We start from the raw sequence: 57,671 nt of genomic DNA, 5'->3' as shown, positions 1-57,671 counted from the left end.
GAGGGCGCGGGCCCGGAGCCGCTCGAACTCCTGCGGCGACAGGCGCGGCTTGAGCATCACGTCGGTGAAGATGTCGAGGAAGCGCGGCAGGAAGTCCTTGTGGACGCGGCCAGAGAAGACCGTGAACTCCTTGTCCGTGCTGGCGTCGAGCTCGGCCGCCATGGGGAAGAGGGCCTGGAGCAACTGCGCGGAGGAGAGGCTCTGCGTGCCGCCCTCGGAGAGCAGGTCGGCGGTGAGCGCGGTGAGGCCCTCCTTGCCCTGGGGGTCATCCACCGAGCCCGAGTGGAACACGAGCCGGAAGCTGACGATGGGGCTGACGGGGTTGGCCTGGACGACGACCTGCATGGGCGCGGGCTGCTTGAGCGGCACGGCGGGCACGGTGGCCGGAGCCGGGGGCTCGGCGGGGGCCTGGGCCTGCTGTGGCTCGGCCTGGGGCTTGGGGGCCTCGGCCTGGGGGGCGGGCGCGTTCTGGGACGGGGTGGCACAGCCGCCGAGGCCCAGCGCGGCGGAGAGGACGAGCGAGCGGGAGAGGAGGGAGCGCATCACTTCTGACCTCCGGCCTTCTTGGGCGTGAGGGTGAGCTGGGTGCGGTTGGCGGCGGTGAGGTACTTCTTGGCGAAGGTGACGAGGTCGCCCGGCTTCACCTCGGAGACCTTCTGGTAGTGGCGGGCGAGCGCGTCCGGCGTGCCGAAGATGCCGGCGTACCAGGAGAGCTGGGTGGCCACGGCCTTGGCCGTCTCCATGCTCATGAGGAGCCCATAGCGGGTGTTGCTCTTGATGGCCTCCACGCGGCTGGCGTCCACCTTGCCGGTGGCCAGCTCGCGCACGGCGGTGTTGAAGGCGGAGCGGACGGCCTCGCGGTGGCCCTCCTCCTGGAGGACGGCGACGATGCTGAAGAGGTGCGGGTCGCGGTGGATGGTGTAGTCGCTGGAAATCTGCTGCGCGAGCTGCTTGTCCAGCACGAGCTCCTTGTAGAGCGGGCTGGTGGTGCCGACGAGGTAGTCGGCGAGCACCGTCTGGATGGCGGCATCCGAGGTGTCGAGCCGTGCGGCCGGGGTGTGCCAGGCGAAAATCTGCCGCGGCTGGGTGCTCCCGGGCCAGTCGATGTGGACGGAGCGCTCCTGGCGCTGGGGCGGCTCGGCGGGCACGGTGACGGTGGCGCTCTTGCGGTCCCACGGGCCGTAGTGCGTGCGCACCGCCTGCATCAGCGTGTCGTCGTTGAAGTCGCCGACCACCACGAGGATGACATTGTCCGGCGTGTACCAGCGCTCGAAGAAGGTGCGGCTGTACTGGTAGGCCTGGGGCATGGCCTTGACGTCGTCGTAGTAGCCGAGCGTGGTGTGCCCGTACGTGTGCTTGGTGAAGGCGGTGCGGCCCAGCTCCTCCTCCATCTTGAGGTACGGCTGGGCGGCGTTCTTGTGGTACTCGCCGAGCACGGCGAGCGCCTCGGTCTGGAACGAGGGCTCCGAGTACTCGAGGTTGCGGAAGCGGTCGGCCTCGATCTCCACCAGCTTCTCCAGGCCGGCGGTGGGGCCGTAGGAGTGGTAGACGGTGACGTCATCCGAGGTGAAGGCGTTGTCGTCGTAGCCGTAGGTGCTGATGACCTTCTCGCGCTCGCCCTCGGGGAAGTTCTTCGTGCCCTTGAACATCATGTGCTCGAAGAAGTGGGCGAAGCCCGTCTTGCCCGGCTCCACCTCGTTGCGCGAGCCCACGCGCACCACCGTCTGGTAGGCGATGAGGCCCGGCGAGTTGAAGGGCACGCGGACGACCGTGAGCCCGTTGGGCAGGCGGTCGACCTTTATGGGGTAGGGGAAGAAGGGGGAGGCGGGCTGCTCGGCGGCTGCCGCGGGGAGGGCCACTCCCAGCAGCAGGAGCAGGAGGGGGATGAGGCGTCGTCGCATGCGGGTCCTCTCGCTGTAGGCCCCAGGGGGTGGGGGGCCCGGGAACCGCGCAGGCTACCCGCTATTCCCACGAGCGGGCGGGCGTCGAGTGGGGGCGTTGGAGAACGACACCGGGGGCTGTCAGAAGGATTGACCGGCCGCCGTCAGGGGTTAAGGTGGATGGAGCAACGAGGAAGTGAGCGCAGTTGAAGTGCCCGAAGGGGGCGACCTGGTTTCGACGGGGGCATGGAAGTTCGAGACGCGTGCCGAGCTTGTTGGTTCGCTCGTAAAACCACTGACACAGACACAAAAGCCAACGACAACGTTGAGCTCGCGCTGGCTGCCTAACTAGCAGTTTCCTAGTGCGCGGTCCCCCCGCTCTCGGCCCGTGGGGTGGGGTAGGACCGTCATAATGCGGGCTGGCCGTCGAGGGTGCCTGGACTCTCGGCGGTGAGATCATCCAGGACCGGCTCACAGAATCCCGTCCGTGGGAGTCTGGGGGACGTAACAAACCGCGGACTACGCACGTAGGGTCAAAGGACGGAAGGCTTTCGGACGCGGGTTCGATTCCCGCCGCCTCCACATTCAGAAGCCCAGCAATCTCACCGGGTTGCTGGGCTTTTTCTTTGCCCTCGTTTCCGCACTAGCGCAGCGTCGCGAGGGCCGCGCCGACCTTCGCCACCGTCACCGACACGGGCGTCGTCACCTCCGGGGCGAAGATGGCCACGCGGAGCTCCTCGAAGGCCCACCTCAACTCCCGCGCCGCCTCCTGGTCACGCACGGTGGCGCGCCTGGCGAGGAAGGTCTCCCACAGGGGGGTGAAGGGCTCGGCCTTCCCTGCGTCCTTGCCTGGGTTCGCCACCGCTCGCGACAGCCGTGCCTGGGCCGCGCGGAGGTAGCGCGGGTAGTTCAGCAGGTGCACGAAGCGAATCCACTCGATGAGGTTCGCGGGGAACAGGTGCCCGAGCTGCGAGCGGATGTCCCGCACGGCCGCCGCGCCGCTCGGCCCCTTGGATGCTGCCTTGAGTGCACCGAGCGTCGCGGCGAGCTCCCTGGAGGTGTCAGCGACGGCGTCCGCCCAGTCCCGGGCCGCACGCTCGATGCGCGGTGAGCCCTCACGGACCAGCGCCTCGAAGGCCGCCTGCGTGCGGGGCAGCGGCGCACCGGGTACGAGCTTGAACGCATCGTCGACGCTGCGTGCGAGGACGAGCGCCCGGAAGGCGTCGGCCTGGCCCCGCGCGGGCGGCGCACCGTCCAGGGACGGGAAGGGCGGCGGCATGCGCGCGGCGCTGACGGCCACGTGTCCACGCGCGGCGAGCATCAGGAGCCGGCGGACCCCCGTGCGTGTGGCCGCGTCGGCGGCGGAGGATGTCTCGAGCAGCACCAGGTCCACGGCAGCACCCCGGTCGACGAGCGCGGGGTAGCTGCGGACCTCGAGCCCGCCGACCCGCCGGGTGACCACGGGGGGCAGCTCGCCGAAGGTCCAGGCCGTCAGCCCCTTGCGCTCCCAGTCCGAGGCCGGTGCCGCGCTGCGCAGCGCCGCCCGGGCACGTCCCCCGTACTGCTCGAGCAGCGCGTCGGCGTCGCGGCTCCGCGCGAGCTCCTTTCCCCGCTCGTCGAGCACCCGGAGCGTGATGCGCAGGTACGGCGCCACGGCATCCGCCCGGAGGGACTCCTCGGGCAGGTCCACGCCGCACAGCCGGGACACCGCACGCGCGAGCGCTGGAATCATCGGCCCGCGGAAGGGCACCAGCTCCTTCTCGAGACGGTCGACCAGGTCCGGCACCGGCCCCAGCTGCTTGCGCTGGGCGCGGGGGACCTGCTCGAGCAGGGCGGTGAGCTTCTCCCGCTGCCACCCGGGGATGGTCCAGTCGAGTTCTCCCGGGACCAGCTGGGCGAGCAGCAGCAGCGGCACGCTCAGGGTGAGGCCGTCGTCCTCGGCCGCGGGGTCGAAGGTGTACGTCACCGGCACGGACGCGCCGTGCAGGGTGATGGCGTCCGGGTAGTGCGCCGGGGACAGGCCCGGGTCGTGCGCGAGGGCATCCTCCATCGAGAGGACGAGCACGTCGGGGTCGGCCGCCTCGGCCTTGCGGCGCCAGGCCTCGAAGCTCGCCCCGTCCGTCACGTCCGCCGGGACGCGCTGGTCGAAGAACGTCAGCAGCGCCTCGCTGTCGAGCAGCTCGCTGCGCCGGGCCTTGTCCCGCAGGCGTGCCACGCGCTCGAGCACCTGGCGGTTCTTCTCCTGGAACGCCCCCCGCGTGCGGTACTCGCCGCGCACCAGGGCATGCTCGAGGAACATCAGCCGTGCCCGCTCGTGGTCCATGCTGGCCAGGGCCACGGGGCGCTCCTTGAAGACTTGAAGCCCGAAGAGGGTCGCGTTCTCCTTCACTACGGCGCGCGCGGACTTCTCCGACCAGTGCGGTTCGGAGTGGCTGCGCTTGAGCAGGTGGGGGGCCGCCGCCGCGAGCCACTCCGGGTCGAGCTTCGCCACGGTGCGCGCGAACAGCTGGGACGTCTCCACGAGCTCGAACGCCATCACCCAGACAGGGGGCTTCTTCGCGAGCGCCGACGAGGGGTGAACCATGAAGCGCGTCTGCTTCGCGCCCGTGTAGTGGCGCTGCTCCGGATTCCACTGGCCGATGCGGGACAGGAGCCCGGTGAGCAGCGCCTGGTGCAGGGCGTCCCCGCGCGCCGGGGCGCCCTGGCCCTTGCGCGGCAGGCGCAGCTCGCGGACGGTCTCCTCGAGCTGGCGCTGGACGTCCCTCCATTCGCGCACCCGCGGGAAGGACAGGAAGTTGTCCCGGCACACGCGCCGCAGGTGGGACGTCCCCCGGCCCTCGGCCTCGCGCACGAACGCCCACAGCTTGAGCAGGCCCGTGAAGTCCGAGTGCTCGTCTCGGAAGCGCCGGTGCAGCTCGTCCGCCTTCTGCGCGAGCTCCCGTGGCCGCTCGCGCGGGTCCTGCAGGTTGAGCGCCGCGGCGACGATGAGCACCTCGTCCAGGCACCCGTACTCGGCGCCGGCGAGAATCATCCGCGCGATGCGCGGGTCCACCGGGAAGCGCGCGAGCTGGTGCCCGAGCGGCGTCAGGATGCGCTCCTTGCCCTCGATGGCCCCGAGCTCCTCGAGCACCCGCCAGCCCTCGGCGATGGACTTCGGCTGGGGCGGGTCGAGGAAGGGGAAGTCCTCGACGTCACCGAGGTCGAGGGACTTCATCCGCAGGATGACCCCCGCGAGCCCGGTGCGCTTGATTTCCGGGTCGGTGAAGGCGGGCCGCGTGGTGAAGCCCGCCTCGTCGTAGAGGCGCACGCAGACCCCCTCGCGCACGCGGCCGCAGCGCCCTTTGCGCTGGTCGGCGCTGGCCTGGGAGACCGGCTCGATGTGCAGGCGGGTGGTGCCCGAGCGCGGATCGTAGCGCGACAGGCGCGCCACCCCCGTGTCCACGACGTACACGATGCCCGGGATGGTGACCGACGTCTCGGCCACGTTGGTGGCGAGGATGACCCGGCGCTCGGGGATGGTGGCGAAGACGCGCGCCTGCTCGGCGGCCGACAGGCGCGCGTACAGGGGCTGCACCACCGTGCCGCGGAGCTCGCGCGCGTTCAGGGCATTCTCGGTCTCGCGGATTTCCCGCTCGCCGGGGAGGAACACGAGGACGTCCCCGTCCGGGTCGAGCGAGAGCACGTCGGCCACCGCATCGGCGACGGAGTCGGCGAGCTCGGCGTCCTCGGGGGGAGGCTCGTAGAGCACGTCCACCGGGAAGGTACGGCCCTCCACCTGGATGACCGGAGCTCCCCCGAAGAACTGCGAGAAGCGCTCGGTCTCGATAGTGGCCGAGCTCACCACCACCTTGAGGTCGGGGCGCCTGGGGAGGATGCGCTTGAGCCACCCGAGCAGGAAGTCGATGGTGAGGCTGCGCTCGTGGGCCTCGTCGAGCACGATCGTGTCATAGCGTCTCAGGAGCGGGTCGCCGTGAATCTGCGCGAGCAGGACGCCGTCGGTCATGAACTTCACGGCCGTCCGCCGGGACGAGCGATCCTCGAAACGAATCTGGTAGCCGACGTCCGTGCCCAGCTCCGTGCCGAGCTCGCGTGCCACGCGCGCCGCCACGCTCGTCGCGGCGATACGCCGGGGCTGGGTGACGCCAATCTGGCGCGGGCGGCCGCGCCCCATGGCGAGCAGGACTTTGGGCAGCTGCGTCGTCTTCCCCGAGCCGGTGGCCCCCGCGACGATGACGACCTGATGGGCGGCGATGGCCGCGGTGATGTCCTCCACCCGGCTCGAGATGGGGAGCTCGGGGGGGAAGTGCAGGATGGGCAAGTCGCCGGGGATGGGGACGGGTGAGTCGCCGGACATGGCGGCAAGGCCTAGCACCGAAGCGCACGCTCCGCCCCAGACGAAGTGTGTGGGCGCCTGCACGCTCGGGGGGCGAGCTTCAGCGCTGCGCGATTTCTCCGCGGGCTGGCGTCGGCAGGCCACCTCCGGGCGTGCCTCCTTCAGGAGTGGTGCGCCACCGCGGCCTTCACCCAGCGCAGGATGCTCGCCTCGTCGAGGTCCGCGGCGCTGCGCACCTTGAGGTGGCGCATGGTCTTCCCGGTGCCCTCGAGCCTTCCTTCCGGGTCGTCGAGCTTCTCCGGGGGCGCCATGATGCTGAGGGCGGCGTAGGTCTTCGAGGTGTAGAGCGCACAGAACCCGCCCTTCAGCTGGTAGTAGGGCATGCCCCACTTCATGGACTCGCGGGCGCCGGGGGCGGCCTTCTTCACCAGGGCACGCAGGGCCTCGAGGTGCTCGCGCCGCTCCGGGGGCTGCTGCGCGAAGAAGGCGTCCGCCGGGGCGCCGAGGTCCTCGCGGCGCAGGTATTGGCGGTCAGGGGTCTTCTTGGCGGCCGCGCCCTTCGCCGGGGTCTTCGCGGGCGTCTTCCTCGCGGCGCTCTTCCTCGCAGGGGGATTCTTCGTGGGTGTCTTCTTCGCCATCGCCTTGCGTGCTGCCATCCGAGCCTCCGAGGCCCCGGACCGCCGGGGCGGGCGGGGAGGCTACCCCAGCAGCGGAGGGTGCATGGGTCGGAAGGTGCGCTTCCAGCGGGTGGACGCATAGGCGGAACTGACACTGGACGACGAGGCTCTGGTAGGCCGGTTGCGCTACGTGCTGGCTCATGGAGTGAAGGAGGGCCTGGTGGAGAGGAGCGCCGAGTGGCCGGGCCTCACGTGCCTGCCGCAGTTGCTGGGCCCGGCTCGGCGTCTGTTCCAGTGGTTCAGCTGGACGAAGCGCTGGAGCAAGAGGGGGAGCGAGGACATGGCGGAGGGGGAGGGGCGCTTCGCCGAGGAAATCGCCGAGCCAGTGGAGTTGGTGGTGGAGCCCCTGCCGTGTTGGAAAGGACTCGGGGAGGAGGAGCGGCAGCGTGCGGTGCGGGGACTGGTGGAGGGAGTGGAAGCCGAGGCTCGCGCACGGGACAAGCCCGTACTGGGGGCGCGAGCCGTGCGGGCACAGCACCCGCATACCCGGCCGGAGCAGCTCAAGCGCAGCCCGAGGCCGTTGGGGCATGCCTCCACGCGTCAGGCGCTGAAGGAGTTGCGCGAGCAGTACCGGGCCTTCGTCGCGGTGTTCCGAGAGGCGGCGGCGCGGTGGAGGCGGGGGGACTTCTCAGCCCCCTTTCCGCCCTTCTCCTTCCCGCCGCGTGTCGTGCCGGGTCTCGTCACTCGAATTCTTTGACACCCTCTCGGGGCCCCCGTCAGCGGCTCTCCTCGTGCGCTCCAGCCCTCACCCTCAACATGGCTTCTATCCCACCTATACGCTTTTCGGGGCTACCCGAAGGAGCGCCAAACCGGGCCGCGCAAAACAACCTATGATGGAGAGCATGTCGCGAATCGTCATCATCAACGGTTCATCGGACCCGGATGGATACTGGGCTAATGAGGTGCGGGCGAACACTCTCCTGCTCCTCACGCACCGTGCAGGGGCCAAGCAGCTCGCACTCACATGGGGACGGCAGGAGCCGATCTACTGGTATCGCACCGGAGGGATCGGCTTCTTTGGACCGCTCACCCTCCTGAAATGGGATCGCGAAAAGGACTTCTTCAGACTTCACTTCGTGAACATCGATAAGCCAGCCAGACCGCTCTCGGGTAGGAACGCTGCGGCAGGTGAGAGGGTCCATCGCGAGCTGAAGAAGATGCGCCATTTCATCATCTGCCAAGGGGCTGAGGTGGACTACGTCAATATGGAGCATCCCACCCCTTCGGCAAAGCATCCCTCGCCGGTCGAGGTTGAGGACGCGCTGCGCGAAGCAGGGGTGCCATCTGCCGAGTAGCTGCGGTGAGTGTCAACATAGTTGTCGCGTCAAACTGACCCAAGCGATTGGCCTCGTGGCTGGAGCGAATCCTTTGACACCTTTCCGGGTGTGCCCGGACCTGGGCATTAGCAAGCGGCGCCGTACATGCACACCGGCGAGGTGAAGACGCTCGAGGAAGTCATCGACCTGTACGACCGGGGCGGCGAGCCGGTGGGCAACTACGCGGGCAGCGTCTCGGTGAGCATCAAGCCGCTCCACCTCACCGCCGAGGAGAAGCAGGCGCTGCTCAATCTGCTCAAGTCGATGACGGGCGCGGCGAAGTAGCCGGCCCCTTCCCGGCAAAGGTGTCAGAGAATTCGAGTCGGCGCGTGCCACTCTGCGCGGAGCACCTCAACGGCAACAAGCCGGTCGTCCGCCAGCTCAATGAGGCGGTTCGCGGCGACGATGCGTAGTACGAATCCTCTGACACCTTCTGGCTGGCACGTTCAGGACGGCCTCAGCAGCGGCGAGCCACACTGCCCGGGAGGGCCCAACGGCGGGTAGATTTCTCACCCATGGGTATCGAGAACCGGCCATTGCAAGGGCGAAGGAAAGCAATAGCATGATGCGATGCCACCGGAATTCAGTACGACTACGAAGGACGTACTCGCCAAAAGGGCTGCGCACCTCTGCTCAAACCCGGATTGCAGAACCACAACATCTGGGCCCACAGCCGACCCCCAGAAGGCCATAAGCATAGGCGAAGCAGCGCATGTTTTTGGCGCCTTACCTGGCTCTGCCAGATATCGTGCGGACATGACTGATGGGGCACGTGCGGAGATCACCAACGGGATCTGGCTCTGTCGCAATTGCCACAAACTCATAGACAATGACGCTCTGTCATACCCAGCGGACCTTCTCTTTAGCTGGCGGCACGAGCATGAGAACTACGTTACTGAAAAGCTCGGAAATCGAACTGAAGTTCTTCGCTTGCAGCTTCGTGAACGCTCTCTCGAAGGGCTATTCGATGAAAATCCTCTCGCCAAACAGATAGCGCGTGAAAAACTCAATTTTTGGGAATACCGACTGACTGCTGAACTGCTCCGCTCGAATTTAAAAAGACCCAGTCGCAGATGGTCAGACTTGAAGAGCAATCTCCGGGTACACAAGCGAACGCCGGTTGCTGATAAAGAAATTATCAGATGGTTTCAGGTAAAGCTTGCCGAAGGTATGGATTACATGGATCCTTTGAAGGCCCTCTACAGCGTACAGCTCCAAAAGGCATGGGGTCTGCCCGGAGAGCCAGGAGATGCTGAAGAGATCGCACATGTATGCCAACTCATCGGAAACATTGCGGATGAACTTGTTCGGTGGGAAGAGGAGGTTATGTTTGCCTGGGTTTCAGACACCTATCGACCGCTCATTAATCTATTTCAGGGTGTGATGGGGCGACAACTGGAGAAACTGCTCGCGGTCCCTGCCATTCTGGATGGCGGCATTGATCAGGCTGAAGCTCATCCTGGAGAGGAAACAATCATTGAGCACACGGTTGTGTTTGACGTGCCCGAAGGGTGGGAAGAAGCAATCAAGGAAGGACTCCAAAAGATTGAGAATCAATTCAAATAAGCAGCCATTATAACCATTATTTGGAGCGGCGCGCGGTGCTGAAGGTGAAGGCCCCCTGTGTCAGGGTAGTTGACGCGCACGGGCTCAATCCATTGTCAAGTTCTTTGACCCTCTCAACGGACACCCTCAATAGCCCATGGTGGGCGCGTCGGTGGCGCTGGTGGTGGCGCCGGTAAATATCCGGACGTGGCGCCGGTAAAACGCCGGAAATGCCAGCAAAGGTGTCAGAGAGTTCGAGTCGGCGCGTGCCACTCTGCGCGGAGGACCTCACCGGCAACAAGCCGGTCGTCCGCCAGTTCAATGAGGCGGTTCGCGGCGACGATGCGTAGTACGAATCCTCTGACACCTTCTGGCGGCACCCTCAAACTGTGGGAATCGCAAGGGCCGCGCACCGTCACCCTCGGGAACGTCACGTTCCCGGTGAGCCAGAAGGCGGGGCCCTGAGCACGGCCAGCGCGAGCCGTGCCAAGTCTCAAGAGGCTGCGCGCCCGCCAATCTCCGGGAAGCGCTCGTAGGCCCGTTTGAGCGCGTCCAGGTGAGCGGGGTTGTCCAGGTCGAGCGGTGCATCGGTGAGCTGCACGACCCACCCGCCCGTCGCGGTACGCAGTGAGCGTGACAGCAGCTCCGCGTCGCGGGCCGGGTCCGGAAAGCCGATGGCTTCTGCGGCAGCGGGCGACCAGTAGTTCAGCCACCCGAGGAACCAGGGAATCTTGGGCGCGGGGAGCTTCTCTGGCAGGTTGAGCATGGGAAGCCCACGGGGTGAACACTCTGGTCCATGAGGCGAGCGGCGAAACTGCTGCGCGACTTCCGAGCCGTGACCATACGGCGCCGCGTGCCCCCAGAACGAGCGCGCCCCCTCCGCCACGCCCTCAAGCAAAGCCGCCGCTGCCGCGATCACGGGCTCGTCCAGTGGCAGTTCTGCATGCACTTCAGACAGGGACTGACCGCCTGGGCTGAGGAGTCCAGGTCTTCCCCTCCCGTTAACCGTCACGGGGTAACTCTCGTCCCCGTTGCACAGAAGAGGGAATCTCCCGTCCTGCGTCCTTTCCGCGAGCCACGCATCGCGCTGCGGCAATGCGATGGGGCGCCCGCCGTCTAAGAGCCGCCACTCCAGGCGCAAGCCGGGGAGCGCCTTTTCCATTCCATGGACGCTATCGAGCGCGCGGCGGTCGTTGCCCACAAACGCAGGCGCGTAGACGATGAGGGTGAGGGCTTTACGCTTGGTCATCGTTTGCACCCCGTGACGACGACGTTAAGCGAGGAATCCGCTTCGAGCAGCGCGTCTTTGTGCGCTTGGGTGCTCACCCCAACGACGAAGTCGTATCCACATGCCGCCGCAGCAATTCGCTCCCTTAGCATTTGCTCCAATTCCTTCTCAATCTCCCGCCTCCGGATAAAGTCAGGGTACGTGTCAAATTGATGGGTCTTGATTTCCCACAGCACACGCACGCCGACTTGCAGCGCATCGAAGCTCACACCGCCCACGAGCACATCCATTCCGGGATAACGGTTAGGCGGAAACTGATCGGCTCACTTGTTATGCGCGTCATCCTTGCCCGCGTGCGGTTCCGGGATGGGTTCGCACCTGTAGCGATCTCGCTCCGTGACTTCGGTTGGCCCCACAGGAGGGAAATCCGGCCCTTTTGGCTCCGGCTTGGGCCTTTTTTTCGGCGCGGGCTTCGGCGGTGCGGGCGCTGTTTCAGGTACGGGCCGCGTTTCAGGCGCGGGCCTTACTACCTGGGGACGGCCCCTCTTCTCCGCGTAGGTATCCAACGCCTCTTTGATGGCGAAGCCCACCACCACCACGCCCGCGACGATCACCGCTCCCACGACGATCTCCGGTGCCGCCAGCACGCAGACCCCGACCCCCAGGGCAGCGGCACCAGCGGAGGCAACCGCGCATCGTCCTGTGGGGTCGTGAAACTCGATCCGGTCATGGTCGAGGGCATGAAAGCACCGCTCCGCCAGCTCGGGCCAGGGCTCAGAAGCCTCCTGGACGGCGCACCGCCCCCCATCCGTCCAGGGTAGCGTCGCTGCTCGCTGGAGATTGGCGAGCCTGGGGTCCCGGGCCGCTGGCTGTTTGGGGCTTGGCGGTGTCGTCGTACAGGCTGAGAGAAAGAGCAGAAGTGCGATGCACGCTCGGAGATGCATGGCCGGGTCCCCCCTTGGAGCTAGGACCTAGTGGAGTGTCCACGAAATTCATGGACATAGTCGCGTCGCACATGCCCCCTTCCTCGGGGAGGGGGACATCCTCAGGCCCTCGGACTATGTCCAACGACTTCGTGGACAGTCCACTAGTCCTACTGTGTCATAAAACCCGCCTTCCCTCGGGAGAACGGCGTGCTGACGGAGCCGTCGTCAGAGGGCATTCTCGACGGGAAGCCAAACGTTTATGACACAGTAGGACTAGTCGGCCCGCTTGCGGCTCGCTCGCTGGGGCGTCGGCTTGCTCTTGCCCTTGAGATTGAGCGCCACTGCAGCGCGGATGAGCTCCTTCAAGGCCTCCTCATCGACCTTGTCGCCTTCGTGGATGTCGATGGCGCGCCTGACATTCCCGTCGAGGCTGGAGTTGAATAGACCTGAAGGGTCCTTCAACGCAGCTCCCTTGGAAAATGTCATCTTGACGACCTTCTTGTACGTCTCTCCCGTGCAGACGAGGCCGCCGTGGGACCAGACGGGAGTCCCCATCCACTTCCACTCTTCGACGATCTCAGGGTCTGCCTCGTGTATGAGTTCACGTACTTTCGCGAGCGTCTTCCCGCGCCAGTCCCCAAGTTCCTTGATCTTCTCGTCGATTAATGCAGAGGCGGACTCCACCGGGACGGGCCTTTTCATGTACAGCTCCAACTCTCGCACTTGATTAATGAGCTGCGCTCAGCGTATTTCAAAACGCCTGCGCAGGTACGTTACGTCAAATCCCGCCTCACCGGCAACGCGGCGGCGCGCAATGCCTGACAACGCCGCCGCCTCCTCGCACTCCTATGACTTCAACAGCCGGTGGTGCGCGGTCAGGCGCTCACCGGCGTGGCCTGCAGGCGGCGCCAGAAGAAGTACGAGAGCCCCCAGAGCACGCCGGTGCCCACCGCCCAGCCCCACGCCTCCGGGCCATCACCCACCGAGAGGTGGGCGATGAGCGCCGAGGCGAGGGTGATGGCGAAGCCGGCGTAGGCCCACTCCTTGAGCCGCGCCGGCACCGGCGCAAGCATCAGCACCACGCCGAGGAACTTGGCCCACGAGAGTTCCTCCCGGAAGTAGGCGGGGAAGCCGAGGTGGGTGAACGCTTCCGCCACCTGCGGCAGGCGCAGTTGCGCGTAGGCGGTGAAGCTCATCTGCAGGCAGAGGAGCGCGGTGACGATCCAATAGACGAGGGTATTGGCTTTGGGGGTGCTCTTGGCGGCGATGAGGGCTGGCTTCTGCAGGGTCGTTTCCATGGGGTTCTTCCTTCCACGCTTCAAGGCTTCGGGGCGTTGGGCTGTCAACCGGGGGTCTCAACGCTGAACTGCTTTGCGTACTCGGCGGTCAATCGCTGCCAGCCGCCGAACTTCATGGCCTCGGCGCCGACGATGCGTCCAATCGGCTCACCCACGAGGAGCCGCTCGAGGACGTCGAAGCAGATGTGCCAGCCCGCGGCGCCCCACGAGATGAAGCGGCGATCGATGTTGTGCCAGAGCGTGAGGCGCGTGCCGCTGCCGAGCGGTTCGAGCTCCCACCGGAGGTCGTTGCCACCCCAGCCGTACTCGAGCAGCCTCGGCGCCTCGGCCCGCTTCACGGTGGTCTCGGAGACCTGCGGCGCCGGCGTCCCGACCGTCGAGAGCTTCACCGGCCCCACGGCGGCCAGGTTCCGATCGGCGTCGAACGGCGCCCATTCGGACAGGTGCGCGGGATCGGTCAGCGCCTGCCACACCATCGCCGGCGGATGACGGAGCTCTCGGACGAGAATGAGCGTCCACTTCTCGCCGTCCTTCTGGACCGCGGCTCCGGCCGCGGAGCCGGGCACATACTTCTCACGGTTGCTCATCGGTTCTTTCCTTTCCTGGGTGCCTGCTCCATCCGATCGAGATGGCGTTCGAGCGCATCAACGTGGGCCGTCCAGAAGAGCCGGAAAGGAGCGAGCCAGGCATCGACCTCCATGAGCGGCTCGGGCCGGAGCCGATAGACGCGCCGCTGGGCTTCGACGCGCGACTCCACGAAGCCGGCCTCGCGCAGCACGCGGAGGTGCTTGGACACCGAAGTTTGAGGCATCCGCAGCCGGCGCTCGATCTCGCCGACGGATCGCTCCGACGACGCCAGCAGGCTGAGGATGGCCCGGCGGTTCGGCTCCGCGATGATGGCGAACGATGATTCCACGTCGCGTATATGCTCACATGTTCATATGCCTGTCGAGTCACATTATGGATCCGCGGCGCCCGTGCGGAGCTTCGAGAGGGAGGCGAGCTCCGACGCTCGAGGAGGAGCCGCCGCGCGCCGGCTGCTCGAGCGCGGGCGGGCCGCTCTGGGTGATGGGGCTGCTGGGACTCAGCGGCAGGGGGTTGGGGCGCCAGGGGTAGCGGTGCTCCCGGCTCGAAAGCGCTTCGCCACCAGCGCCGCGACGGCTCCTGGTTCCTCGGCGAATGGCAAATGCCCGACTCCCTCGAGGACCTGCACCGCGTCCTTGCCGAACAGGGTCCGCATCAGGTCCGCGGCCCTGGGAGGGGTGATGGGGTCCTGCGCCCCCCACACCACGCAGGTGGGAATGCCCGTCCTCGCCAGCCGGCGGTAGACCTCCTCGCCCTGGTGCAGCGGGAAGGTGCGCACCGTCGCCAGCACGCCTTCATGGAAGCCCGGGGACGAGAGCGAGAAGAGCAGCTGGTCCCGGATGAATGCCTGCACGTGCGTCCGCGACGAATAACGCGGAACGCGCGCGAGGAGGGTGCGCTGGGCCGAGGAGCGGAACAGCAGCCGCCCAATCAGAGGCAGGCTCAGCACCCGCTCGGTGAGAGTGAAGCGCGTGGCTGCCCCGTCCGGTGCAATCAGACACACGTGCGACACACGCGAGGGGTTCCTCGCCGCGAATTCCGCGACGACCAGCGCCCCTGACGCCACCCCGAGCATGTGGACGGGCCCCACAAGACCGAGCCCCGAGAGCAGTTGCTCGAGTTGCTCGAGATGCGCCTGGAAATCCGCCCCCAGGCCGTCCAGCAGCGTGTAGCCCCGCCCGGGAAGGTCATAGCGGAGAATCTGGAAACCCACCGCGACGAGGGGCCCCACCAGGGGCTCCCAGATGCCCATGGGCAGTGTGGCGCCCGAGACCAGCACCACCACCGGCCTCGCGTCGGCGCCCACCCGCTGGTAATGCGTGGTGCCCCTGCCGTGCTGGAAGAAAGAGTGTTTCGGGGGAATTGGCGCCGTCGCATCCATGGGCATGGTCCTTCTCGGCGGAGCCTTCCGCCTGCCGTGATGATGCCGCCTCGCGCGGGCGCGTGGAAAGGTGACGTCCGCTGCGGCATGGATCCTGAGCACCACCACCACCTCGCGCACCGTGGGCAGCCTCGCCAGGGCCGCCGCCACCTCGCTTGCCTTTTCGACCGCCTCGGGCTAGATAACCCGAGTAACCAGAATAACCAGAGAAGTGCCAACCGTTTGATTCATCGTGCCTGGGTCGCCCTGGACTTGAGCTTCGGGGTGCCAACTGTCTCACTCTCAGTGGCGGAGAGGGCTTTCGGCCAGGAATGCAAACCGAACAGTGTCGCCATCGACAGACGACACCCAAGGAGCTTCATTTGAAAGTTTATTTCGGCGTTGCGCTCGTGTCTGCGTTGGCTGTGGGTTGTGGAGGAGTGGAGCCTTCCCCAGGGGCGCCGGAGGTTCTGGGGATGAACCCACAAGCAATCTCCTCCAGTTTCAATGGGTGTACCTTCACGACTTCGGTTCCGGGGAGAGTGGCGCCTTCCATATACCCAGAATGGAACGAGGATGTCCGGGCCACCGGAAGCATCCAATGCGACACTGCGGGCTCCTACAACGTTCTCCACAACCTTCAGGTGTGGAACGCGCAATGGCAGAGCTGGGACGGCTACCATTTCTGGGATCCCACCATTTACAGCCTGGCTGCCGGTAGCGCGATGAACTTCGAGAACCGCAATTGGTTGGAGCCCTTCTGCTACCGAGCGTCCATGGCCATCCAGAAGTTTGATGCGAACCACACGCTCATCTGGACGTCTCCGACGATCTACTCGGGGGCGGTCGACCTGGGTCAGGCCTGCCCAGCGGGCACGTGCGTTCCGACGACTTGCGCGGAACTGGGCAAGAACTGCGGCAGCGTTTCTGACGGCTGCGGCGGGACCTCGAGCTGCGGCACTTGCGCGACAGGGACTACCTGCGGCGGAGGTGGCACCGCCAACGTCTGTGGCACCGCACCGGCCTTGACGCTGACCGCCACCGGCAGAGCGGGTGAGAAGGTGACCTCTACACCCGCGGGCCTGAGCGTGAATGTGGGCACGACCGGCACGGCTGGTTTCAGCGCTGGAACCTCGGTGAAGCTCACCGCCTCCAACGGACGGAGCGCCATCTGGTCCGGAGCCTGTAGCAGCGCGGGTGCGAAGACCGCGAGCTGCACCTTCACCCTCAATGCGGCCAGCTCAGTGACGGCGAACATTCAGTAGTCGTTCAGCTGAAGCCAGAAATCGCGGGCAGGCTCCTTCATGGGGCCTGCCCGTCTCGCTCAAACGGAATCGCTCACCGGCTCAGGCGGAGACCCGAGCCGGCTGGGCGGTACGCAGCACGGAGTGAGCGGGCCGGGGGGGCCATTCACCAACGACTGACGTCCGGGGGCCCGGTCAGCGGGACTGCGAGACAGGGAGCTCGAGCGTGGCCGTGGCGCCCTTGCCGGGACCTTCGCTCTCCAGCAGCAGGCGTCCCCCCATCGCCTGTGCCGCCAGCGCGCTCGAGTGCAGGCCAAACCCATGCCCCTCCTTGCGTGTGGTGAAGCCGAGCGCGAAGAGCTGCTTGCGCAGCTCCCGCGTGAAGCCCTTGCCACTGTCCACCACCTGAATCCGGGCCACATTCCCCTGGGTCGTGAGCCGCACGCACAGGTGACGTTGCCCCTCGGGGAGCTCGGCCATGGCGTCCTTGGCGTTGCTGAGGAGGTTGATGAGGATCTGCAGCACCTTGTGCTTGTCCACCTGCATCCTGGGGACGGAGGTGAACTCTCGCACCACGGAAACGCCGTGGCGCTTCAGCGTGGCCAGCTGGAAGCGCAGGCTGTCGTCGATGAGCTGGGCGAGGTCCCACTCACCGAGGATGAGTGACGTCTTGGCGTAGTCCTGCTGCACCCGGATGATGGCGTGGATGTGCTCGAGGTGCAGGCCCATCTCATTCAGGTTCGTCCGGAGTTGGGTCCGCTCGTGGCCGAGCTCCTCGGTGAGGGCCAGGAGGTAGTCCGGCAGGAGGCGGCCACGCGGGTCGCGCGTCAGGAACCCCACCAGATCCTCCTGGTGCTCCTTGAGCAGGGCGGAGAGCTGAGCCGCCCGCTCGAAGCGCGAGGCCGCGGCCGCCGAGCGCATCTGCTCCAGGTTGATGACGGCGCTGGTGAGGACGTTGCCCACGTTGTGCAGCACATCCGAGGCGACCTCGGCCATGCCCGCCGCACGCGCCGTGTCCACCAGCTGGGCCTGCGCCTGCTTGAGCTCGCGCGTGCGCTCCTCCACCCGCCGCTCCAGCCCGTCGTTGGCGCTGCGCAGAGCGGCCTCGGTGCGCTGGAGCTCGGCGTACAGCCGTGCGTTCTCGATGGAGATGGCGGCCTGCGAGGCGAGCTGCCCCAGCAGCGTGATGCGCTCCGGTGTGAACGCCCCGGAGGCGAACCTGTTCTCCAGGTACATCACTCCCGACAGAGACTCCTGGCGCATCAGCGGCAAGCAGAGCACGGACCTGGCTCCGCTTTGCTCGAGGTAGGGTTCGCCCGAGAACGGGTGGGGCGCCGCCGCGTCGCCGATGAGCACATGCTCGTGCGTGCGCCGGACGTAGGAGAGGATCGTCCAGGGCAGAGCGGCCTCCGCCGCCTCGTGCGGCGGGGCCTGCGTGCCGCCCGAGGCGCTCTCCGTGTCGGCCACGACCAGGAGCTTGTCCCCGCGCGGGAGCAGCAGGGCTCCACGCTGGGCCCCCGCATTCTCGGTGGCCACCCGCATGAGCGTGGACACCAGCCGCTCGAGGACGATCTCGCTGGAGACGGCCTGCTGAGCCTTGACCACGGCGAGCGCGTCGATCTCCCGGGACTCCGAGGAGGAGGTCGTGGTGGTGGCGCTGGAGGGTGCCGCCGAGCTCACCAGGGACGGCCACAGAGCGTCCAGCTGCTTGACCTTGCCGTGGGCTCCCCACTGCGCGTACGCCTCCCGGGCCTGGCGCGCGTAGGCCTCCGCGATGAAGGGGGCCCGCCGCTTGCGGTAGAAGTTCGCCGCCAGCTCGCACACGAGGGCCACGTGCTGGATGAAGCCGTTCTCACGGGCCGCGCGAAGGGCCTCCTCGTACGCGGGGAGCGCCTGCTCCAGGCGGCCCCGGATGCGGGCCAGCTCCGCGAAGACGAGCCGCTCGAGCGCGCGGAAGGTCTCGGGGCAGTTGACTGCCCACTGCTCGAGCTGTTGCCAGTGCACCTCGGCGGCCTCGAGGTACCGCTGCCGCTCCTCCTCCGCCGCTCCCTCGCAGCACGCGGCCAGCGTCAGGGCTCGGAAGAGGTGGAAGTCCAGGAGCGGGATGATGCCAATGAAGGACCAGATGAACGCCGCCGCCTTGTCCCCCGCCGCACGCGCCTCCGCGTAGGAGCCGCACATGAAGCGCGCCTGCATCTTGGAGAGCCAGTACTGGCACACCATGCTGCTCATGGTGGCCGGCGACAGCCCTGCCTCGAGGGCCCTCTCGTCGAAGCCCTCCCCATCCAGCATGCCGAACGTGGGCGAGTGGCCCCGCAGCGTCTGCAGGTAGCGCAGGACGATGAGGGTGGTATCCACCACCCCCACGAAGCCTGTCTTTCGCATGAAGTCCATCCGGGCGACCGCGTCCTGGTAGACGTCGTCCAGGGGGTGCCCCATGGCCTGCCGGTTCCAGACGACGTGGCCGACGATGTAGCAGGCGTACAGGTAGTTGTTGGTCTGGAGCGCGTGCTGGAAGGCGCTCAGCGCGTGCTCGTGCGCGGCGGCCAAGGGCCGGCACCAGTAGCTGATCATCTCCAGGTTGAAGAGCGCCCGGACCCGCTCGGGGCCCAGGTTGTACCGATCGACGAGCGCGCAGGCGAGCATGCCGTAGGCGTAGCCCTCCTGATAGCTCTTGAAGAACTGGCCGAGCAGCACTCCGAGCGAGCTGTACGCGATCACCGACTCGTTGGTGTTGCCGTAGCGGAGGCTCAGGGAGACCAGCCGGCAGACATGGAGGATGAGCAGGTTGTTGTCGGTGAGGTAGGCGGACGGGAAGAGGCGGGCCAGGACGCTCATCACCGGCTTCATGTCCGCGTCCGTCATCAGTGGCAGCTCGACGAGGCTCTCGATGGGACGGGCTCCCAGCAGGGCCTGGACCTCCTCACGGGCGGCCAGGGCCTCCTCCCAGGAGGGATGGGGGTGCATCGGCATGCCCAGCAGGGCCAGGCACTCCAGGAGGCAGGTGACGGAGGCCTCGATCTCGCCGGCGATGAGGTGCACCTCATGCCTCAGGCCGTAGACGGCGGCGATGTCCACCCGCCTCCGTGCCCGGGAGCGCAGCCCCTCCAGGAGGCGGCGGGTCTGGGCGAAGTTGCCGCTCACGAGCTCGCTGCCCGCCTGATCCAGCTGCACCTTGAAGGCCAGCTCGGGGTCCGTCTCCCAGGGCTCCCCCGGGATGAGGGCGAAGGCCGTCGAGAGATAGGCGGCGGCCGAGTCGTGCGCGCTCGAGGCCTGGGCCTTCCAGCCCGCCTCGGCGTTCAGGCGCGCGAGGCGGTGGCGCTCCTCGTGGCCGTTGATCAGCTCCACCCCGGTGTTGAGCTGGCTGACGATCTCGAAGAGCTTCTCGCGCACCTCCTCGGCGGACAGGCGCTCCAGCAGCAGCCGCCCGATGCGCAGGTGGATCGCCTTGCGCTCTCCTTCGGGGATGAGGGCATGCGCCGCCTGCTGGATGCGGTCATGCAGGAACCGGTACTGCTCCGAGGCGCTGCGCACCACCAGGCCCTCCTGGAGGGCCGGCTCGAGGCCCCGCTCCACCTCGCCCGCCTCCTGGCCGGCGATGAGGGCCAGCATCTCGAGCGGGAAGCTGTTGCCCACGCACGCCGCCAGGGGGAGCAGGTGCTGGGTGCTCCCGGGAAGCTGGTGCAGGTTGCGAGCCATGAAGTCGACGATGTTGTCGGAGTACCCCCTGGAACGGACGCCCTCGGCATCCCACCGCCATCCCCCTCCGGGCGTGCGGCCGAGGAGGCCATCGTGGTGCAACGTCAGCATCAACTGGAGGAGGAAGAACGGGTTGCCGCCCGTCTTCTCGTGCACCTGCTCCGAGAGGGGCACGATGAGCTCCGCCCCCGCGCCTGGGAGCGCATCGCCCACGAGCTGCTGGAGCTGCTCCAGGCTCAGCGGCTCGAGTTGGAGGTCTGTCACCGGGACGTTCGCCTTGCGCACCTCCCCGAGCGTCATCATCAGCGGGTGGGAGGGGCTGACCTCGTTGACCCGGTAGGCTCCAATCCACAGCACCGGTGGCGCGTCCTCCTCGGTGAGCAGGGATTGGAGGAGCCGGAGGCTGGCCAGGTCCGCCCATTGCAGATCGTCCAGGAACATGACGAGCGGGTGCTCGGCGGTGGCGAAGACGCCGAGGAACTGGAGGAAGACCTGCTTGAAGCGGTGCTGCGCCTCGGCGGGCGGAAGCTCCGGCACCGCTGGCTGCGGGCCCAGGAGGAGCGCGAGCTGCGGAACCAGGTCCACGATGACCTGGCCGTTGCCCTGGAGGGCGTCCCGCAGGCACTCACGCCACCGGGCCACCTCCTCATCGGTGCCCACCAGCAGGTGCTGCACCAACCCCCGGATGGCCTGGGCCAGGGTGGTGTAGGGCACATCCCGCTGGAGCTGATCGAACTTGCCGCTCAGGAAGAACCCTCGCCGCTGCACCACGGGCTTGTGCAGCTCGTGGACCACCGACGACTTGCCGATGCCGGAGTAGCCGCGGACCAGGATGAGCTCGGGTCTGCCTCCGCGCACGATTCGCTCGAAGCCCTGGAGCAGGGTGGAGACGTGGGCGTCGCGCCCGTAGAGCCGCTGGGGGAGCTGGAAGCGGCTGGGGATGTCCCGCTTGCCCAGCACGAAGAGCTCGAGGGCGCCCCGGCGCAGGCCCTCGACGCACTCCGCGAGGTCGTGCCTCAACCCCTCGGCGCTCTGGTAGCGCTCCTCGGCGACCTTGGCCAGGCACCTCATCACAATCGCGGACAGCACGGGCGGGACGCTGGCGACGAGCTCGTGCGGCGGCCTCGGCTGCTGGGCCATGTGCGCATGGAACCACTCGAGCGCGTCACTCCCCTGGAACGGCCGGACTCCCGTGAGGAGCTCGTAGAACGTCACGCCCAGCGAGTAGAAGTCGGTGCGGTAGTCCAGCGCGCGGTTCATGCGCCCGGTCTGCTCCGGGGACATGTAGGCCAGCGTTCCCTCGAGCAGGTGGGTTGGAGCCGCGTCCACATGCTCGGTCCGCTGGAGGGTGGCGGCGCCAAAGTCGATGATGCGCGGCTCTCCCGAGGGAGTGACGATGATGTTGGAGGGCTTGAGATCCTTGTGGATGACGCCCCGGAGGTGAATCTCCGCCAGGGTCGAGGCCAGGGCGACGGCCAGCTCGAGGAAGCGGGCGAGCTCGAAGGGTCTGCCCACCGCCTCGGAGAGGGCCACCCCCTGCACCTCCTCCAGGACCAGGACGGGGCGGTCGTTGATCCGCTCGCAGCCCTGGGGCCGGGTGACGCCGCGCACGCCCAGGAGCCGCTGCAGGATGCCGTGCTCCCGGCGGTACCGCTCATTCTCGCGCGGGCCCGCGAAGGGGCCCACCGGCGTCTTGATGATGACCGGTGCGCCATCCGCCTCGCGCACCGCCAGAAACAGCATGTTCGCGTCAGTGGCGCGGACCGGACGGCGGAGCACGTACCCTGGAAGATTCAACATGGCGGGAGTCCACCGCCAGGGCCGCGCTCATGCAAGTCCCCCGAGCCCCCCTTTCAGAAGAGCACGCGCTCGACTCCAGCAGCCTGGAGGAGGTAGTCCCTGGACGCCTCGATGGCGGCGCGGAGGCGGGTCCAGTTCACATCGACCAGGGCTCCTCGCCACTTGCGGATCCTTCCCGCGACGATGACCGTGTCCACGTTGCTGCGGTCCATCAACGTGACGACGGCCCCCGGCACGTTGTTGAGCGGGGCCACGTTGAGGGCATCCGAGCGCAGCAGGAGGATGTCCGCCTCCTTTCCCGGAGTCAGCGAGCCGATCTTGTGGGAGAGCCCGGCCACCCGGGCGCCCTCGGCCGTGGCGAAGCGAATCACATCGCGGCACGTGAGGAGCTCGGGCAGGTTCGTCTCGCCGTTCAGCGCGCGCTCGTTGATGAGCGCCCGCTGGAGCGTGAAGACGGTCCGCATCTGGGTGAAGAAGTCCGCGGTCATCGTGCACTCGACATCCGTGCTGAGCGCGGGCTGGATTCCATGAGCGAGCGCGGACAGGAGCGGCGGCATGCCGTGCCGCATGGCCATCTCGATCGGGGCGGCCATCGAGATGCTCGCACCCGAGCGGGCGATCGCCTGCCAGGAGCCCTCCGAGATCTTGCTGGCGTGGATGAACACGAGGTCGGGCCCGAGCAGGCCCTCGCTCTCGAGCTGCTCCACGAGCGTGTCCTGGCCGATGCTGCCGACGAGGTGCGTCACGATGGGCAGGCCATTCTGGCGCCCGATCGCCCAGTAGCTCCGGAACGCGGGGTCGAACACCTCCCCGCCCATCGCCAGGGTCAGGAGCTGATCGGTCGAGGAGAAGTACCGGCTCCGGAGCCGCTGGAGATCATTCGGGAAGATGTTTCCGGAGCCCGCGCCCGGTGAGTACACGAAGACCGCGCGGCGGCCCGCCTCCAGAAGCCCCCCGAGGACGGCATCGGTGTGCGCCGGAGTATGGCCCACCTGCGACGTGTCGACGACCGTGGTCACCCCCGCGTCCAGCTGGCTGAGCGAAGAGACGAGCTCGGCGATGTAGACGTCCTCCGGCCTGTAGACCGGCGTGATCTTGAAGTGGATGTAGTCGAGGTAGTTCTTCTCGCCGTGCGGCAGCCCATCGTTGAACAGCAGGCCGTCTGACAGGAAGCTCCGCAGCGCGGTCTGGTACTGGTGGTGGTGGGTGTCGACGAAGCCTGGCATGACGATCATGCCCGCGGCGTCGATGATCGCCGCACCGGGAGCCTGCAGGTTGGCCCCCACCGCGACGATCCGCTTGCCCTCGATGAGCACGTCGCCCTGGGCGAAGTTTCCCACCTGGGGATCCATGCTGAGGACCGCGCCGCCCTTCAGCAGGTAACGCCGGTGCGAAGCACCGGTCTCCCTGGGCATGTCACGGTTCCTGGCCTCGCTCTCCTGAGACAGGTCTCCCTGCGCGGGCGCTGCCAGCGCCGGTATGGGAAGCGAAGAGACGACCGCGGCACCGAGCGCGGAAGCCCCCTTCCCGAGAAAATCGCGACGGGAGGAGCCCTCCTTCGCTGGCGCACCGTCATGGTTCGAGTCGTTTCCGCAGAGCATCCGGCACATGTCACGTTCCCCCTCTGGACTCCCCAGAGCCTGTTGTCGTGCCACCTCAGTCTCGAGGCCGCAACGCTGACTTCCATGGAAGTCGAGAATAGCGTGTGACAATGCCTGACGTCGAGCCCCATCCTCGGCGCGAGCTGAGGGGTCGATTCCCGCTGCCTCCACCACGGGCAGCTCGAGCGTGAAGGTGGCGCTTCCTCTTCCAACTCACTTCAGCAGTGGAGCCAGCGCGGGCCAGACGTGGTCGCGCAGCTTGGGTTGGGCGGCGGCCACGGGGTGGATGTTGTCGGCCTGGTAGGCGCCGCGGTCCAGTGCGATGGGCTCCAGCAGGAACGGGAGCAAGGCCACATGGTGCGCCTCGGCCACCGCGCGGTAGTTGGCCGCGAAGCCCTCCGTATAGGCCTTCCCCAGGTTGGGCGGCATGCGCATGCCCACCAGCAGCACCCGGGCCCCGGCGGCCTTGGCCGCGCTCACCATCTTCTCCAGGTTGGCCCGCGTCTGCTTGAGCGGCAGGCCCCTCAGGCCGTCATTCCCCCCCAGGGCGATGACCACCACCTGAGGCTTGTTGCGCGCGAGCTCTCCTTCCATCCGCGCGGCCCCTCCCGCGGTGGTTTCACCACTGACGCTGGCATTCACCATCCGCCATCCAGGCGTCTGCTGGGCCATGCGCTCGGCCGTCAGCGCCACCCAGCCCTGCTCCGGCGCCAACCCATAGGCGGCCGACAGCGAGTCCCCCATCACCAGCACCGTGCGCACGGGCTCGGCCGCCGAGGCCGGCCCCGAGAGGGCCCACAGCGACACGGCCAGTGTCAGCACCAGGTGGCCGGGCACACCGCGGGTCCGGGCACGCTTCCTCATGTATTCTTGGCTCATCCGCTGCAACGCCTCCGGGCCGCCGTTACAAGCCTGCTCCGCGAGCAGTCACTCCTCTGACGCAGAACCAATATGCCCCACAACATCGCGATGCACACCAGCGCCCAACCCGACCCGCAACGATTGGCCCTGCAGGTCTCGGAGCTGGGCAAGCGGGTGTCACTGCCGTCCGGAGCGCTCACCATCCTCGAGGGGGTGGGCTTCTCCATCGCCGCTGGCGACACCGTGGCCATCATCGGGGCCTCCGGCTCGGGAAAGAGCACGCTGCTGTCGCTGATGGCCGGGCTGGACACGCCCACCACCGGGAGCGTGCTGTTGGATGGCGAGCCCCTGTCCTCCCTGGACGAGGACGGCCGGGCGCGCGTGCGTGGTGAGAAGGTGGGCTTCGTCTTCCAGAGCTTCCAGCTCCTGCCCTCGCTGACGGCACTGGAGAACGTGATGCTCCCGCTCGAGCTGCGCGGAGACGCGGACGTGGAGACTCCCGCCCGGGCCATCCTCGACAAGGTGGGGCTGGGGGAGCGGCTCGGCCACTACCCGCGCCAGCTCTCGGGCGGAGAGCAGCAGCGCGTGGCCCTGGCTCGAGCCTTCGTCACCCGGCCCGCGGTGCTCTTCGCCGACGAGCCCACCGGCAACCTCGACACCGCCACCGGCCAGTCCATCGTCGAGCTGCTCTTCTCGCTCAACGCGGATGCGGGCACCACCCTGGTGCTCGTCACCCACGACGAGCACCTCGCGGCGCGCTGCGGGCGGCGGCTGCGGCTCGACGGAGGCCGTCTGGTGACCGGGCAGGGGAAGCCGTCATGAGGCTGCTCGGGATGGCCTGGCGCCAGCTCCGCCGTGACTTCGCCTCCGGCGACCTCCGCATCCTCCTCTCCGCACTGGTGCTCGCGGTGCTGGCCGTGACGGCCATTGGCTTCGTCACCGACCGCGCCGAGCGCGCGCTCGCCCTCGAGGCCAACCGGCTGCTGGGCGGTGATGCGGTGGTGATTGGCGATACCCCGCTCGACGGCGTGGTCCGCGAGGCGGCGGGGGCGCCCGGGCTGCGAAGCACCGAAACGCGGGAGCTGTCCAGCATGGTCCGGGTCGGCGACGCGGACGATGAGCGGCTCAAGTTCGGAGACCTCCGGGCGCTCGGAGAGGGCTTTCCCCTGCGGGGCCGCTTCCGCATCGTGGAGACGGTGGACGGGCCCGAGCACGACGCCGCCGGCATCCCCGAGCGGGGCAGCGTGTGGATGAGCCGCGCTGGCGCGGACGCGATGGACGCCCGGCTGGGGGACATGATTGGCATTGGCGAGTCGCAACTGCGGCTCACCGCCCTGGTGGTGCAGGAGCCGGACGCGGCGCTCGACTACTTCAACATCGCTCCCCGGGTGTTCCTCAACCTCGCCGACCTTCCCGCGACCGGGCTGGTGCAGGAGGGCAGCCGGCTGCGCTACCGCCTGGTGGTCGCCGGAGAGCCGACCGCGGTGGAGCGCTTCGTGCGCACGGCACGCGAGGGGCTCGCGCGCGGCCAGCGCCTGGAGACGGTGCAGGACGCGCGTCCGGAGATGCGCTCCGCGCTCGACCGGGCCAGCCGCTTCCTGAGTCTGGCGGCGCTGGTGTCGGTGGTGTTGGCGGCGGTGGCCGTGGCCATGGCCGCGCGCCGCCACAGCGAACGGCACCTGTCGAGCACCGCGGTGATGCGGTGTCTGGGCGCGAGCCAGCGCACGCTGGTGGGCACCCATGGGGGCGAGCTGCTCCTCCTCGGGCTCATCGCGAGCTCCATCGGCGTCCTGCTCGCCTTCGTGGCGCAGTGGCTGGTGGGCAACTGGCTCGCCGAGGCCCTGAAGCTGTCCATCCCGGCGGCCGGCTGGGTGCCGGCGGTGCAGGGGTATGGGGTGGGACTGGTGGTGCTGCTGACCTTCGGTGCACCGCCCATCCTCGCGCTGCGCCGGGTGCCCGCGCTGCGCGTGTTGCGGAGGGACCTCGACCGCACCGAGCCGAGCGCCTGGCTGGTGGGATTCGCGGGCGTGGTGGGGCTGGCCGCGCTGCTGTGGTGGAAGGCCGGCTCCGCGAAGCTGGCGTCCTCGATGCTCCTCGGCATCATCGTCACCCTGGCGGTGCTGGCCGCACTGGCGTGGGGACTCATCGCCGTCGTGCGGCGGTTGCGCTCGCGGCTGCGCGGGAGCCTGCGCTACGGGCTGGCCAATGTGAGCCGGCGCGCGGCCACCAGTGTCGCGCAGGTGTCGGCGCTCGGCCTGGGGTTGATGGCGCTGCTGCTCCTCACCTTCGTGCGCACCGACCTGCTCGATCGCTGGCAGGTGGCGCTCTCCAAGGAGGCGCCCAACCGCTTCATCGTCAACGTGCAGGAGGATCAGCTCGAGCCGGTGCGTGCGTTCATGGCCGAGCAGGGATTGCCCGCGCCGGACCTCTTCCCCATGGTGCGCGGCCGGCTGGTGGCGCACAACGGAACGCCGGTGAAGGCGGCGCCAGCGGTGCCGGACCCAGGTGCCGCCGACTCCGAGGAGGAGAGCGGCAGGCGGCGGCGCAACGAGCGCGAGTACAACCTCTCCACCACCGACACGCTCCGCGACGACAACCGCATCACCGCGGGCACTTTCTGGGGCCAGCGGCGCCCGGAGCAGCCGGAGCTGTCGCTGGAGGAAGGCTTCGCCGCCTCGATGGGCTGGAAGCTCGGCGACCGCGTGGCCTTCGACATCGCTGGCCAGCGGTTCGAGGCCACCGTCACCAGCCTGCGCAAGGTGGAGTGGGAGAGCTTCCGGCCGAACTTCATCGTGCTGGCCTCACCGGGCTCGCTCACGGGCTATGCGGCCAGCCACATCACCGCGGTGCACGTGCCCGCCGAGCGCACGCGCTTCACCGCGGAGCTGGTGAACCGCTTCCCCAACCTCTCGGTGGTGGATGTGGACGCAATGCTCAAGCAGGTGCGAAGCACCGCGGACCAGGTCTCCACCGTGGTGGAAGTGGTGTTCTACTTCTCGCTGCTCGCGGGCCTGTTGGTGCTGATGGCCGCGGTCAGCGCCAGCCAGGACGAGCGGCTGCTGGAGGGCGGCGTGATGCGGGTGCTGGGCGGCAGTAGCCGGCAGCTCCGGCTCGCGCAGGCCTCGGAGTTCGCCGCCATTGGCCTGCTGTCGGGCCTCACCGCGGCGTGCTCCGCCTCCGTCCTGGCCGGGGTCCTTGCCACGCAGGTGTTCAGCCTGCCGTGGCAGGCGGACTGGCGGCTGGTGGTGGTGGGAGGCGGGCTGGGGATGCTGGCGGCGGTGAGCGCGGGGATGTTCGCCACACGGCGGGTGCTGGACGCGCCGCCCTCGGTGACGCTGCGGGAGTTGCAGGGCTGAGGGCTGGAGCCCGGCGGGTCCGGCGATTGAAGCCCGATCCCGCCACATGGTAGGACGAGGGTGACCGCTCGCTCCCGACCGAACATCATGGAATCCCCCGGAGTTGGACGACCTCGCCAGCGGTTGGCTCGAATCATCGCAGGCGTGCTCCTGGTTCTCGGTGCGGTCCTCGCGCTGGTGCTGGTCGCGGCGGTGGCCGCTCTGCACAACCTCGACCACCCCTGGCTCAAACAGCGCATCGTCTCCAGGGTGGAAGCGGCCACGGGCCTGCGACTGGACTACCAGACAGCCCAGGTCGCCGTGCTCTCGGGTCTGCGGCTGGAAGGGCTGGTGGTGCGTACCCCGCCGCCGTTTCGAAACCTCGCGCCCGAGCTGCTGCGCGTCGGCACGCTGGAGGCGCAATGGTCGCCCGGAGCCCTGCTGAGTGGGACCCCCCGGGTTGAACGGGTGGCGGTGCGGGACGTGGCCGTTGCCCTGGTGGCCGACGATGCGGGGCCTACGTCTCTCACGGGATTGATGGGGCCGGAAGCTCCTGAGCCGCTGCCCGTTGAAGCGCCACTCGGCGCCTCTCAGCGGGTCGCTGCCCTCCTGGCCTCCGCGCCTCCCTTCGGAAAGGTCGAAGTGTCCGGCGTGTCGTTGAGTTACCTCCGCGTCCGGAACGGTGAGGTCATCGAGCGCTGGTCCTTGCGTGGGCTCGCGGCCGCCGTCGAAGCGAAGCATCAGGACGATGGATGGAAGCTCTTCGCGGCGACAGGCCCGGCCGGGACGCCGCTTCCTCTGGAGTTGAGCCGTGAAGGCTCGGCCATTGCGCCGGCCCTGGCTCAGCTGGAACTGAACCTCTCGGCGGAGGTAGGGGCGTCGGCCGCTCGTGTGCGGGTGGACCTGGATGCCGCTCGGCAGACGTTCGATCCGCGGTTCACGGTCCGCTCACTGCTGCACGGCGCGGCCTCCGCGAAGTTCGATGGCGAGAAGCGGCACATCGCCATCGAGCTGGAGCGCACCCGGCTGACCGACACCGCCGAAGTGCAAGCCCGGTGGGTGCTTCCGGATGCGGCGGAGGTTCCGCCCGTCGTGACGCGAGCCCTGGTGGAGCTGGATCTCGGACGACTGCTGCAACAGCTCCCCCCCGATTGGCGTCCATTCTCCATCGAGCGCGGCAAGGTGCACCTGGACGCCCAGGAGCTCACTCTCAGCGCCATGCCGCAATTGGGAGCCCAGGGCAGACTCGGGCTGGACGTCGACGTCGCGGCGCTCCGGCTTGCTCGAGACGGGCTTCAGGTGGCACTCGGCGATGGGCACGTTTCCTTGGTGGCGACGCCTGATCCCCAAAAGGGGCTGGCCGCTCGACTCACATTCGCGCTCCAGGGGTTCGAGGCCGGGGGACCCACCACGCTGCGTGTTCCGAAGGCCTCTGGCGAACTGAAGGGCACCCAGCTGCGGCCAGACCTCTCATCTCCCCTCCAGGTCGCGGGGGATGCTGACCTGTCCGGAAGGGTGGAGGCGTTGGACGTCCGTGCCTCCGGGAGCCGTGTGATCGCTGAACGTCTGGGATTCCAGCTCCATGCCCCGCTGGCGGGTGAGCCGCCCTTCGCACTGAAAGCGGACGTGCCCGTGGGGGCGCTCCAGGTGATCACCGCGGATGGACGCGAGGTGCTGAAGGGCCCCGTGCACGTGAAGCTCGACGTGTCGGAGGTGTTCCCTCGGAGGGACGAGCCGCGGCTGGGCCGGGCCCGTGCCCGTCTGGAACTCGACGTTGGAACGATGCACGCGTCAATGGACGCCACGAAGGGGAGCGACGAGGTGGCGTACACCCTGGCCGTCCAGACCCCGGACCTCGCCGCCGCCCGGCCCTTCATCCCCGAGTCGCTCGCCGCTCGCTTTCCCTGGAAGCACCTGGGCGTGAACCTGGCCTCCACGGGCAGACTGGCGGCGCTCTTTTCCTCCTCGCCACGGTTGGAGCACCGGACGGAGCTGCGCCTGCAGCGGCCGGGATGGGACGACGTGTCGGCCGGAAACCTCGTCGCCGTGATGCGTTCGCGGGGAGATTCCTGGCGGCACAAGGGCGAGCTGGAGCTTCAAATCGAAGGGCTGCGCGTCGGTGAGAACGACGCGGGTCCTCAACACCAGACACTGACGCTGGACCTCGATCGCCGGAAGCCGTCGCTCCGGCTGGGGCTCACCAGCCAGGCGGGGCTGAAGCTCGCGCTCGATGCCGCACTGGTGTTCGACCGGAAGACCCGCGCGCTTCGCTGTGATGTGAAGGGCGACCTTCCGCCCGTCGGTGCGCTGTCTCCGCTCCTGGCCAGGGCCGGGGTGCCCGCGGAGCTGGATCCCTCGCGGCTCGCGTTGAACGTCGAGCTGCATGGAACGCTGCTCGGTGTGCTCACGGACATCGCCGCCGATGGAACCCCGAGCCTGACCCCCGCTCCCCGGCGTACCGCCAGCTTCGAGGGAACCGCGGTGATGGACGTGCGTGGCATCCGCTGGAGACAGGAGGGCCAGTCGCTCAACCTGCCCGCGCTGCATTGGCAGGTCGAGTCGCACGCCGATGGGCCCCGGCGAATCGTTCACAATACCCTCACGGTGGAAAAACTCTCCGTGGGCATGGGCGAGCGCCGGTGGTCCTTCGCCGACCTGTCCAGCGACACCACCGCCACTTTCACCGAGCAGTGGGAAGCGGGCGACATCGAGCTGAAACAACTCTTCAAGGTCCGCACCCTCGAACAGCGGCCAGCGCTGCCCTATCCGGTCCAGGATTTGGAGGGCTCGTTCTCCGCTCGCCGTGAGCCCAATGGCGTCATTCACATCCCCGACCTGCAACTGTCCAATGCGGGGACGAGTACCTGGCTGAAAGCCAGAGGCCGGCTGGAGCTCGGCGACGACCGGCGCCGCCTGGCGGTTCGGGGCGAGCTGGAGCAGGACCTGTCCAGACTCACGCGGCCCGGCCTCATCGAGAGCAGCGGGAGGGTCTCGGTCGATTTCCAGGTGGCTTCGCCCAACCTGGTGGTCTTCCGAACCCTCTCCAACGTGCTCTTCCAGAACGTGAACCTGCGGATGCTCGAATCGGGGGTCGCGATCGAAGCGCTCGATGGCAACGTGCCGCTGACCGAAAACATGGAGCTCACCGAGGGCCGGGTGCGGCTGCTGGACGACCTCGACGTGAACCCCTACTCGATGCTTCGTTTCGCGGACCAACACCCCATGCTCTCGCGCAACGGCTTCATGTCGGTGGCCCGCATCACCACGCCATACATTTCCATTGCGCCCCTGGCCGGAAACCTGTCCATCGACCAGAACGTGGTTTCCATGCGTCAGCTGGAGATGGGCGTCCGCGATGGGCGGATCACCGGACAGTGCGTGTTGGATTGGCAGGGAAGGGACTCCACCCTGGAGGCACGCGTGCGGGCGACCGGCGTGAAGTCCTCCCGGGGCGAGCCCTTTGACGGAAATGCCGCCGTGCTCATCTCCGGCAAGGACCGCAGCGTCAATGGGCGCGCGGAGATTCTTCGCATTGGCAATCGCCACCTGCTCGATCTGCTGGACCTCGAGGATCCACACCACACGGATCCCGCCACGAACCGCGTCCGCTACAGGTTGGGATGGGGCTACCCGGAACACGTGCGGATGAACTTCAACCACGGCTTCGGCAGCCTGCGCATCACCATGGGGGGCCTGGCCCGCCTGTTCAGCATCGATGAGATCCGAGGCATTCCCATGGGCCCCATCGTCGACCGTGCCATCAAATCCATGTCCCCTCCGGAGACCACGCCATGAAATGCCGCGGGTTGCTGCTGCTTGCCGCCCTCGCCCTTCCCGGGTGCATCCGCGCCCCTGAGATCGTCATGGTCGATCGCGCGACGGCGCTCGAGGAACAGGCCTCGGGCTCGTTCAAGGATGTGGAACGGCGTCTCGCTCGCGCGGGCATGAGCCCGACGCCGGTGCCGCTCACGCCCAATCAACTGGAGGAGCTGGGCATCCAACCCACGCCGTTGATCGAGGACATCGGCAAGACGCAGGCGGACCGCGTCGACGAGCTGCTGCGGCGCCACTGCGTGGGCGAAGGGCGGGACGGGCTGCTGGTGGACACCCGGAGCCAATGCAAGCCCCGGCGCTTGTCGGCCGATGACGCCGCCCTGGTGGAACGGGTGAACCGGGCTCGGGTGCAGCTGTGGCAGTGGATGCGGACGGTCCGCCCCGGCGTGCCCGAGGAGTCGGTGCGCCGGAGCTGGCAACAGGTGCACGCGCAGGGAGTGGTTTGCAGCGGCTGGGTGGAAGCCGAGGATGGCACCTGGGGAGAGAAGAAGTGTTGACGCCCCGTGGCCGGTGCTTCCTGGCCCTGGCCGTTCTCCTCGCGGGCAGCGTCTGGGCGCAGGATGATGAGAATGACGGAGGCTTGCGCACGCCCTCACGGCTCACCGTGGGCGTGGGAGATCAATTCCTGGGGCAGTTGACGCCCGATGGGAACACGCTGCTCTTCGTGTCCAACCGCAACATCGCGACCGAAATCTACGCTCAGGACATGGAACAGGGCCGCGAGCGCCGCCTCTTCGACGAAGGCGCCGACGTGACCTGGCCGCGGGTCAGCCCCGACGGCAAACACCTGCTCTACATCTCGTTCCGGAACCAGGCCAGCGGCCAGCTGTGTGTGAGGGATCTGCCCGGTGCGGAAGGCCGCCGCTGCCTCGAAGAAGAAACCAGCGCGCTGCAGGCGGAATGGATCAATGCCTCGCATATCGCGCTGGTGAGCCGGGCGACCATCCAGGGTGATCTGCGATTGTCGCGGGTCGCGGTGGGGCGCGAGTTGAGCGTGAGCCCCCTGCTCGAGCGCAACCTGACCAGTCCCACCCTCTCACCCGATGGGCGCTGGCTGGTGTACGTCCCGATCGAACGCTCCGTGCAGCAGGTGGGCCCCGGCTTCGCCGCGCGCGCCTCGCCCCATCTGGAGGCCCTTCGGTTGGATCGCCCCGGTGCTGCCCCCATCCCGCTGACGCTCGAGCTTCCGGGACAGACCGGGCAGCCGGTGTTCGCGCGCGATGGGCGCTCCCTGTTCGTGGTGCAGTTCTTCACCGACTCCAACGCGGATGGGGTGATCGACGCGAGCGACAGAGGCGTCCTGTTCCGGGTGCCTTTCGCCACCGAGCGCGAGGACGCGCCCGAGTTGGCCGCCGCCGCCAGTCCGGACCAACTCACCAGTGAGGCCTGGAGCTGCGAGTACCCGGCGCCCGCGGCCGCGTCACTCATCGCGACCTGTTCTCGCGATGGCTCGCTGGATGTGTATCAGCTGCCGCTGGATGGCCAGGTTCCCAGCCACTGGGACGTTCCCCGGCTCAAGGAGGAATTGAAAATGGTCGGCAGGCGCGCGGACCTGCTCCTGCTCTATCGCCAACGCCTGCTGCGCGAAACCCGGCCCAAACCCCGCCGTCTGCTGATGATGCGCCTGAGCCAGCTCCACCTGGCTTTCGAGGACTTCGATGCGGCGGAGTTCTACGCCCGCCACATGCGCTCGGTGAGCGATCCCGCCAGCGCGGGACTGGCGGAGCCGCTGCGGCTTCTCATCGACCACCGGCGCGCCATGAAGGAGCGCGAACGCGGCCGCATGATGGACGAGCTGGACGACGCCGAACGGCAACGCATGGCCGCGTTGGATCCCGCCGCCGCTCCCAGCCCGCCCTCCGCCGTCTTTCAACACGTGGTGCGCAGTGAACTGGCCGAGGCCGCCGGCGACTTCACGCTGGCGCGTCAGGAGTTGGAGGCAGCCCAGGTGACCGACACCACGCCGCGCGCGGTGCTGGAGGCCTGGTACGACCGAGCGGACGCGCTGTACCGCAAGCTCGACGATCGGGAGGCCCTGGTCGAGGCTGGCCGCCAGCTCTCCATGAACAAGGCGTTTCCAGCTGACGACCAGCTCGACTTCGCTCGAGCCGCCGTCCGCGCCCTGTACCGGGGACGCCCCTATGACGAGGCGGATGCGGCCATGGCCCGGGCACTCGCCTCGGCACCCGCGGGCTCGGCCTATGCGTTCGCCCTGGAGCTGGGCCGGCACGTCAATGCGTTGCACGACGAGCGTCCCCCCCGGCCCGTCCGGGATGCGTTGATGGCGTTCTACCAGCAGCAAGAGGATCCCCTTCGCCAGCGCGCACTGGTGCAGGACGCCGTCGAGCGCGCGGCGGGCCTCGGCGCCGACGGGGTGCTGGAGGCGTTGGCGACGGTCTACGTCGACGACGCCCCGCCCGGCACCGAGGAAGGCCGCCGGGCCGAACGGTTGTTTCGCCGCGCGATGCTGGGCCGCGCCTACCGCCGGTTGGGGAAGCAGCGCCTGGACGAGGCCCGTGCCGACTTCGACCTCGTGACCCAACGGACTGGCTCCCTGGAAAGTGCTGTCGAGTCCATGAGTCTGCGTTTGCGTGCCGACGTCAGCCCCGAGGTGGTGGAAAAGGAAGTCACCACCACCTCCGCACGCATGGCCAGGCCGCTCGCGCACTTCGTGAAGGCCTACCTCACGGCACGCCAGTTGCCCAAGCTGGAGGACCGTGCCCACGCCCAGGCGGTGGCGGCGGCCGTGAAGGAGCTGCGCGCCTCGTGGCAGGAGCTCAAGAACCAGCGCGCGGTGCATGCCCTCTATGGTGCCATTCAGCATGAGGACTTCCTTCGCGGCCACGATCCTTCCGCCGCCGAGCGCGCCAACCGGCACTACCCGATCGCCCTGGACCTGGTGCGCAACAACGTCCGCTACCGGGCGATGATCCTCGGCGCGCTGGGGATGTTGCACACCCAGGTGGGCAACTTCCACATCGCGCTGGGCTACCTCGAGCAACGGGACAAGTTGCCTTACGTGGACAACGCGGCGGGGCTGGCGGTGTCCCTTGCTCGTGCCCGGGCGCTCTTGCACGTCGGCCGCGAGGAAGAGTCAGCGCGGGCGGCGGATCAGGCCCTGGCCATGGTGGACGCCACACCGAAGCTGGCCAGCAGGTTCGCCTCCCTGGCAGTGGATCGCGCGGCGCTCTACAACCTCGCCGCGGGCCGATTCGAGCGTGCGTTGGCGCTCTACGATCGCGAGCTGCCCACCGTGGAAACGGGCCCGAGCGACGCGGAGGGTCTGCGCAACCGGTGGGTGGTGCGGCTGGCCCGCTGTGCCGCGGCGTTGGGGGCGGAGCAGCCCCAGCGGGCGTTGGAGGATCTGGACAGGGTGGAGCGCGAGCTGGCAACCCCAGCGGTGCAAGCCACGCTGAGCGGGGCACACGCCACACCTCGGCACGTTCAGCGCTCCTATCGCATCATCGCCGCGGGACTGCGCGCCAATGCGGAGACGCGGCTCGGGCACCTGGACGCCGCTGCCCACGCACTCGAGCAGCGGCGCGCGCTGTTCCTGGAACAGTTCGCCGAGTCGGATCGCGATGAGGACATCCGCGCGGTGACGTTGGCGGAGATGCGGCTGGCCGAGAACGCCGTGGATCGCCGGGACACGGCGCGGGCGGCCAGTTGGTTGGGCAAGGCGATCGAGCACGCGGACACCCTGATCGAGCGCACCCACGCACCGGTCGACGCCGGTCAGCTGGACGTGCTCTGGTTCGCGGCGCAATTGCACTCGGATGGGCACACGCGGGTGCCTTTCGACGTGCCCAGGCGTCTGGGCCAGGCGCAACGCCTCCTCCTCGACCAGCGCGACCCTTCCTGGCGCGCCTATGTCGCGTGGTTCGAGATCTATCTGGCTCTCAGCGCGAACCCGCCAGCGGAGGTCCGGGACGCACTGCTGCTGCCCGCCCAGCCATAGGGTGACCTGCTCTCGCGAGCACCTCGCGCGTCTAGAAGTGATATGCGGGTCCCCATGTCTCGAGACGTCGAACTCCAGTGTCGTTGCGGAAAGCTACACGGATGGCTGCGCGATGCGGCGCCAGACACGGTGAACCGCGTCGTCTGCTACTGCGACGACTGTCAGGCGTTCCTGCACCACCTCGGCCGCGCCGAGCTGCTCGACGAGCACGGCGGCTCGGACATCGTGCAGGTCGCGCCCTCGACGCTCTCGTTCGATCGTGGCCTCGAGCTCGTCACCGCGGTGCGCCTCACGCCCGAGGGCCTCTATCGCTGGTACGCGAGCTGCTGCAAGACGCCGCTCGGCAACACGGTGTCGCCGCGGCTACCGTTCGTCGGGATCGTCACCGAACTGTTCCAGCAGGCGCCGAACGCACGCCCGTGTGACGAGGTCTTCGGCGCGCCGCGCGGTGGCATTCTCGGCAAGTTCGCGATCGGCGAGCCGCCGCCCGGGTCGGTGAAGCCGGACATGCGTCTGCTCGCGCGTACGATCCGCAAGGTGCTCGGCTGGAAGCTCCGCGGCAAGACGTGGCCACATCCGTTCTTCGACCGCGCGAGCGGCAAGCCGAAATACCCTGTCACGGTGCTCTCCACGGCCGAGCGTGACGCGCTACGCTCGCTGTGTGGCCCGCGTGCCGCTCGCGCGTGACCGCGGTCCGCGGCATGGAAGGCATGATAGAATGGAGGGGAAGCGCTGACTTCCTCGCATGAGTTCGCCGGTTTCTTCTATTGCCGTGGACGATTCGCTCTGGCCCCTGCTGCGGGTGACGTTTCCACGCGTGATCACGAACGAGCAGCAAGCGGAGCTGTTCGAGCGCACCCTGTCCTATCTGAGGCGAGGGGAGCGGCACGTCTCTCTGGTGGACTTCCGCCTGCTCCAATCGCTCACCCCCGAGCAGCGCGAGCAGCAATGGCGCTTCCTGCGACAGCAGGAACGGCCGATGCGCCAGTTCTCGATGGGGATCGCGGCACTCATCAACTCTCCGACCCTGGCGCTGGTCGCCCGGGTCCTCGTCCACCGCATCAAGCCCTCGGTCGTGCCGTACTCCATCCTGGCCTCGTGGCCGGCGGCGGTGTCGTGGGCGGCGGATCGGCTGCGGGACAACGGTCTGGACGAGCACGCCGTACGGGTCCGGCAACGTCTCGGCGCGTCTTCCGGGGCGCGCTTGGGCTGAGCCCCCGAATGGGGTCGATCATCCCGCTCAGCCTCTCGTGGGGGGCTCGAAGCCCCGCGGGGGCAGGGTGGGGGAGCGGTGCAGCCAGTTGTCCGCGGGGTAGCGGGCGGTGCCATCGATGAGGTGGAGCGAGTAGGCGTGGCGGCTCTTGGACGAGCTGTTGGCGCCGCTCTTGTGGGGCAGCAGCCCGTGGAGCACGACCAGGGTGCCCTTCTTCACCTCCAGGGGCACCATGCCCTCCTCGGGCAGGGGCGTGGAGTCGAGCACCTGGAACGCCGTGCCGCCTCCCTCGGCGCGCACGAAGCGCTTCTTCAAGCCGAGCATGTGCCCGCCGGGAAGCGCCCAGAGGCAACCGTTCTCCAGCGTGGCGTCCTCCAGCGCGAACCAGAATCCCAGACAGGTGGACGGCTCGGTGTAGAGGAACGTCGCGTCCTGGTGGCAATTGACCTCACCGCCAATGTGGGGCTGCTTGAAGATGTACATCGACTGGAGCAGTAACGGCTGCTTCAAGCCCAGCTCCGAGGCCAGCCTCGCCAGCTCGGGCGTGCGGGAAAACCCGTCGAAGAGGGGGTCGAGGTCGTGCAGGGCGTGGCCGATCTTGTTGATGGACAGCGCCTTGTCCTGGCGCAGCGAGCCATCTGGCCGGAAGGCGTTCTCCTCGAAGAAGAAGCGGATGTGGTCCCCCGAGGAGAGGAAGTACTCGTCCGAGGTCCGGGTCTGCTCGTGGGTGGAGAAGACGGAGACCGTCTCCGGCCGGAAGCCGGCCACCAGCTCTTCAGCCCGGGCCTTCAAGGCATCGCAGGCCACCGGCGGGACGAATCCGGGCAGCACGAGGAAGCCCTGCCGCTCGAAGTCTCTGACCCGGTCCATGTCCACTCCCATGGAGTGGACCGTACCAGAGGCGCCGTTGCATGGAAGGGGCGTGAGTCCTCTCGTGAACATGTCTTGGTTCATGACAACACAACCACCGGTTTTTTCCACGTGGACTCCACAGGTGGGGAACACGCTCCCTCTCCCGCGTGGGCTCGGAGGTATAAGGGCGCTCTTCAACCCAAGGAGACGCGAATGCGTATGCACTGGTGTCTGGTCCTACTGGTTCCGTTGGTCGGTTGCGTCTCGCAGAAGGCGTTCGAGTCGAAGTCGATGGAAGCGCAGACCCTCAAGCAGCAATACGACGAGCAGCAAGGGCAGATGAAGGCCCTGGAGCAGAAGCTCGCCGAGACGAGGGCAGCCGCCGAGGCGGCGGAGAAGGAGAAGGCGGAGCTGGAGTCCTCGCTCGCCCACAGTGACGCGGAGCGCCGCGCGCTGCGCAAGCGCGTGGACGAGCTGTCGGAGCTCAACCAGGAGCTGTCGCGCAGCACCGAGAAGCTCGCCGCGGCCAAGGAGGCGCTCGAGAAGAAGTCCAGCGAGTACGAGAACCTCGCCAGGAGCCTCAAGGAGGAGATCAAGACCGGGAAGATCGAGCTGTCCGAGCTGAAGGGCCGGATGGTGCTGAAGATGAAGGACAAGATCCTCTTCTCCTCTGGCAGCACCAGGCTCAACAAGGAGGGCCAGGAGGCGCTGGAGAAGGTGGCGCAGGCGCTCAAGGACGTGCAGGGCAAGCTCATTCGCGTCGAGGGCCACACGGACAACGTGCCGGTACCGGCGGATGCGAAGACGGAGTTCGACTCGAACTGGGAGCTGTCCACCACGCGCGCGCTCGTCGTCGTGAAGCTCCTCCAGGAGCAGGGCGTGCCGCCCACGATGCTCTCCGCGCTGGGCTATGGCGAGTACCAGCCCATCGCCTCCAACCAGACGGCGGAGGGACGGAGCCTGAACCGGCGCATCGAGATCGTCCTCGCCCCCTCCGAGCAGGCCCCGTCCGCGGTGGTGGCCGCCTCCGTGAAGAAGGCCCCGGCGGTGAAGCCGGCTTCGAGCGTCAAACCCGCCGCGAAGAAGAAGTAGCGGCATCCCCGCTCGCTCCGGGAGCGGGACGGGGTGAGGGTACCCGGATATAACTCCGATACCCTCACCCCAACCCTCTGCCGCCGTTCGTGAAGACCCGAACCCCGGAGCACACCGTGAAGACCGTCCTCGTCATTGGCGCGACAGGCAACATCGGGAAGGAGATGGTCACGGAGCTGGCCCGCCTCGGCGGCGTGAACATCGTCGCGGGCTCGCGGGACGTGGCCCGCGCCCGGGAGCAGTTCCAGGAGTACCGCGAGGTCCGTGTGGCCGGGCTGGACCCGGAGCGGCCGGAGACGCTGCCCCAGGCGCTCCAGGGGGTGGACACCGTCATCCAGGTGAGCCCCATGTCTCCCGCCATGGCGGCCCAGTCCCGGAGTCTGGCCGAGGCCGCGCGTCAGGCGGGTGTCCGCCACCTGGTGCGCAGCAGCTTGATGGGGACGGGCGAGCCCGAGCCCATCACCGAGGCCGTGTGGCACGGCGAAGCGGACCAGGCCATCGCGGACAGCGGCCTGCCCTTCACCCTCCTGCGGCCCAACCAGTACTTCCAGAACTTCCTCACCCCGCGCAACCTCCAGACGGTCCGCACCCAGGGGGCCCTCTACATGCCCTTCGGGACGTGCCGGGTCAGCTACATCGACACGCGCGACATCGCGGAGATCGCCGCCCGCGTCGCGCTGGCCGAGGGGACCGGGCACCATGGCAAGGCCTACGTGCTGACCGGCGCCGAGTCCCCCACCATGGCCGAGGTGGCCCAGACCCTGGGTGAAGTGCTCGGCAAGCCCGTGAGCTATGTGGCCGTCGACCCGGAGAAGACCCGGCAGGCGCTGCTCGGCGCGGGCCAGCCCCCCCTCATCGTCGACGCCATGCTGGGCTGGTTCGCCTACTGCCGGGCCGGAAGGGCCGAGCGCGTGCTCGCAGATGCAGAGCGGCTGCTCGGCCGCAAGCCCCGCTCGCTACGCCAGTTCGTGCAGGACCATGTGAGCCTCTGGCGGTAGGCGCTACCTCGTGTCCTCGGCCGACACCTGCAGCGAATCCAGCAGGGGTTTCATCAAGGGCTGCCCCCACTGGACCAGCCGGCTGAGCACCGCCAGCACCACCAGCGTGATGACCACCATCCGCAGCAACCGCTTGCCGTCGAGCGAGGCGTCCGGCGGAGCGGGAGCATATTCCGTGGACGGAGGACGGCCGCGCCCCGAGCGCCGGGGCCGCACCTCCAGCTCCAGCCGCTCCGCGGGTTGCCTCCGCGCGGGGGCAGGTGGAGGAGGCGCCGGTGCCGGCTGGGGACGCCCCACCAGCTCGCCGCTGGCGCTGAGCATGGGCCCGCCGGGCTGGGGCTCCCACTCGGTGCCCCCGAGGTCCGGCAGCGAGGAGGGCGGCCGGGAGGACAGCACGGTGGGCATCAACAGCTCGGGCACCGGCGTGGCCTGGGGCGCGGTGTCGAAGGCCCTCTCCGGGGGCGGCGCCTCCCCCTCGGACTGCTCGGCCCGCTCCACGAGGGTGGGAGGCGGCCGCAGCGCACGCAGGAAGGTGGCCAGGGCCTGGGAGCTGGTGGGCGCGCCCGCCTGGGCGAGGTAGAGCGAGAGCGCCTCCGCCATCTCCTCCGGCTGGGAGAATCGCAGCTCCGGCTCCCGCGACATGGCCCGGTACACCACCGCCGCCAGCGGCTCGGGGACTCCCTGCAACAGGGGGAGCTCCCGCTGGGTGATGGCCTGGACGAATCCCATCAGGGAGGTCGTCTCGTCGCCGTAGGGGTGGTGGCCAGCGAGCAGCTCGTAGAGGACGATGCCCAGGGCGAACTGATCGCTGGCGGTGGTGGCGGGCTGTCCTCCCAGCACCTCCGGCGCGGCATAGGGCACCTTGCCCTTGAAGGAGCCCGGCTCGGTGCCCATGGAGAGGCCCTCCACGCGGGCGATGCCGAAGTCCGTCACCTTCACCTCGCCCTCCCGGGAGACGAGGATGTTGGAGGGCGAGATGTCACGGTGGGCGGTCACCACCTGGTGCCCGTCTCCCCGGCGGCGGTAGGCATGGGCCAGGCCCGCCAGCACCTGCGTGGCGATGAAGGCCACCAGGTGGGGAGGAAACCGGACGCCCCGCTCCTGAGCGTGGCGCAGCAGGACGCCCAGGTCCCAACCCTCCACCAGCTCCATGACGAGGAAGAGGCCCTCGGGGCCCTGGCCCACGTCGTACACGGTGGCGATGTTCTGATGCTGCAGGTGCGTGGCCAGCCGGGCCTCGGCCAGGAACATCCTGGCGATGAGCGGGTTCTGCGCCAGCTGCGGCAGCATGCGCTTGATGGCCACCTTGCGCGAGAAGCCCTCCGCGCCGCACGCCACCCCCAGGAAGAGCTCCGCCATTCCTCCCGAGGCCAGGGATGCCAACAGCCGGTACCTGTCATTGACCATGCGCCGTGCCCCCAGTGGAAGTTCCAGGAGGCATGTCTAGCACCCTCCGGACCCGCCTCGCGACAGGGGGCGGGAACAGGTCGTGAGTGACGCGCTCCAGCAGCTCAGGCCCCCGCGGGGGGCCTTTCCTCGGATGGGCCCCGAGGGCAGAATTCGCGCCATGCTTCATCAGAGCCTGCCGCTGATCATCCTCACCACCCTCTTCGCCATCGTCTGCTTCATCTTCTGGACGGTGCACAAGGTGAGGGTCGCGGCCTGGGCCGAGTTCGCCAACCGCCATGGCATGCACGCGGACGGCCTCCAGCTCGAGGGCACCTACGAAGGCTATCCCATGCGGCTGGAGACCCAGACCCGCGGCTCTGGCAAGCACCGCTACCGCGTGACGGTGCTGCACCTCTCGACGAATGGCTCGCTGCCCCCGGACTTCTCGCTGGAGCCGGAGGGCTTCGGAGACAAGCTGCTCAAGCTCTTCGGCAAGAGGGACGAGGAGATCGGGGACGAGCCGTTCGACCAGCGTTTCGGGCTGAGCAACCTCACCGCCTCGACCACCCGGGTGCTGCGCCACCCGTCCGTCCAGCAGCACCTCTACGAGATGGTCAGCCACTACCGGACCTTCCACATCCGCGAAGGCTGGCTCCAGGCCGAGCGACGCGACATCCCCTCCACCGCGGATGCGCTGGAAGAGCTCACCGGCCCCGCGCTCATGCTGGTCCACACCCTGGAGGAGGCCGCCCAGAGCACCCAGGGCTGGACGGCGGGCTGAGCGCCCTCGGACGGTGATGACGTCAGCCGGTCCTACGCGGGGTGCAGGGTGCTGCGATAGACCGTGAGGTTCCCAGAGGGGGGCGCCGCGAACGTGAGCCACGGACGGGGCGGCAGTGGCAGATCGACGCAGCAGATGCGAATCGGTCTCGTGCGCGCGATGGACTCGAGGTCGTCCAGCACCTTCTCCAAGCGCTCGCCACTGAAGGGGCAGTACAAGAAGAAGATGGACCCGTTGGTGATGGAACCGGTGAGCACCGCCGCATCGCCCTGGACCGGCGAGAAGCGCAACGTGTTCAAGCGCGTGGTGAGCTCACGTGCGGCGTGGACGAGCGCGGGCTGAATCTCGATGCCAATCGCCGCGGCCCCGGTCAAGAGGTGCACCAGCGCGGCGGACCGCCCCACGCCCGAGCCCACGTCGACGAACACGTCGGAGGCCCGCACCTCCGCGCACTCCACGAGTCGAAGGAGCGCATCGACAGGGCAGGGGAGGTAGGGAACGCAGCCTCGCGGAAGCTCGGGGCCATCGTCGGGAAACGAGTCGAGGCCCAAGACCAGGTCGAACCAGGCATCCCGTTCGGCGGGAGGAACACCCATCAGGGCCGTGCGGAACACAGCCGGGGTGGCCTGAGCATTCAAGAGCAGGGAGCGAATCCACTCGGCGCTCTGGCGGTGCGTTTCTTCCACGGGTTCCAATAATGTACCGGGCGTCTGGCATGACGTCGAGCCCTGCTCAGTGGGACGGCAGCCGGACCCGGAAGGTCGAGCCGGCCCCTTCCTGGCTCACCACCTCGATGTTTCCGCCATGGGCCCGCACGATGCGGCGGGAACTCCTGGACCACCTGGAGCAGGAAGCGCGACTGTGCCAGTTGCTCGGCGGAGTGCACCCGTTCAATGGAGTCGCTCAAGCCCGTGGTCCGCGACTGGAATTGGGTGCTCATCCAGAACAAGACCGCCGCGGAACCCAGACTCAGGAGTGCCAGCAGACCCGCGCCGATAGTGATAGGGATAGACGATCCGTCGTCCCGGTACAGTGTCGCGTAGCCCGCCGGTCATGGGCTGGGGTGGTGACAGCTGTCTCGAGGCTGATGACTGCAGTCACCACTCCCCACGCTCCTCTCTCTCGAGCCCTCTCCTCATAACCCCCAGAAACCATGGAGGCCCCCTGTCCACGGAGGGCGACATGGGCATGGCATGTCGGGTGCACAAGGACGGGACATCGCTGTTCCGAACCCATCCCGCCGCACCTTCCGAGGAGCCTCCCATGCCCCGCATCAGCCCCACGCTGCCCCGCCGCTCCGCGACCCTCCCCACATCCAAGGCGTCCCAGCCCACGCCTCCTGCCCGCGCCTCCACGCTGCCGTCCACGGTGGCCAGCAAGCCCGCCGCGAGCGCACCGGCCGCCACGGAGTCCAAGCCGGTGAAGCACCCGGGCGCGCCCGAGGGCTCCCCCGCGTACAGCCCCTGGGAGAAGAGCACGGGCGAGGCCTCGAACGTGAGGGTGAGCGGCGGTGACAACAAGCTCACGCCTCCCCCGGGCGCGAAGCAGCACCTGTTCATCGACAAGCCGGGCAATCCCTTTCAGAAGGATGTCTTCGGAGGCACGGTGAGCGGCGGCCTGGGCTCGATGCGGGCCTCCACCACGAGCCACCACGGCGGTGGCGTGCACCACTCCTCGGCCCAGGCCGAGCTCAACGGGCTCCACGCCTCCTACGAGCTGCGGAAGGTGCACGCGGGCCGTCTGGGCGTGACCAGCGGCCAGCTCACCGCCGAGGCCAACGCTTTCAAGGCGAGCGCCCAGGCGGGCGTCTCGGCGGATACGAAGAGCCACGCGTACACGGCGGCGCTGACGGCCAAGGCGGAGACGGGCGTGGGCGTCGCGGCGAGCGCGAGTCACGACTTCAACCGGCACGTGGGCGCGTACGTCAAGGGCGAGGCCAAGGCCTCGGCCACCGCCTTCGCCGAGGGGGTGGCTTCCGTGGATCCGAAGACCGCCACGGCGCTGCTCTCGGGCCAGGTGGGCGCGGCCGCCACGGCGGGAGCGTATGGCACGGCGGGCGGGCACGCGGGCCGGCTGCACGGCTCGGTCACCGCGGGCGTGGTGGCGGGCGCGGCGGCCCAGGCGGGCGGGAAGCTCGGCCTGGAGAACGGCTTCTTCAAGCAGTCCGCGGACCTCAACGCCGCGGCGGGCGTGGGCACCCACGTCAAGACCGACGTCGCGGTCGACCTGCGCCACCACCTCAAGCCCGGCATCGCGTCGGGCCTGCGCCCCAGCCTCGCCACCGCTTCCGGCGTGGCCTCGTCCGCGGGCGTGGTGGAGCCCGAGAAGTCGCGGGTCGAGAAGCTCTTCGCGAAGGCTTTCCGCAAGTAACATGGTTTCATCATCCAGCCTTCGGCCCTCGAGGGCTTCGTCGAGAGGGCCAGGGTCGTACGTCCACGCAAGAGGAGACCGACATGAAGAAGGAGTTGGTGAGCTTCAATGAAGTGGAGAGGGACCTCTCGTCACTGCTGGAGCTGGACGACGAGGCGCTGGAGACGGTGGTGGGGGGCTATGCCGCCGGTGACGGGGAGGGCTGCATCGTCAACTACTCCCCGGAGCCCGGCTGCAACACCCTGTGCTGAAGGGTTGAGACGGGCGCATCACCCCTGGCGCCGAGGGCGGGCAGAGGCTCCCCTCGGCGCCCCTTTTTTGTCCCGAGTGAGCGCGGAGGAGCGCCCTTCCCGCCGGCCGAGCAGCGAATCGCGGCTCAGGTGCGGCGGGGAAGGGGACAAGGCCCAGGGCGCGGCTCGCCGGGGGTCACAGCGCTTGCCCGATTGCTCCCCCGTAGCGGCTGCCGAGGGCTTCCAGGCAGGCGGCTGCTGGCCGGCAGCCTCGGGCGTCCTCACTCTGGTTATATGGGGACCGACCTTCCCGTGATGGAGCGCGCCGTGGCGGTGGGCCGCGTGAGCCCGGGGGGCGTGCGCCTCTGGATGCGCTCGCCTGGAGGGGGAGCACACCGGCTCGAACTCTGGCTGGACGCGGTGCGCTCGGAGCGCGTCGCCTACGCCTTCGACATGGGCGACCGCGCGCACAGCGACCACACCCTTGCCTTCGCCTACCCGGACGATATCGCCGGCGCCCGGCCGCTCGAGCCCGTCACGCGCTATGGCTACCGCATCAGCCGGGCGGATGGCGTGCTCGTGGGAGAGGGCAGCTTCGAGACGCTCCCTTCCAGTCCCTCGCAGATGCCCCGGCGTTTCTGCCTCGGCGTGGCGAGCTGTCACCAGCCCTTCGACGACCAGGGCGAGATGCACGAGATGGGGCTGCGGATGCTGCGCGTCGCGCGTGTCGCGTGGGAGCGCTGCGACGTCAAGCTCGCGCTGTGGGTGGGGGACCAGCTCTACGCGGACTTCCCCGAGAGCCAGTCGCTGTTCGACCCGGAGTACTTCAAGACGGTCGCGCCCCCGGGCCGGAAGAGCCTGTTGGAGTGCACCCACGACGAGGTCCTCGCGGTGTACCACGGGCGCTACCGGCGCAACTGGGGCCACCCGGCCTGGCTGGAGCTCCAGGCGCGCTTTCCGGGCTACCCCATCCTCGATGACCACGAGGTGGCTGACAACTACGGCACCCTGCCCGAGCACCACGACAAGAAGTGGCGCCATCTGCGCGACGCGGCCGAGGCGGCCTACCGCCATTACCAGCACTCGAGGGTGGAGCCCCTACGCCCTGGCTTCGAGGGCCCCTACGACTACACCTTCGAGTACGGCGCCGCGGCGGGCTACGTGCTCGACGTGCGCTCGGAACGGCGCTCCGCCGACGGGAGCCATGCACGCGTCTTCGCGCCGCACCAGTTGGAGCGCTTCGCGACCTGGCTGAACGTGAACGACTCCGCCCCGGTGCTCTTCATCGTCGTGAGCGTGCCCCCGTTCTTCATGCCCGGCTGGCTCTCCCGCCTTGCCCGCTACGTGCCGGGCAGCTTCCGCGAGGACGCGCACGACCGCTGGACGCACCCGCAGTACCGCGCCGATCGCTGCCGCATGCTGGAGCTCATCAAGAACCACCAGCAGCGCCACCCCCAGCAGCGGGTGGTGATGGTGAGTGGAGACGTCCACGTGGGCTATGCGGCCCGGTGCGACTGGCGCACGGACCCGCCGACCTCGCTCTACCAATTCGTGTCGAGCTCCATCACCCACAAGCTGTCCTCGCTCGACTGGCACCTGGCGCGCCACATGCCGCGCACGCACTTCGCGATGGCGGACCTGGAAGGAAAGTGGGCGCGCATCCATCTGCTGGGCGGCAGCATGGCACGCGTGCTCGAGCAGCCGGTGGGTGGCCTCAATGTGGGCACCATCGAGGTGGAGCTCGACGGCGACCTCGCACGGCTCAACTTCAAGCTCTTTGGCGAGGACGAGGACACCCCCGGCGAGCCGAAGCTGCTGTTCGAGTCGGGCTTCCAGTAGGCACCGCGAAGGTGTCTGCCGTCCAACCCCATTCCAGCCATGGGAGTGCGCGTGCGGCAGGTGACGCGCGTCACTCTCGGAGGCGAGGTTCATTCGCAAGATGAAGGAGCTTCTTATGAAGTAGGTCAGGGTCCGCCGCTCCGCGTCTCGAGGGCGTAAAACCAACCGTCCTGCTCCGGGCAGGCCTCGTCGCCGCACGTGGTGAGCCGCAGCAAGACGACTCTCCTGCGCTCATCCATGTAGACCGCGTCGAGGAAGGATTTGCTCGGCACCTGGCATGCCGCCACGGCCGATGAGCCTTTTCCAGGGAGATTCAGGTCGATCGGCGGGACGCCTGCTCCTTGCTTCAGGACAAGATGTCCCTGGCTGAAGGTCAGCTCCAGCTCCGGCAGTTGCAGCTTCTGGGTGGGACCCTGCTGGCAACTCTCCGTCACCATCGGTTGGATGGTTTGTTCCACCAGTGGCATCCACTGTGTTTGCGCGAGGTAGTCATTCGCCTGGCGGATTCGCTCGAGCACCTTCGTGTCGAGCTCCTGGGACTGAGGGGGCGACTTCTTGACGGCTGAGACCTCCCCAGACTCCAGCACGGGAAACCTCCAGACAATCTCGTTGGTCCGGGGACGTCGTACCGTGAGGAGGAGGTTGGGATCTCCGCGCTGGCCATCCGAGAAGACCTCCGCGAGGGCAACCAGGGACCCATCCTTCGAGATGGCGGGGAGCCCGGTGACATAGAGTGTTCGCGCCACGGAGCCCTCGGTCTCGTAGCCCAGGGATGGAGTCCCCATCTGGCCAGGAGGCTGCTCCGCTCGTGGCTTGTCGCTGGGAATGCGGAGCGCGTGGAACGCCGCGGGGGGCTCTGAGCAGAGATCCATCCCACAGAAGCCAAGCTCGAGGAGTACCACTCCCAACTCGCGGCTGACGAAGACGCCATTCAGCCACGAAGGACTGGCCTGGGTGCATCCTTCCTGGCGAACCCGCCAGGAGGAGACGCGGCGGTCGAGCACCTTCTTCCCCCGGCGCCAGAACTGCACCCGTGGCTCCTGGTACGAGAGCTTCAGGTCGCCCAGGGTCACCGAGCGCTTCGGATGAAGCTGCTTCTCGAAACAATAATCCGAGAAGAATTCCCGCTCGTGAGAGGGAAGCTCGTGATGGGCGAGCGGCTTCCACTGGTACTGCTCCAACTGGGAGAGCGCCTCCTGGGCGCGAGCCCTGGCCAGCCGCTCGAGATTGGAGCCGCTGTGCTGGACGCTCTCCTCCTCCGAGAAGAGCACCTTCTCGAAAACGACGGCATCCATGTCCACGTCCTTCACGACAAGGGTGCGGGAGATGCGCTCCGCCTCTGGAGATTCGCGGGCGAAGAAGGCGACCCGCTTGCCATCGCTGGAGACCCAGGCGCTCCGGGCATTCAGCCAGGGCGCGGAATACCCCGCCGCGAACAGCACATCCGCTCGCAGGGGATGGGAGAGCACCCAGGGCACGGGCTGGAGCGGGGCTTCCCCGGGGGCGGCTGCCGCTGCCTGGGGCGTGGCGGCTTTCGCGAAGGGGCTGCTGCTGGTCAGGAGGGCTCCAGCCAGGACACACGCGAGGCCGAGCTTCCACCCGTGCATGGGAGGGCCGTTCATCGCTGACGATCCAGGAGGACGCGCTTGAGCGCGATGGCCGTTGCGCGATCGAAGATGGGACTGAGGTTCTTGTTGTCGCGGACCGTGCCTGGCACGTAGCGGCGGCGGAATCGGTCCACCGCGGCCTGGGTTGCGGCATCGTAAGCGCCGGTGATCGACACACCATCCATGGCATTGATGGAGTAGCCGAGTGAGCCCAGATCCGTCTGCAGGCTGGCAATCACATTGTAGGGTGTCTTGTCCTTTCTCAGGAGCTTCGCATCCGTCGTGAGGTTGGAGAGCCTGGCGAGGGGATTGTCCTTGAAGTAACCGCCATACTCCTCACCGAGCTTGCTCTCCGCGAGGAGTGAGGGATCTGCTTTCGAGCACAATCCCTGGTCCTCGAGCTTCGTCCAATCGAAGTAGACTCCCGGGCAACCTGGGCGGTTCTCGAGGGTCAGGTCATGCAGAGGGGGCGGGGTCGGCTTCTTCAGGTACGGGACGAGGTTCTTGTCGCTGCGTACCCGGACCTCACCGTGGCCCAGGATGCCATGCCGGCTGATGCCAGGGTATTTGAGCTTGAGCTCCTGGATGAGGCGGGTGACCGCGTCGTACTGCTGAGGGGTGAACGCTCCGTCTTTGTTCACGATCTCGATGCCCACCGAGACGTTACCGACGCGGTTCTGGCCAGCCCACCAGCTCATGCCCGCGTGGTTCGCCACCAGGTCCTCATGGACCAGCTTGATGACGAATCCGTCGACATCCACCAGGTAATGGCTCGATGTGGGGGCGGGGAGGAACGTATCGAGCGCGGAGCCTGGAGTAGGGCCACCGGTTCGATGCAGCAGGATGATGGTCGGGGTGCTGTTCGCCGGGCGCACTCCGCTATGCTTGCAGGCAATCCAATCGGGTTTCCAATCGATCAGCAATCCGGCTGGAGGTTGCACGAAGGCGGCTCCATGCGTCGCACCGTCACATGTACTCGCGGCGCCCAGCTGTACACCACCGTCCTTGATCGTGAGGGAGACCTTGATCTTCAAGGGACGATAGCGGCAGGTCCCAGGCGCGTCCGTCTTGTTCCCATCGTTGGGATTCACGGGCTCGCTGGAGTTCCTCAGCAGGTTCGCACTGTCGGGCGTCAGTACGAGGACATACTCTCCGGACGAGAGCGAGGAGACATCCAACTCCATGTTCCCAAAGGTATGGGTGGTGGCACTGAGCCCCGTTCCCTCGAGCGCCACCGTCGCCTTGACGATGGGGTGTGAATCTTTCGATCCCCACCTGGCCTGTGGACTGTTGTTCACGGCGAACAGCGCTCGTACGGCAACGGTCATCTTGATGGGCCTGGCCATCATCCCCCCTGCGTTCTTGTTGCGGGGCTCGCGACCTCGACGTGAGGGCTGAGCAGCAAGGGAGTATAGCGGGTAGCAGGTCTCCCACCAGCCAGGACAATAGGAGGCCTGTTCGCGAGAAAGTCGCGGACCGTGTCGAGCTCGCGTCTCCTCGTCCGTCACGCCAGTCGAACCCCTTCGCGGCGGCTGCCCCGCCACAGGAGCTCACTCTCAACCGACACTCCTTCGAGCCGGGCACCGAGGAGTGGGGCCGCCGCTCAGAACCTGCAGGGGCAGGTCTGGGAGAGCGCGTTCGACTCCAAGGGGAGGGCGGACAGATTGCGGAAGATGGATTTCATTTCACGCGTCGTGTTCTTGAAGTCATCCCTCCCGTCCGTGAACGACCCATATCAGCTGGCCCCCTGACCGCTCGCGGCCAGCACGCGGCGTGGGGCGTCCGATCTCTTCTCTTCTTCCTCCAGGGCTCTACAATCCCCGGCGTGATGACCTTTCGACCTTCTCGTTGGGGTGCCGTGCTCTCTCTCTCCCTCGTGCTCGGGCTCTGCATGCCGGGGCCGGGTGCCTGGGCCGCCAGGGGGGCGCGGGGCGTCAGCTCGGCCAAGAAGGCCAAGAAGGCCAAGGCCCGCAAGGGTCCCCAGCCGAAGCTGCTCCTGCCCGCGGAGGACGCCGAGCTCAAGCCGGGCAAGGTCACCTTCACGTGGCGGGTGGTGGCGAAGTTCGTGCGTCTCGAGGTGGCGCGCGACGAGCAGTTCACCGACACCGTCATCGACCGGCCGGCGAAGGGGCGCTTCGTGGCGCTCTCGCTCGAGCCCGGCACGTACTACTGGCGGGTGACGGCCCCGCGGGGAATGCCTTCCGATCCGCGCAGGCTGACCGTGGTCGCCGAGCCGCAACCAGAGCCGCGGTCGGAGCCCCAGGCGCAGGCGGAGCCACAGCCGGCGGCGACCGAAGGAGGCCTGGGGCTGGACCTCACCGGGGCCACCCCGCCGAGCGCCACCAGCGCGGCAGCTCCGGGAGACGCGCCCGCCCAGGGCCAGTCCTCCGCCGAGGTGCCGAGTGGCTCGAACGCGCCGAAAGAGCCCACGGAATCGGAGGTGGCCGAGGCGGAGCGTACGCCGTCCTCCTCGCAGCGTGGCTCGAGGAAGCGGTGGAGCCTGTTCGTCGGGGGCTCGGCCGCCTATGGCTTGAGCGCGTCCCACCCCATCGCGACGCTGCGGTACGAGGTCAGCGGCGCGGTGCGGCTCGCCAATCCCTTCGAGCTGAGCCTCGCGGCGGGGGGCGCGTCGATCCGGGCGCTCGGCACCCGCGACGCGAGCTGGCCGAACTACACGTGGATCGGGCAGTTCTACTTCGACCTCGGAGGGCGGTACCGGCTGGCGCGCTTCGATGACGCGGCCCTGTACGGGCTCGTGGCGGGGCGGCTCTCCTTCTTCACCGGCCAGGAGGAGAACCGGGGCTTCCTCGTGGATCTCGGCCCGTTCTCGGCCGGTGCCGGCCTTGCCTTCCGTTTCCGGGCGGGCCTGCCGGTGGAGCTCGGCCTGCGCGGCAACCTCCTCACCGGCAAGACGCTGGGCGCCGAGCTCGAGCTCGGCCTGCGCGTGCTGGTCTTCTAGGGGCACGGCCCCCGTCCACCTCGCGCACCTCCACCTCTGGGCCGCCGCGGTCAGGAGGGTGCGCAGGCGGCTCCGAGGGATGACGGGAGCGAGCCCTACTGCATCTTCTCGCGCAGGGAGGTCTCGAGCTCGGAGATGGCGACGCGCTCCTGCGCCATGCTGTCGCGGTGCTGACGAGCTCCGGATTGTTCTTCTTGAGCGGGAGCACCGCCACCTTGATGGGGGCCCGGTGCGGCTTGAAGTGCAGCACCGTCCGGTAGAACTCGTCGACCACCGGGTCCACCTGGCCGCGCAGCTTCCTGGCCACCTCGATGCTCTCGGCGCCGGGCATCGACAGGAGCCCCGTAACGGATGGCAGCCGCTCGCCGAGCGCCTGGGCGATGCGCTCGCCCTCGGCGATGAGGGCCTCCTTCGCCTGGGCCGGAAGCTTGTCGCTTCGTCTCGGGGTCGAAATACGTGAGCTTGCTTCTGCAACTCGCCCCCGCACAAGCTGTGTGCCCGTCGACGAGGCGCCCCATGGAAACCACTGTCCCCGCCCTGAAAGAGCCGCGCCGCGTGCGCGGCATCCCGCTGCTCGGCAACACCCTGGAGATGGCGAAGGATCCAGCCAGGTTCTTCGTCCGCTGCTATCGCGAGTATGGGCCGGTGTTCCGCATCAACCTGCTGGGCACCGCCTATACGGTGATCGCCGGCGCCGAGGCCGCCAACTTCATGGGCACGCGCGAGGGACGTGAGTGCCTGCGCTCGAAGGAGTTCTGGGACGGGCTGGTCAACGAATACGGCGCGACCAAGACGCTGACCGGCGTGGACGGCGAGCTGCACACCCAGTTGCGCACCGTCATGCGCCACGGCTACTCGAAGGACTCCCTCAAGGGCCGCTACGACGAGCTCATCGCCATCACGGATCAGGTGCTCGCCCGCGACTGGCGCGTCGGTGAGACGGTGCCGGTGCTCCAGGCCATGCAATACATCGTCACCGAGCAGCTCGGCGCCATGCTCGTGGGCCAGTCGCCGCGCGAGTACGTCCAGGACATACGCACCACCATCCTCTACATCCTCAACGTCCTCGTCACCCGCCAGCGGCCACGGTTCCTCCTCAAGGATCCGCGCTACAAGCAGGCCAAGGCCCGTGTCGAGGAGCTCGGGCGCAAGATGATCGCCGACTACGAGGCGAGCGTCGCCGCGGGCACGCGAGATCCGGCGAAGCGCAACCTCGTCGATGACATCATGGAAGCGCACCAGCGCGACCCCGGCCTGATTCCTGGCAGCGACCTGATTCTCAACCTCACCGGCCCGTTCGTCGCCGGGCTCGACACGGTGGCCAATACGGTCTCGGCCTTCGTGTACGCCGTGCTCAAGCACCCCGAGGTGCTCGAGCGCGTGAAGCGCGAGGCCGATGCGCTCTTCGCCAAGGGCTCCATCACCGAGGAGGATCTCAAGACGATTCCCTCCATCGATGGGGCCATCATGGAGACGATGCGGCTCTACCCCATCGCCGTCGCCCAGATGCGCACCGCCACGCGCGATTTCGAGTTCCAGGGGCATCAGGTCCGCGAGGGCGAGCTGTTGTTCGTCGGCACCTCGGTGCCGCACTTCATGGAGGAGTACTTCCCGAACCCGGAGAAGTTCGACATCGACCGCTACCAGCGGCCGCGCGCCGAGCACCTCAAGCCCGGCGTCTACTCGCCCTACGGGCGCGGCCCGCATACGTGTCTGGGCAAGAGCCTCGCCGAGGTGCAGATGTCGCTCACCATGGCGCGGCTCTTCCACAAGCTGGACCTCGCGTTGGATCCACCGGACTACGTGCTCGAGACCAAGACGACTCCCACCCCCGGGCCGAGCATGAAGTTCAGCGTGGTCGTCCGGGGCGAGCGGCGGCCCGGCGCTCACGGCTGACGCCGCCCGTTGGCCCCAGGCATGGCCGTTCCCGCGCTCCTGTTCGCCGAGCGCGAGCGCCATGCCCTCGAACTCTACCTGGCGGACGCCGTGCGCCCGGCACCAGTCTCACCCCCCGGAAAGGTGTCAAAGGATCCGTACTGACAAACTGCTCCTTTCGAATCGTCTGGCACCCTGACGAGCACGCATGCGCTATGGAGCCAAGTGAGGAAAGAACCTACTGCGAAGCCAGAGTCAATTTTGGCCCTATTTCAGGTGATTCACCCTTGCGGGCACACGCTGTACCATTTCTAGCCAACCAGACCAGGAGCTCTGATGAGCCGTCCAGAGAGCGTCATGAAAAAGACGTACTGTGTGCACGGGTTTCCGCTGTTGATGTGTAATAGCTGTGCGCGCCAATCCACGTGCGTGCATGGTCTTCTACAGCAAAACTGCCTGGTGTGCTTCATGTACAACCCCCCCAGCTTGTATGGGATCTCGGGAACCACCGCTGTTACGCAGTGCAAGGACGTCCCCCTCAAGGCATACGTTGATGGCAAGGGGTATGTCCAGAATGCAAAGTTTGTACACAAGCCTATCTCGGCTTTGGAGAAGGGAGCCATCACGGGTCCGAAGGCGATCGTGCTGCATCGGACGGACTCCACTAATCTTGAGAGTCCGTTGCAGTCTTTCAAGAAAGGCGTGGGGACACATTTCATCGTAGACAAGGATGGAACGGTCACCCAGACAGCCAGCCTTTTGAAGAAGACGAGCCATGTGGGCAAGATCAAGTCCCGGTGCTACGAGAGTGGAACATGCCCGGCGAGCGAGAAAGCGAAGATCAAGAGTTGGGGTTGGGCACCCCAAAAAGTATATGACCAGGAAAAGGTGAAAAGTTATCCGGCGCGCTATCCGATGAATGAGGACAGCGTTGGCATTGAAGTGGTTGCCAAGAACAATAATGGAGTATGGGAGACTGCAACCCCAGCACAATTGGTGTCTATTACGAAAGTCGTAAAGATCCTCCAAAACGCCTATGGCCTCGGCGAGGCTGATATCTATGAGCACGACCAGATTTCGTACAAGATGCCCGGTGAAGGTGCTGATCTCTACCATGGCCCTGACGGTGGCCAGCGCGTGCAAACCAGCAAGTGAAGCCAAACCGCCTCTTGAGGCCAAGGAAGTCAAGGAGCGTAGCACCGAGGCCAAACCGCCTCTTGAGGCCAAGGAAGTCAAGGAGAGTAGCGCCGAGGCCAAACCGCCTCTTGAAGGAAAGAAGAGCAGCGCCGAGGCCAAACCGCATTTTGAGGTCAAGGAGGTCAGACCCTCGAAGTTTCAAGTCAGTGAAGGCGGCGGCAAGGATGAGGCCCTGATTGCGGAATGCGCGAAGTGGAAATTGACAAAGGAACAGGCCCGGCGGTTCTTTCAAATCAGCAATTCATACAAAGAGAACCCTTACAGCGAATTCTATCAATTGCCGTGTTCAATCGAGGGGGTCGTCCAAGCTGAAGGCAGGACCTGGGAGTTCACCATCAATGCCGGGGCAACGGCTGTTTGGAGAAGTGGTAAAGAAGTTCGCTATTTTGGGTGTTCCGCTCCGGCTTGCGAACCCCTCGTATTGATGATGCCAGACGGGATGGAGCCGTAGCTCCCATCCGTGGGGCGGAGGTCAGCCCGGCACCAGATCAGCACCTTCCCCGGGCGCCCTCCTGGACGTTGCGGGTGTCGCACGCCGAGATGTCGAAAGAGAGCTCCTCGCCTCCCTCGAGCACGAGCGTGCCGAAGCCCTGCATGGGCTTGAATGTCTTCACGGTGCAGGGGACGGGGGTTGGCGGAAGAAGGCGAGCAGCACCTTCATCACGCCCTCCTGCTCCCACTGCGCCAGCTCGTCCCGGTAGAGGAAATCCACGTCCGGGTGGTCGCAGCCAAAGCAGAGCAACGCGGGCCCGGCCGCCTCGCGCGATGCAGCTGTTGCCGGATGTCACCTGTTGCCAAATGAAAAGGCCGCCCCGGTGTGTCCGGGACGGCCTCGGAGAGCTTCAGCGGGAGTGGGGCTACTGGACCTCGGTGGCGCTCGCGGAGTTCTGTGGCAGACGCGTCGTGCGAAGCACGAAGTCGTTCGCGTTGTTGTCGCTGTCGTACCCGTTGCCACGGGTGGCGTCGCTGCCACCCACGGCCATGCTCGCCGCGGTCGAGGTGGAGACCGCTTTGCGCTCGTAGCTGCCACTGGTGGCGAGGGTCCCCGTGATGGCGCTGCCCTCGGGGGCGCTCGCCGTGCCGTAACCCACCGTGTCCACCACCGTCGTCCCATCCGCCTGGACGAGGCGCACATGGCCGCCAGCCCCGGCCATCGCCAGGGAGTAGCTCGCCTCGGCGATGGTGGAACCGGAGTAGCCGCTAAACGCCAGCAGGTAATAGCCGCGGGCGGGGAGCTTCGCGCCGATCGAGAAGGTGTAGCTCACCGAGTACACAGTGCCGCCCGCCGCCTTGTACTGGAGCTTCCAGTTGGACAGGGACACGTCCGCGTTGGTCGGGTTGTGGAGCTCGACGAACTCGTCATTGGCTCCCGTCGGCCCCGCCGGAGCGAGCTCGCTGATGACCACGTGATTGGTCAGTACGGGAGGCGCTGGCGTAGCAACCGTCACGGTCCCGTAGGTGCCGGCCGGAGGCGTCACGGCCCCGCTCTGGTCGCAGTACGTGTAGGGCGACCAGGTGCCCGTGGCTGGATCCTGGATGCGGTAGCGGAAGCCGTACTTGTACGTGCCCACCGTGGGAATGCTCAGCGTCCCCTGCACCTCGTCGTTGTTGCTGGAAGCGCTGGAGTAGCTGGCATTGGGGCTCGCCGCCGTCCACGTCCAGCCCGCCGGGTTGGTGGCGTTCGTGCCGTAGCCCAGCTCGGCGGAGACGTGCGGGTAGTTGTCGTTGCCCGTCGTGTTCCGGTCGGTGACGCCCGGCTCGTAGAACTGGCTGAAGATGCTCCACGAGGAGCCGGGAGTGACGGTGGCCGGGTAGTTGCCATCCCCCGACGGGAACGTCTTCGGGTACTGGATGGCGCAGTAGTTCACGGGATGGGCCGGCGTGATGCCGCACGAGGAGTTGGCGGCGTTGGGCGTACCGTAGTCGCCGCCCGTGAGCAGCGCCGTCATGTCGGGGTCACACCAGTACCAGGAGTACGCTTTGGCCGGGGTGCCCACCACGAGCGACGAGAGGTTCATCGCGCGGCCCGTCGTCTGCGGGAAGCTGGAGGTGTACGTGAGGTCGTCCACCGTGGTGCCGCTACTGACGAGCTGGATGCGCCCCGACTTGTCCAGGTCGAGGCCGGAGCCGTAGGCGAAGTCCACGGAGACGCCGCCATTGGTGGCCGTGTCCTTGTTCTGCGCCAGGACGAAGGTGCCCTTGCGGTTGATGACCACCGGCACGCTGCCGGAGCCCACCGAGAAGGTGCCCAGCGGGGTGCCGCTGCCGTTCTGGAAGGTGACCGAGAGGCCGTTGAGGTCGAGCAGGTTGTTGGTGGTGTTGGTCAGCTCGACGTACTCCGTGGTGCCGACCGAGGACGTGTGCATCACCTCGGAGATGCTGAGCGTATTGGCGCCCGGCTTCGCCGCCGTGTCACAGGTGCCGTTGAAGCAGACGGCGTTGGTGCCCGGGCAGGCGGTGGCCGTCTGCGAATTCTGGCAGGTGGCGGTGTTGTCCACGTCCACGCAGGTCGCCGAGTAGGTGATGCGCGAGACTCCATCCGCGGCGCAGGTGGGCGCGGCCACCGGGCAGGTGTACCCGGCGCACGGGTCCAGGTTCGTCTTCACGCTCAGCACGGAGAGCACCGCGTTGCCCGCGTCGTCCTTCACCCTCAACGCGAAGAAGTACGTGGTGTCGGGGCTCAGCTGGGTGATGACGCCCGTCATCGTGGTGCCCGAGCCCGGCCCGCTCACCGTCACCCCCGTGGTGGAGGCGGCGCTGAACGTCGAGTCGTCGATGGGGCTCGTCGCGTAGCGCAGCTCGTAGCTGGTGGCGGCGCCGGCCATGGCGTCATCCCCCACGACGTTCCACTGCAACTCCACCTGGATGCTCGTCTTGTCCACCTCGGCGAGCGACGGGGCGCTCGGCGCGACGTCGTCCACGAGGGTGAAGGCCGCACTGGAGACGGCGGCGAACGAGCCACCCGTGGCCTCGAGCTGGAAGCCCGAGCCCTGCTGGTCCACGGAGAGGCCGCCGAAGGTGGCGATGCCGCCCGTGGGGCTGGCCGGCGTCATGCCGCTGAGCACGGCCGCGGCATTGCCACCGGTCAGGCGCAGGGAGAGCTCCGGCTCCGAGACGTCGACGACGTTGTCGTAGCTGTCCGTGACGGCCACGCTCACGGTCCCCAGGGACTCGCGCACCCGCGTGGAACTCTGGGGCTGGCCGAGGAAGACGAGCTTCGTGGCCGGGCCGGCGTTGACCCGGATGGAGGTCTCCGCCGACAGGAAGCCGCTGCCCACGTCCTTCACGGTGAGCGTCTGGTCATCGACGCTGGCCGTCTTCAGCGTCACGGAGAAGGACTTGTGGCCGGAATCCGCGGGGACGAACGCGGTGTCGCCGGGGAGGGCCGCCTTCGAGTCGCTTGACTCGAAGTGGACCGTGCCCGTGTAGCCGGTGTCCACGTTCCCGAAATCGTCCTTCGCCGTCACGTCGACGGTGAGCCCGGTGCCCGCGATGACGGGCCCCGAGGGTGTCACCGTCATCACGAGATGCATCGCGGAGGCGGGGGAGACGTTCACCGTATCGGAGCCGCTCTTGCCCAGGGCCGCGTCCGTCACGGTGAGCGTGGTGGTGTCGGCCTTCTTCAGGGTGAAGCTGAAGAGGGCGCTGCCCTTGTCCGTCAGGTCGAAGGTGTAATCCGCCGGCACCTCGGCGCCCGTGGGCTCCGAGGAGAAGCTCACCTTCCCGGTGTAGTCCTCCACGGTGTTGTCGTAGGCATCGAGCGCGGTGACCGTCACGGTGACCGGGTTA

43 protein-coding genes, 1 other RNA gene and 1 pseudogene (2 of these 45 only partly in view) are annotated in these 57,671 nt (G+C 67.7%); 23 read left to right on the top strand and 22 right to left on the bottom strand.

Annotated elements, in window-relative coordinates:
• Together ACJ8AN_RS34590 and ACJ8AN_RS34585 are read right to left on the bottom strand one after the other, a co-directional pair.
• Positions 1-543, bottom strand: the 5' end (the start) of a protein-coding gene (locus ACJ8AN_RS34590; RefSeq protein ID WP_407759829.1) for a M16 family metallopeptidase. Its footprint begins 1,077 nt before the window's first position; 543 of the gene's 1,620 nt are visible here — the first part of the coding sequence; the start codon lies at positions 541-543; its stop codon lies off the left edge, out of view.
• Positions 543-1,901 (bottom strand): M16 family metallopeptidase, encoded by a 1,359-nt coding sequence (locus ACJ8AN_RS34585; protein ID WP_407759828.1) that lies wholly within the window; start codon positions 1,899-1,901, stop codon positions 543-545. Before ACJ8AN_RS34585 ends, ACJ8AN_RS34590 begins: the two co-directional genes overlap by 1 nt.
• A gap of 199 nt (positions 1,902-2,100) precedes the next feature.
• On the opposite strand from ACJ8AN_RS34585, the gene ssrA reads away from it, so the two are divergent.
• Positions 2,101-2,465: a transfer-messenger RNA gene (ssrA, locus tag ACJ8AN_RS34580) on the top strand.
• Between the two features lie 58 nt (positions 2,466-2,523).
• Here ssrA and hrpA read toward each other — a convergent pair.
• Positions 2,524-6,234, bottom strand: a complete 3,711-nt coding sequence (hrpA, locus tag ACJ8AN_RS34575; protein ID WP_407759827.1) for an ATP-dependent RNA helicase HrpA — start codon at positions 6,232-6,234, stop codon at positions 2,524-2,526.
• A gap of 140 nt (positions 6,235-6,374) precedes the next feature.
• Complete coding sequence (locus ACJ8AN_RS34570) at positions 6,375-6,869, bottom strand: DUF1801 domain-containing protein (protein ID WP_407759826.1); 495 nt, start codon at positions 6,867-6,869, stop codon at positions 6,375-6,377.
• 142 nt (positions 6,870-7,011) lie between these two features.
• On the opposite strand from ACJ8AN_RS34570, the gene ACJ8AN_RS34565 reads away from it, so the two are divergent.
• The 4 genes from ACJ8AN_RS34565 to ACJ8AN_RS34550 all read left to right on the top strand — a co-directional run bounded on the left by ACJ8AN_RS34565 (position 7,012) and on the right by ACJ8AN_RS34550 (position 9,772).
• Positions 7,012-7,587 (top strand): hypothetical protein, encoded by a 576-nt coding sequence (locus ACJ8AN_RS34565; RefSeq protein ID WP_407759825.1) that lies wholly within the window; start codon positions 7,012-7,014, stop codon positions 7,585-7,587.
• 145 nt (positions 7,588-7,732) lie between these two features.
• Complete coding sequence (locus ACJ8AN_RS34560) at positions 7,733-8,185, top strand: hypothetical protein (RefSeq protein ID WP_407759824.1); 453 nt, start codon at positions 7,733-7,735, stop codon at positions 8,183-8,185.
• A 126-nt stretch (positions 8,186-8,311) separates the two neighbouring features.
• Positions 8,312-8,491: a hypothetical protein gene (locus ACJ8AN_RS34555; protein WP_407759823.1), complete on the top strand. Its 180-nt coding sequence runs from the start codon at positions 8,312-8,314 to the stop codon at positions 8,489-8,491.
• 285 nt (positions 8,492-8,776) lie between these two features.
• Entirely contained in the window at positions 8,777-9,772 is a 996-nt protein-coding gene (locus ACJ8AN_RS34550; RefSeq protein ID WP_407759822.1) for an HNH endonuclease, read from the top strand.
• A 472-nt stretch (positions 9,773-10,244) separates the two neighbouring features.
• On the opposite strand, the gene ACJ8AN_RS34545 is transcribed toward ACJ8AN_RS34550, so the two are convergent.
• The 7 genes and pseudogenes from ACJ8AN_RS34545 to ACJ8AN_RS34515 all read right to left on the bottom strand — a co-directional run bounded on the left by ACJ8AN_RS34545 (position 10,245) and on the right by ACJ8AN_RS34515 (position 15,169).
• Complete coding sequence (locus tag ACJ8AN_RS34545) at positions 10,245-11,000, bottom strand: DUF5953 family protein (protein ID WP_407759821.1); 756 nt, start codon at positions 10,998-11,000, stop codon at positions 10,245-10,247.
• Positions 10,997-11,923: pseudogene (locus ACJ8AN_RS34540) on the bottom strand (DUF6310 domain-containing protein). The gene ACJ8AN_RS34545 and the pseudogene ACJ8AN_RS34540 overlap by 4 nt, the downstream one beginning before the upstream one ends.
• A gap of 255 nt (positions 11,924-12,178) precedes the next feature.
• Positions 12,179-12,607: a DUF1801 domain-containing protein gene (locus ACJ8AN_RS34535; RefSeq protein ID WP_407759820.1), complete on the bottom strand. Its 429-nt coding sequence runs from the start codon at positions 12,605-12,607 to the stop codon at positions 12,179-12,181.
• 173 nt (positions 12,608-12,780) lie between these two features.
• A complete protein-coding gene (locus ACJ8AN_RS34530; RefSeq protein ID WP_407759819.1) occupies positions 12,781-13,203 on the bottom strand; it encodes a DoxX family protein in 423 nt (140 codons plus the stop codon).
• 44 nt (positions 13,204-13,247) lie between these two features.
• Entirely contained in the window at positions 13,248-13,790 is a 543-nt protein-coding gene (locus ACJ8AN_RS34525) for an SRPBCC family protein (RefSeq protein WP_407759818.1), read from the bottom strand.
• Positions 13,787-14,119 (bottom strand): ArsR/SmtB family transcription factor, encoded by a 333-nt coding sequence (locus ACJ8AN_RS34520; protein ID WP_407759817.1) that lies wholly within the window; start codon positions 14,117-14,119, stop codon positions 13,787-13,789. Before ACJ8AN_RS34520 ends, ACJ8AN_RS34525 begins: the two co-directional genes overlap by 4 nt.
• Before the next feature lie 168 nt (positions 14,120-14,287).
• Entirely contained in the window at positions 14,288-15,169 is an 882-nt protein-coding gene (locus ACJ8AN_RS34515; RefSeq protein ID WP_407759816.1) for an alpha/beta fold hydrolase, read from the bottom strand.
• A gap of 311 nt (positions 15,170-15,480) precedes the next feature.
• On the opposite strand from ACJ8AN_RS34515, the gene ACJ8AN_RS34510 reads away from it, so the two are divergent.
• The gene (locus tag ACJ8AN_RS34510; RefSeq protein ID WP_407759815.1) at positions 15,481-16,413 is read left to right on the top strand and encodes a hypothetical protein; all 933 of its coding nucleotides are present in this window, start codon (positions 15,481-15,483) and stop codon (positions 16,411-16,413) included.
• Positions 16,414-16,587: 174 nt separating this feature from the next.
• On the opposite strand, the gene ACJ8AN_RS34505 is transcribed toward ACJ8AN_RS34510, so the two are convergent.
• From ACJ8AN_RS34505 to ACJ8AN_RS34495, 3 genes are all read right to left on the bottom strand, one after another.
• Positions 16,588-21,891: an AAA family ATPase gene (locus ACJ8AN_RS34505; protein ID WP_407759814.1), complete on the bottom strand. Its 5,304-nt coding sequence runs from the start codon at positions 21,889-21,891 to the stop codon at positions 16,588-16,590.
• 53 nt (positions 21,892-21,944) lie between these two features.
• Entirely contained in the window at positions 21,945-23,306 is a 1,362-nt protein-coding gene (locus ACJ8AN_RS34500) for an amidohydrolase family protein (protein ID WP_407759813.1), read from the bottom strand.
• 399 nt (positions 23,307-23,705) lie between these two features.
• Entirely contained in the window at positions 23,706-24,356 is a 651-nt protein-coding gene (locus ACJ8AN_RS34495; protein WP_407759812.1) for an arylesterase, read from the bottom strand.
• 87 nt (positions 24,357-24,443) lie between these two features.
• On the opposite strand from ACJ8AN_RS34495, the gene ACJ8AN_RS34490 reads away from it, so the two are divergent.
• The 7 genes from ACJ8AN_RS34490 to ACJ8AN_RS34460 all read left to right on the top strand — a co-directional run bounded on the left by ACJ8AN_RS34490 (position 24,444) and on the right by ACJ8AN_RS34460 (position 36,693).
• Positions 24,444-25,175: an ABC transporter ATP-binding protein gene (locus ACJ8AN_RS34490; protein WP_407759811.1), complete on the top strand. Its 732-nt coding sequence runs from the start codon at positions 24,444-24,446 to the stop codon at positions 25,173-25,175.
• Positions 25,172-27,709: an ABC transporter permease gene (locus tag ACJ8AN_RS34485; protein ID WP_407759810.1), complete on the top strand. Its 2,538-nt coding sequence runs from the start codon at positions 25,172-25,174 to the stop codon at positions 27,707-27,709. The genes ACJ8AN_RS34490 and ACJ8AN_RS34485 overlap by 4 nt, the downstream gene beginning before the upstream one ends.
• Before the next feature lie 87 nt (positions 27,710-27,796).
• Positions 27,797-31,483: a hypothetical protein gene (locus ACJ8AN_RS34480; RefSeq protein ID WP_407759809.1), complete on the top strand. Its 3,687-nt coding sequence runs from the start codon at positions 27,797-27,799 to the stop codon at positions 31,481-31,483.
• Complete coding sequence (locus ACJ8AN_RS34475; RefSeq protein ID WP_407759808.1) at positions 31,480-32,019, top strand: DUF1318 domain-containing protein; 540 nt, start codon at positions 31,480-31,482, stop codon at positions 32,017-32,019. The genes ACJ8AN_RS34480 and ACJ8AN_RS34475 overlap by 4 nt, the downstream gene beginning before the upstream one ends.
• The gene (locus tag ACJ8AN_RS34470) at positions 32,013-35,480 is read left to right on the top strand and encodes a hypothetical protein (protein ID WP_407759807.1); all 3,468 of its coding nucleotides are present in this window, start codon (positions 32,013-32,015) and stop codon (positions 35,478-35,480) included. The genes ACJ8AN_RS34475 and ACJ8AN_RS34470 overlap by 7 nt, the downstream gene beginning before the upstream one ends.
• A 42-nt stretch (positions 35,481-35,522) precedes the next feature.
• Entirely contained in the window at positions 35,523-36,167 is a 645-nt protein-coding gene (locus ACJ8AN_RS34465) for a DUF6151 family protein (protein ID WP_407759806.1), read from the top strand.
• A 58-nt stretch (positions 36,168-36,225) separates the two neighbouring features.
• A complete protein-coding gene (locus tag ACJ8AN_RS34460; protein WP_407759805.1) occupies positions 36,226-36,693 on the top strand; it encodes a hypothetical protein in 468 nt (155 codons plus the stop codon).
• A 27-nt stretch (positions 36,694-36,720) separates the two neighbouring features.
• Here the strand turns inward: ACJ8AN_RS34460 and ACJ8AN_RS34455 are convergent, their stop codons facing one another.
• Complete coding sequence (locus ACJ8AN_RS34455; RefSeq protein ID WP_407759804.1) at positions 36,721-37,563, bottom strand: phytanoyl-CoA dioxygenase family protein; 843 nt, start codon at positions 37,561-37,563, stop codon at positions 36,721-36,723.
• Positions 37,564-37,758: 195 nt separating this feature from the next.
• On the opposite strand from ACJ8AN_RS34455, the gene ACJ8AN_RS34450 reads away from it, so the two are divergent.
• Together ACJ8AN_RS34450 and ACJ8AN_RS34445 are read left to right on the top strand one after the other, a co-directional pair.
• Positions 37,759-38,637 (top strand): OmpA family protein, encoded by an 879-nt coding sequence (locus ACJ8AN_RS34450; protein ID WP_407759803.1) that lies wholly within the window; start codon positions 37,759-37,761, stop codon positions 38,635-38,637.
• 116 nt (positions 38,638-38,753) lie between these two features.
• On the top strand, positions 38,754-39,635 hold the full coding sequence (locus tag ACJ8AN_RS34445; protein ID WP_407759802.1) for an SDR family oxidoreductase: 882 nt from the start codon (positions 38,754-38,756) through the stop codon (positions 39,633-39,635).
• 3 nt (positions 39,636-39,638) lie between these two features.
• On the opposite strand, the gene ACJ8AN_RS34440 is transcribed toward ACJ8AN_RS34445, so the two are convergent.
• Positions 39,639-41,042, bottom strand: coding sequence for a serine/threonine-protein kinase (locus ACJ8AN_RS34440; RefSeq protein WP_407759801.1), 1,404 nt, complete (start codon positions 41,040-41,042; stop codon positions 39,639-39,641).
• 160 nt (positions 41,043-41,202) lie between these two features.
• Between ACJ8AN_RS34440 and ACJ8AN_RS34435 the strand changes: the two genes are divergently transcribed.
• On the top strand, positions 41,203-41,805 hold the full coding sequence (locus tag ACJ8AN_RS34435) for a hypothetical protein (protein ID WP_407759800.1): 603 nt from the start codon (positions 41,203-41,205) through the stop codon (positions 41,803-41,805).
• Between the two features lie 32 nt (positions 41,806-41,837).
• On the opposite strand, the gene ACJ8AN_RS34430 is transcribed toward ACJ8AN_RS34435, so the two are convergent.
• Positions 41,838-42,248: a class I SAM-dependent methyltransferase gene (locus ACJ8AN_RS34430; protein ID WP_407759799.1), complete on the bottom strand. Its 411-nt coding sequence runs from the start codon at positions 42,246-42,248 to the stop codon at positions 41,838-41,840.
• 820 nt (positions 42,249-43,068) lie between these two features.
• On the opposite strand from ACJ8AN_RS34430, the gene ACJ8AN_RS34425 reads away from it, so the two are divergent.
• From ACJ8AN_RS34425 to ACJ8AN_RS34415, 3 genes are all read left to right on the top strand, one after another.
• A complete protein-coding gene (locus ACJ8AN_RS34425) occupies positions 43,069-44,175 on the top strand; it encodes a hypothetical protein (RefSeq protein WP_407759798.1) in 1,107 nt (368 codons plus the stop codon).
• Between the two features lie 83 nt (positions 44,176-44,258).
• Entirely contained in the window at positions 44,259-44,426 is a 168-nt protein-coding gene (locus tag ACJ8AN_RS34420; protein WP_407759797.1) for a hypothetical protein, read from the top strand.
• 294 nt (positions 44,427-44,720) lie between these two features.
• Positions 44,721-46,244 (top strand): alkaline phosphatase D family protein, encoded by a 1,524-nt coding sequence (locus ACJ8AN_RS34415; protein ID WP_407759857.1) that lies wholly within the window; start codon positions 44,721-44,723, stop codon positions 46,242-46,244.
• Positions 46,245-46,369: 125 nt separating this feature from the next.
• Here the strand turns inward: ACJ8AN_RS34415 and ACJ8AN_RS34410 are convergent, their stop codons facing one another.
• Positions 46,370-47,866: a hypothetical protein gene (locus ACJ8AN_RS34410; RefSeq protein WP_407759796.1), complete on the bottom strand. Its 1,497-nt coding sequence runs from the start codon at positions 47,864-47,866 to the stop codon at positions 46,370-46,372.
• Positions 47,863-49,197 carry an N-acetylmuramoyl-L-alanine amidase gene (locus tag ACJ8AN_RS34405; protein WP_407759795.1) on the bottom strand — a complete coding sequence of 445 codons (1,335 nt, stop codon included), beginning with the start codon at positions 49,195-49,197 and terminating at the stop codon, positions 47,863-47,865. The genes ACJ8AN_RS34410 and ACJ8AN_RS34405 overlap by 4 nt, the downstream gene beginning before the upstream one ends.
• A gap of 512 nt (positions 49,198-49,709) precedes the next feature.
• Between ACJ8AN_RS34405 and ACJ8AN_RS34400 the strand changes: the two genes are divergently transcribed.
• The 4 genes from ACJ8AN_RS34400 (at position 49,710) to ACJ8AN_RS34385 (ending at position 54,333) form a co-directional block, all read left to right on the top strand.
• Entirely contained in the window at positions 49,710-50,810 is a 1,101-nt protein-coding gene (locus ACJ8AN_RS34400) for a hypothetical protein (RefSeq protein ID WP_407759794.1), read from the top strand.
• Between the two features lie 516 nt (positions 50,811-51,326).
• A complete protein-coding gene (locus ACJ8AN_RS34395; RefSeq protein WP_407759793.1) occupies positions 51,327-52,706 on the top strand; it encodes a cytochrome P450 in 1,380 nt (459 codons plus the stop codon).
• Between the two features lie 315 nt (positions 52,707-53,021).
• Entirely contained in the window at positions 53,022-53,840 is an 819-nt protein-coding gene (locus ACJ8AN_RS34390; RefSeq protein ID WP_407759792.1) for an N-acetylmuramoyl-L-alanine amidase, read from the top strand.
• Positions 53,779-54,333, top strand: coding sequence for a hypothetical protein (locus ACJ8AN_RS34385; RefSeq protein WP_407759791.1), 555 nt, complete (start codon positions 53,779-53,781; stop codon positions 54,331-54,333). Before ACJ8AN_RS34390 ends, ACJ8AN_RS34385 begins: the two co-directional genes overlap by 62 nt.
• Before the next feature lie 37 nt (positions 54,334-54,370).
• Here ACJ8AN_RS34385 and ACJ8AN_RS34380 read toward each other — a convergent pair whose 3' ends face one another.
• From ACJ8AN_RS34380 to ACJ8AN_RS34370, 3 genes are all read right to left on the bottom strand, one after another.
• On the bottom strand, positions 54,371-54,496 hold the full coding sequence (locus ACJ8AN_RS34380) for a hypothetical protein (protein WP_407759790.1): 126 nt from the start codon (positions 54,494-54,496) through the stop codon (positions 54,371-54,373).
• Positions 54,493-54,624 carry a hypothetical protein gene (locus ACJ8AN_RS34375; protein ID WP_407759789.1) on the bottom strand — a complete coding sequence of 44 codons (132 nt, stop codon included), beginning with the start codon at positions 54,622-54,624 and terminating at the stop codon, positions 54,493-54,495. The genes ACJ8AN_RS34380 and ACJ8AN_RS34375 overlap by 4 nt, the downstream gene beginning before the upstream one ends.
• Before the next feature lie 115 nt (positions 54,625-54,739).
• Positions 54,740-57,671: the 3' portion of a lamin tail domain-containing protein gene (locus tag ACJ8AN_RS34370; protein ID WP_407759788.1), read on the bottom strand. Its footprint extends 2,657 nt past the window's final position; only the last 2,932 of its 5,589 coding nucleotides appear in the window; its start codon lies beyond the right edge, outside the window; it ends in the stop codon at positions 54,740-54,742.

It is taken from the genome of Archangium sp. (assembly GCF_045802675.1).
In the GTDB taxonomy this organism is placed as follows: domain Bacteria; phylum Myxococcota; class Myxococcia; order Myxococcales; family Myxococcaceae; genus Archangium.
The sequence above is the reverse complement of the archived record's forward strand: the minus strand, read 5'-3'. Positions and strand labels throughout refer to the sequence as shown.

What these genes read in the sequence shown, in the direction of transcription:
- ACJ8AN_RS34495 (WP_407759812.1), bottom strand. Translation starts at nt 24,356, where the DNA reads ATGAGGAAGCGTGCCCGGACCCGCGGTGTGCCCGGCCACCTGGTGCTG.
- ACJ8AN_RS34410 (WP_407759796.1), bottom strand. Translation starts at nt 47,866, where the DNA reads ATGAACGGCCCTCCCATGCACGGGTGGAAGCTCGGCCTCGCGTGTGTC.
- ACJ8AN_RS34415 (WP_407759857.1), top strand. Translation starts at nt 44,721, where the DNA reads ATGGAGCGCGCCGTGGCGGTGGGCCGCGTGAGCCCGGGGGGCGTGCGC.
- ACJ8AN_RS34525 (WP_407759818.1), bottom strand. Translation starts at nt 13,790, where the DNA reads ATGAGCAACCGTGAGAAGTATGTGCCCGGCTCCGCGGCCGGAGCCGCG.
- ACJ8AN_RS34545 (WP_407759821.1), bottom strand. Translation starts at nt 11,000, where the DNA reads ATGACCAAGCGTAAAGCCCTCACCCTCATCGTCTACGCGCCTGCGTTT.
- ACJ8AN_RS34405 (WP_407759795.1), bottom strand. Translation starts at nt 49,197, where the DNA reads ATGGCCAGGCCCATCAAGATGACCGTTGCCGTACGAGCGCTGTTCGCC.
- ACJ8AN_RS34560 (WP_407759824.1), top strand. Translation starts at nt 7,733, where the DNA reads ATGTCGCGAATCGTCATCATCAACGGTTCATCGGACCCGGATGGATAC.
- ACJ8AN_RS34490 (WP_407759811.1), top strand. Translation starts at nt 24,444, where the DNA reads ATGCCCCACAACATCGCGATGCACACCAGCGCCCAACCCGACCCGCAA.
- ACJ8AN_RS34480 (WP_407759809.1), top strand. Translation starts at nt 27,797, where the DNA reads ATGGAATCCCCCGGAGTTGGACGACCTCGCCAGCGGTTGGCTCGAATC.
- ACJ8AN_RS34500 (WP_407759813.1), bottom strand. Translation starts at nt 23,306, where the DNA reads ATGCCCAGGGAGACCGGTGCTTCGCACCGGCGTTACCTGCTGAAGGGC.
- ACJ8AN_RS34515 (WP_407759816.1), bottom strand. Translation starts at nt 15,169, where the DNA reads ATGGATGCGACGGCGCCAATTCCCCCGAAACACTCTTTCTTCCAGCAC.
- ACJ8AN_RS34455 (WP_407759804.1), bottom strand. Translation starts at nt 37,563, where the DNA reads ATGGACCGGGTCAGAGACTTCGAGCGGCAGGGCTTCCTCGTGCTGCCC.
- ACJ8AN_RS34390 (WP_407759792.1), top strand. Translation starts at nt 53,022, where the DNA reads ATGAGCCGTCCAGAGAGCGTCATGAAAAAGACGTACTGTGTGCACGGG.
- ACJ8AN_RS34570 (WP_407759826.1), bottom strand. Translation starts at nt 6,869, where the DNA reads ATGGCAGCACGCAAGGCGATGGCGAAGAAGACACCCACGAAGAATCCC.
- ACJ8AN_RS34420 (WP_407759797.1), top strand. Translation starts at nt 44,259, where the DNA reads ATGAAGAAGGAGTTGGTGAGCTTCAATGAAGTGGAGAGGGACCTCTCG.
- ACJ8AN_RS34395 (WP_407759793.1), top strand. Translation starts at nt 51,327, where the DNA reads ATGGAAACCACTGTCCCCGCCCTGAAAGAGCCGCGCCGCGTGCGCGGC.
- ACJ8AN_RS34485 (WP_407759810.1), top strand. Translation starts at nt 25,172, where the DNA reads ATGAGGCTGCTCGGGATGGCCTGGCGCCAGCTCCGCCGTGACTTCGCC.
- ACJ8AN_RS34530 (WP_407759819.1), bottom strand. Translation starts at nt 13,203, where the DNA reads ATGGAAACGACCCTGCAGAAGCCAGCCCTCATCGCCGCCAAGAGCACC.
- ACJ8AN_RS34425 (WP_407759798.1), top strand. Translation starts at nt 43,069, where the DNA reads ATGCCCCGCATCAGCCCCACGCTGCCCCGCCGCTCCGCGACCCTCCCC.
- ACJ8AN_RS34510 (WP_407759815.1), top strand. Translation starts at nt 15,481, where the DNA reads ATGCAAACCGAACAGTGTCGCCATCGACAGACGACACCCAAGGAGCTT.
- ACJ8AN_RS34585 (WP_407759828.1), bottom strand. Translation starts at nt 1,901, where the DNA reads ATGCGACGACGCCTCATCCCCCTCCTGCTCCTGCTGCTGGGAGTGGCC.
- ACJ8AN_RS34475 (WP_407759808.1), top strand. Translation starts at nt 31,480, where the DNA reads ATGAAATGCCGCGGGTTGCTGCTGCTTGCCGCCCTCGCCCTTCCCGGG.
- hrpA (WP_407759827.1), bottom strand. Translation starts at nt 6,234, where the DNA reads ATGTCCGGCGACTCACCCGTCCCCATCCCCGGCGACTTGCCCATCCTG.
- ACJ8AN_RS34505 (WP_407759814.1), bottom strand. Translation starts at nt 21,891, where the DNA reads ATGTTGAATCTTCCAGGGTACGTGCTCCGCCGTCCGGTCCGCGCCACT.
- ACJ8AN_RS34465 (WP_407759806.1), top strand. Translation starts at nt 35,523, where the DNA reads ATGCGGGTCCCCATGTCTCGAGACGTCGAACTCCAGTGTCGTTGCGGA.
- ACJ8AN_RS34535 (WP_407759820.1), bottom strand. Translation starts at nt 12,607, where the DNA reads ATGAAAAGGCCCGTCCCGGTGGAGTCCGCCTCTGCATTAATCGACGAG.
- ACJ8AN_RS34550 (WP_407759822.1), top strand. Translation starts at nt 8,777, where the DNA reads ATGCCACCGGAATTCAGTACGACTACGAAGGACGTACTCGCCAAAAGG.
- ACJ8AN_RS34435 (WP_407759800.1), top strand. Translation starts at nt 41,203, where the DNA reads ATGCTTCATCAGAGCCTGCCGCTGATCATCCTCACCACCCTCTTCGCC.
- ACJ8AN_RS34555 (WP_407759823.1), top strand. Translation starts at nt 8,312, where the DNA reads ATGCACACCGGCGAGGTGAAGACGCTCGAGGAAGTCATCGACCTGTAC.
- ACJ8AN_RS34450 (WP_407759803.1), top strand. Translation starts at nt 37,759, where the DNA reads ATGCGTATGCACTGGTGTCTGGTCCTACTGGTTCCGTTGGTCGGTTGC.
- ACJ8AN_RS34440 (WP_407759801.1), bottom strand. Translation starts at nt 41,042, where the DNA reads ATGGTCAATGACAGGTACCGGCTGTTGGCATCCCTGGCCTCGGGAGGA.
- ACJ8AN_RS34460 (WP_407759805.1), top strand. Translation starts at nt 36,226, where the DNA reads ATGAGTTCGCCGGTTTCTTCTATTGCCGTGGACGATTCGCTCTGGCCC.